Below are 52,080 nucleotides of genomic sequence, written 5' to 3'. Positions count from 1 at the left end.
TAATAATGAAACTATTCTTTTCATATCCTCACCCCCTTAATGAAGCAGGAAGTATGCAACCACAGCCGCTGCTGCGTAGCAAATACCTGCAACCTTCCAGAAAAACTTTTTCTTTTTGCCTTCATCATTTGGGCGGTATTGACACTAACATATGAATATGGTTTGGACATGCTTCTGCTTCTATTATTTCCACACCTTTATATTCACACAATTTTCTCAATATTTGTCCTATATCTGTTTTTATTTTCCCATATATCACTTGTCTTCGATATTTGGGTGCAAATACTATGTGATACTTGCAATTCCACTTAGTATGTGCTAAACTTTCTGTATCAAGTTTCATACTTGATTACCTCCTTTGATTTTGTACGGTTGGCGAACCTGCACTCATTCTATCATAGGAGGTTTCTTTTTTCTACTCATAGCTAAAAGCTTTTTTGAACCACGGGCATAGCCCGTGGTATTCGTTAACACAAAAAAATTCTCCCCTATGATATTTTATTATACCATAGGGGGCTTTTTTCTATCGTCCGTTTTTACCGGGTATATTCATTATCTCAGAGAATTTTAATATTTTTTATCTAAAATTTCTATTAAATCTTTAATTGCATATTTTTCACATTCTTTAACCGTAAAATCTGCAATTTTTTTAAGTTCATCTATCGCATTGCCTGTTGCGACTTTAATGTCAGCCTTAATTAAAAGTTCAATATCATTTTCATAATCGCCTATTCCGACAGTTGTATGTATGTTGCCAAGATATTTTTTTATATCTAAAAGTGCGTCTCCCTTTGTTCCGTTTATATTATTAAACTCAACGCCTACACTCCACGATTTTGAAATGCATGTGTTTTTAAAAAAATTATTTTGTTTGCAAATATCTCTGAAATCATTGGCATCTTCTTCGTCACTAAATCTTACTAATGTTTTAACAGGAATAGTATCCATCATATCCTGAGGAATACAGCCAGGTTCATACTCATAATACCCCTCATCTTCACACCCCGGAAATATCCCGATTGCCGTTACTTTATCACTGCAATTTTCTATATTTAATAAAAAATCACAAAAAGTATAATCAAGCCTTTTTTCAGTAACGATTTTTTCATTGTCGTAATCGTAAACCACGCTCCCGTTAAGAAGTCCTGCCGGTGCGTTTACAACCTCCGTAAGTCCTGTTTCTATAAGATGCGCCCTGTTTCTTCCGGTAACAAAAGTAAACTTACCTCCGTTATGTATAAAATATTTTACTGCTTCTTTATTTACTTTATAAGTTTCTTCATTACATCTGAATGTTCCGTCTATATCCGAACAGATTAATATTCCGTCAAATTTCCCCATATTTTCCCCTTCTACTTTTTAAATGATTTACTTAGCATATAAAGCCCGTATGATATAAGTGAAATGGGAACAATAAGTTTAACTAAAATATCAAAATTTATTATCCCCTGCTCCTTAAGAAGAAGGATTATACCGACTGTAAGAAAAGTAGCATTTCCCACCTTATCTTTTTCACAAAGAAGCCCTATAAGGCATGGAATTATAATAACCAGAGTCCACCAGCCGTTAAAGAACAAATTAACATTTATAAAACCAAGTACATCTAAAGCAATAAGTACACCTATTATTATAAAAACTATTCCCCACAAAAATCTTTTTGTATTCTTCATATAATCACTTCCTTATAAATATAATAATACTTTTAGTATAAAAAGTCAACCTGAACACAAGGTATTAAAAATTTTTTGTCGAAACTACAAATTAATGGAACTTTACTTTTAAAATATTAGTCTAATTAAGAAAAAATGTTAAATACTGGGAGGAACTTATATGACAAAAAAAATTATATCAATGTTACTTATCATTACAACTTTATTATCACTTTTTTCAGTTATCACGACAAGCAGTACTTACGAAAGTAATAATTTTACCTATATAAGTATTCCTTACGAAGTTGATTATACTAAAAATATTACAGTAAAAGCAAGATATAAAGATACAAAAGAACCTATCACTCTTTCTCATACATATAATGACCGCCTTTACGCTTACATACCTTATGAAAATAAAGAAAGAGAGATAGAGGCTTTTGAAACTTCCGAAATTTCTTTTTCAGATAATAAAAACAATGATTACAAATTTCATATGATAGAAGAATTATCAAGAACATCTTTAATAATCGGAAACGAAAACAAAGAGGCTCGCCCATATGATAATATAACAAGAGCAGAGGCTACAGCACTTGTAATGCGTATGCTTGGGATTAAAGAAGATTTTAGTCTTGACATTCCTTTTTCCGATGTAAAAAAAGATGATTGGTTTTACGGAGTTGTAGCATCTTCTTATAAAAATAAAATGGTTTTAGGGAAAAATGAAACTTCTTTTGCACCCTTAGACAATATTACAAGAGAAGAAATTATGGTTATACTTGACAGGGCGGTTAACTTTGCAAGTATGGGTTATCCATACGATGACAATATGAATGTTACCGATTTTAATCTTGTATCAGATTGGGCAAAAGGTGCATACCAAAGGCTGGGAAATTACGCATCAACTGATGTTGATAACACAGAACCTGAAAATCCGAAAAGAGTAATTAACCCAACAAGTTTTGCTACACGCTATGATGTGGCATACACAATATATAACATTGTTAATTTTTGTGTTATATTCCCATCTGAAGAGGCAGTGCAATTTGGATTTTCTGAAAAACTTCCTGTAATTGATGGTTCTACCTCTACATATCCTTTTACCGATGCGGTTTATCGTAAACTATTCTATAATGGAACACAACACCCACAAAAACCTCAGAAACATTCCAAGAGTCATCAGTCTTACGAAAGACTTATAAACGGCGAAATTGATATGATGTTTGCATCAGTTTATCCTGCAAGTGACATCTTAGAATATGCGAAAGAGAAAAATGTTGAACTTGAACTTATCCCTATAGCGTATGACGCAATGATTTTCTTTACAAATAAGGACAACACGATAGAGGGACTTACCAAAGAACAAATCAGCGAAATATATGTAAATAATAAATATTCGAACTGGAATGAACTTGGAGGACCCGACGCTTTACTTATTCCATACTGCAGAAATAATGATTCTGGAAGTCACGCGCAGATGGAAAAGCACTTTTTAGGCGGTAATGAAATTCACGAAAAAATAAGACAAGAAACAACATCGGAAACTATGTCAAACGTTCTTACAGATGTTATGGCAGCAAGGAAAGATAACCCTTTAAGTTATGGACTTGGTTATAGTATTTACTATTATTTTAATAATATGGATTTATTCTACAACACTAAAACTGAATTGAAACTACTTTCAATAGATGGAGTATATCCAACAGACGAAACAATTGCAAACGGAAGTTATCCATTATCAAATAATACATACATTGTAATAAGAAAAGATACTATTAAAGATGCACCTGCAAGGAAAATGGCAGAGTTTATGCTTACTAAAAAAGGTCAGGAATGTGTTGAAGAGGCAGGGTTTGGGAAACTTATGATAAACGAAAAAAGTTTTAATGATAAACTAACTGAAATTTATGACAAGGAAAATAAAAACTACGCGTTATCTCCCCTATCTATAAAATTAGCATTAGGTCTTTTATTAAACGGTGCAGAGGGAGAAACAAAAAACGAAATTCTGAGCGCACTTAATATATCAAGCATTCAGGAAATCAATAATTTATCAAAAGAAATTTCAGAGAAGTTTTCAAAAACTGATTTACTTACTTTAAAAGTTGCAAATTCAGTTTGGTTAAACGAAGATAAAACCACTCAGAATTTCAGTAAATCGTACACTGATAATATAAAAGAATATTACAATGCAGATGTTTTTAAAACTGACGATAAAAATGCTGTAAGCAAGGTGAATTCGTGGGTAAATGATAAAACAAACGGAAAAATTCCTGAACTTATAAATAATTCTGATTTTTGGGCAATGATTGTCAATGCTGTATACTTCAAAGGACTATGGCAGGATGATTTTTTTGAAGGTGCTACAAAAAAAGATGAATTTACAAACATTGACAACACAAAATCACAAATTGATTTTTTAAGAAAAACAGCCTGGATTACTTATGGTAAAACGGACAAAATAGAAGTTATCGAACTTCCGTTTATGGATAGAATCGCAAACTTTGACGATAATGGTAATTATACAGGTACTTCTGATTTTGATTTAGATATAAGTATGTTCTTTGCAATGGCAAATTCCCAGGTTGAAATTGAAAAAGAACTTAACACTCTTATTAACAATAATGGTTTATCAGGCCAATATACAGACTTATATTTACCTAAGTTTAAAATAGAATACGAAACAAAACTTAATGACACACTAAAAAATCTCGGTATGGATAAAGCATTTAAAGAAACGGCCGAATTTCATAATATGTTCGATAAAGGAAATATGTGGATAACCGATGTTATTCATAAAACATATCTAAACGTTGATGAAAAAGGTTGTGAGGCGGCGGCTGTAACCGGTATTGCAATGGCAGGAAGCGCACTCCCTCCCGAACCTGTTACTTTAAAATTTAATAAACCGTTCTATTTTCTTATAAGAGATAACTCAAACGGAGAAATATTATTTATGGGTAAATTTATATCGGGGAAATAATTTAATCAAAAAAGAGATTCTTCGCCTGAAGGCTCAGAATGACAGTCTATGTTGTCATCCTTAAGCACAGTGAAGAATCTCTTTTTGCCATTTGATATTCATTAATCGTTAGCCGTCGGAAAGTTATCCGAACTCGTTTTTAAATTGTAAATTTTTGATAAATAACCGTTAAAAGTTTTGAAAATATTGCACCGTCGGAGAGTTATGTTTCGGGAGGGCATGGAAACCCTCCCCTACAATATGATATATATATTCTTTTGTGATAACTTTTTTTCGTTTAATTTTATCATTAAAATAATCTACACTTAAAAAATCAGTTATTCCTGTTCCAAGATATTTAAAATACGCTTCTTTAAATGTCCAGATTTCAAGCAGACGAAGATTTTTTTCCTCTTCATCTTTCCCGCTTTGCACATATTCTTTTTCTTTTGGAGTACACACTTTTTTTATAATATTTAAATTTACTTTTCTTATTCGTTCAATATCTATGCCAACCTGACAATCCGATACTAAAACTCCTACAAGCCCTTTGGAATGAGAAACTGAGAAGAAACCGTCTTTATTTACTAAAAACGGTTTTCCTCTGTTATCATATTCTATTATACTGTCAATTCCAAAATGCTTTTTTACAAGCATTTCTCCCAAAACTGTAGATTTTTTATCGTTTAGATTTTTAAGTTTATCTACTCTTTTTTTTCTTGATTCTGACATTAAAGAATAATATAACTTGTAATCTTTATTTTCTAAATCTGCTATATCAGAGATATAACTATTCATTTATTATTACCTGTTTTATTACTATATCATTAAGTGGTTTATCGTTTTCATCAGTTTGCATGCTGCAGATTTCATCTAAAACATCATAACCGTCAATCAGTTTACCAAAAGCGGCATAATTACCATCAAGAGTTTTTGATTCTTTCTGGCAGATAAAAAACTGTTGTGTTCCTGAATTATTATCATCTGCTCTTGCTAAAGATAAAGTTCCTCTTTTGTGGGGAATAAGATTAAAGAATCCGTTCATAACAAATTCGCCTTCAATGTTAGTACTGCTTTCCCATTGCCCGTCTGTTCCAAGAGCTCCTGTCTGTGCCACAAAATCCTTTATAACACGATGGAAAACTTTTCCGTTATAAAATCCTTCTTTTGCCATAACTACAAATTTACCACAAGTTTTAGGAGCAATTTCAGGATAAAGTTTAAAATTCATTTCTTTTCCGTTTTCCAAAACAATTTTACCTGTAACCGAACCTAATGTATCATTAACAAGGCTTACGTATGTATCATACTCTTGTTTTAACAAAATTTGATATATATCACACGTTTCGGCAACGTCCTTATTATCTTCAATCTGACCTAATTCATATTTTATTTGGACAGTGTTTGTTTCGCCAATCCAGTTAACCTCTGCGCCTAAAAGTTCTGCTACTGCTCTTACAGGAACTAATGTTCTGCCGTTTACTGTAGTAGGAGGAACGTCCATTTTATATCCTTTTTCAATACCAATACCCTCTAAATAAAAAGCCATCTCGGTTTCAAGCCACATAATATATAAATTATTATTTCTGTATATTGTTATACCCTGAGTTTCTTCATTCCAGAAAACGTCACAATTTAATTTTTCACTTATTGCACGGATAGGAAGCATAGTTCTGTCGCCAATATAGTTACCATTCTCATCATAAACTTCCATACTTTGTGCAGGTACATCAGATATAAGTTTTTCTCCGTTTATTATAACGGTTATTTCCTCTTTTGCCATTGTAATAAATGTAAGATTTGTTAATATAAATATACTTATTAAAAATACTGATAACAGTTTTTTCATTTTATTTTTCTCCTTTTTAATTATTGGTGTCTAAAGAACAATCATAATCAAACAATGATAACAAACCTTCTTCTTTCATATCTTCATCCATTTCAATATGAAATATGTAGTCATACATTCCTTCATACTTTTTTATTGAAACATCGTTTATCATTATATCATAGTCTGCCAGTATGCGTTCAACTTTATTTTGAAAATCGGATTCAGAAACTTTATACAAAGATAAATTTTTTTCTTTAGTATGATTGGTAATTTTATTCCTATGGTGAAATAATAACTGTACTATAAGTATAATAGCTGTTGCACTTATACCGATTACGTACATCCCTGAACCTATTGCCATACCTATTCCCGATACTGCCCATATTCCCGATGCAGTTGTTAACCCGATAAGTGTTCCTCTCTGAAAGTAAATCATACCAGCACCAAGAAAACCTACGCCTGTTACTATTCCCTGTGCCATTCTTGACGGGTCAAACTTAAAATCGCCTGAGAACTGCAAATCAAAAAATCCATATTTGGATATTATCATCATAAGGCATGAAGCACAGGCAACTATACAGTGAGTTCTTATCCCGGCTTCTTTTGCTCTGCTTTTTCTTTCTAAACCTATTATAATTCCGCATATACCTGCAACAATAATTCTAAGTATACAAACCAGACGGTAATCAAACCCAAAATCCATATTAATCCTCCTCATTATATATAAGATAAGATGATTCAAAACAAAAAATTGGTGCCATAGACCCAAATCTTGCTCTTTTTGAAAGGCCCTCTTTTCTTATTTCGGGCATTGCAAAAAGTTTATCTTTAAAACCACTTGTGTCAAAATATACTTTATCACTTCCCAAAATATCTTCTTTTATTTTTAAAACTTCATGAAATGATATTGTGCACAGTATAATCTCAATATCCTTATTGTCATTTATAAATTTTTTCACATCGTCCATTGGTACGGGATTTGGATGCAAAAGATATGATGACCTTTCATCTTCAAAACGAATATTTATAAAAAGCGGAAGGTCATACTCTTTTAAATAAGGTATAATTTCCTTAACTAAGTCATCGTTTATACTGTATGAGTGAAAACACGGTGCAAGTCTTACGCCCTTAATTTTAAGACTTTTTATACCTCTTTTAAGAGTGTTTATACAAGTATCCAAAGTTGGATTTAACGTCATAACCTGTTTATATCCGCTTCCTTTTATTTTACTATAGAGTTCATATTCCGATTCATAAGGATCATTATAAAAAACAGATTCTATTTTTGATATGTAGCCATAATCAATATCATTTTCCCTGTGCATTCTTAAAATGTCAGAAAACTTATTTTTTCTAAGTTTGTGAAATGGCCAGTTTCCTATATAACAATTATAATCTATCATATTATCCCTCACAGTCTGTAATTTCTGTCAAGAACTTTTAATGCATTTTTATAAAAAATCAGTTCGCGTTCATATTCTGTTGTGTTTGAATGCAGAACTTTTCCTACATTATTTAAGAACGGTCCGCCCGGCATATCAGTTCCGAACAGTATCCTGTCCGCTCCAATATTATCCAAAGTATAATCAAGATAAGGTGCATGGAACATAGAGCAGGATAAATCTACCCATACATTTTTTAGTTTTCTTATCATAGGAATACCATTATAACAATTTCCGCCAAGATGTGCCATTATTATCTTAAGTGCAGGAAATCTTTGTGCAAGGGCTGCAACATTTTTCCCAACCGATTCCTTCTCGTACTGATTTCTGCTTTTATGGAATGCATGAATTAGCATCGGCACACCATAGTCAATAGTAACTTTTGCAACTTTATCCATACAAGGTGCATCGCATTTTTCGGAAATCCATATTTTTACGCCGGAAAAACCTTGTTCCTCTATTCCTCTTTTTACAACATCGACTGCATTATCATGTTCAGGGCTTACGTATAAAAATCCTCCGATTTTTTCAGGATGCCTTTTCATAACATTATACGCTAACATATTTCCCTCTGTAACCTGTTCTTTGGTAGGATAAATGGCCATCAAATTGGAAATATATACTTTTTTAATGTCATACTTTTCTATTGCCTTTAATAGCAATCTCTCATTTCTTGCCGGGTCCCCTCCTGCCGAACATCCATGAGCATGAATATCAATTATCATCCACTTTTTTCCCCCTCTCAGATATTTTATAAAATATAATTATCCCTGTTATACATAATATGCTTGTAACAGTAAACATTACTATAGCTTTCAAATAATTTCCTGTTCCCAAAAAATTACCGCTAAGTGTCGAAGTTATAAGAGATGGTATTCTTCCGAAAAAACTGATAAGTATCCATAAAGAAAGTTTCATATCGGTAATTCCGACAAAATATGAAAGCAAATCTTTAGGTGTTCCGGGAATCATAAAAATAAGAAAATAAAGTATTGTTTTTTTCCTTGATGTTTTTAAAAATGAAAGAGAATCTATTTTTTCCTGAGAATAAAACAATCTTACAAATTTTATTCCAAATGTTCTCACAAGTAAAAAAACAATTATTCCTCCAAGTACAGTTCCGATAAGTGAAAGAATAGTTCCTTCTATAGCACCGAAAGCATACCCCGCCGCCACTTCAAAAGGTTCGCCAGGTATAATCGCTATTATAACCTGCATAACAATTACACCTATAAATATAATTTGCGCTAAAAATCCTTTTTGTTCTACAAACCCTCTTAAAATTTCAGGCTCTTTTAAATATTCCGAAAGTCTGGTTTCCCATAAATAAAATATCAAAGCGGCAATTATAACAATCATACACATTGTAAAAAATGCCAATATCTTCTTCTTTTTAACTTCCATATTACTCCTGTATAATATATTTTTTATCAGTTTATAAACATTGAACCGTCCAGTTTAAATTCTCCGTCTTCAACTATAACATAGTATTCATAATTCATATTTCTCTTACTTCCTACACCGTTTGGAAATCCTATCTGCGCTGCAAGTTCCTTTGTCGCACATTCAAGCATTTCAACCGTAAGTACCAGTTTAATAGTATAACCGTCTTCAGTTTTAATTATTTGGCTTACCTTACAGTCATCAAGCCTTGTTGAAAGTTTATAATTTGTGTATAAATCTTTTGTATATTTAGCGTTATCTCTGTCCTTATTTATTTCTTCAAGACATCCTTTGGAAAGATACTTATAATCTTCATCTCCTGAAAATTCGTAATAAACCCTGTCATTTTGCGCTTTGGAAACAAGATATGCAAAATGTTTGAGTTTATCTTCCTCGTTAAGTGAATTATATATTTTCTCTTCGCATTTTTCAAAAGGAATCATAAATCCTTCTTTTTCAATCTTTTTAACATCATAAACCATATAGGATTTATCTATGTACTTTAACTTTAAGTTATAGATTGCATTTGTCGTGCTGTTAACCCCGTCAAACCCTAAAACTTTTGCAACATTTTCATTATTACATTCAACAAGTCTTACCCTTGCAACACAGTTTACATAAGCATCGCCTTTTATATTGACAATGTTTTTATAATCTACGTTAACAAGTTCTGTTGAAAGTTCATACCTTTCATAAGTTCCCTTAACAGATAAAATTTCTTCCTCAAGCTGTTTGCCATTTGTTTCAAGATAGTCTTCGGTAAACATAATGGTTTCCTGCTCTATTGTTTTATTATCAGAATATGATCTGTTAAGTGTAACCGAAAGATATTTATTCGTAAAATCTTTTGCGTCTTTTATAATCATATCTTCTTCACATTCTTTTAATTTACCAAACGAAATCTTTGAATACTTAAATTCATTTTCGATAGTGTCAACATTATCAAGCGATATTGAATTTGAACAACCTGTTAATGTAAGACATAAACTTAAAATTAATAATAATACTTTTCTCATAATATCTCCTGTTATAGTTTTATTGAAGTTTCAAGAACAAGTTTTATCATATTTTCAAAACCTGTTTCTCTTTCTTTTGCCGTTAATCCTTCACCTGTTAGTATATTATCCGATACTGTTGTTACGCAAAGTGCTTTTTTGCCTGCACGTGCCGCATTCATATATAATCCTGCCGCTTCCATATCAACTGCTAAAACATCCATTTTATTCCACACTAAATCGTCATTTTTATCTTCAGTGTAAAATGTGTCAGAAGTAAGAATATTACCAACCGTTACATCTATTCCCAAATCTTTTGCAGTATTATATGTGTTATATAAAAGCGAAAAGTCGCAGATTGAAGAAAATGTTCCCGGCATTTTAAAGTGATTTGCATAAGCCGAATTAGTCGAAGCACCCATTGCAAGTAAAATTTTTCTTAAAGGCAGTTTTTCTGATATGCTCCCCGAACTTCCTGCACGTATAATATTTTCTACTCCATAATGATTATACAGTTCGTATGAATATATTCCTATTGAAGGTACACCCATACCGCTTCCCATAACCGTTATTTTTTCTCCTTTATATAACCCGGTATATGCAAGCATATTTCTTATATCATTGACCATAACTGTATCAGTAAGAAAATTATCTGCAATATATTTTGCTCTTAAAGGGTCACCCGGCATTATAACCGTCTTTGCTATTTGTTCTTTCCCTGCTTTATTGTGAGGTGTGCTCATTTTATCTCTCCTTATTATATATTTCCTCTAATTCTTCAAGCCCTGATTTATAGGCCTCCTGAGTCCACTCGTTAAAGTTTTTATCATCTGTTTTCAGAATATAGTTGCGGGCAAATTCATAGGCTTTGTTATTAAGTATAGTTATTATCTCTTTTGCCTTTTGCCTGTCTTCATTTTTTAATTTCAATTTCGGATATTCTTCTACAAATCCGTCTTTTTCATTTATTAAATTTAAAACAGCCTGTTCTTTTTTTGAGTAATGAAGATACGGGCTCCTCTTATCTACCGACCTTGTAAGACCGTCTATAAACAATCCGTATTTTTCCTCAAGTTCTTTTCCTACAATATAATCATTTTCACTAAAGTCATTATATACTACTGAACCCATTTTATATTCATACGTTTTATTTAAAACACCAAGTGTTGAAAGTTCTATCCCCGAAGGACTTGACAGATAATCTAATAGTTTTAGCGATAACAAACTGTTTTTATTATTAGTAACTGACGGTCCCATACCTATAATATCACTCTTTTTTATCTTGAATATGTCACCGGGCGGAGATGCAAAAGATAAATCAAAGTCAGGATTATTTGATTTTCCTTTTTCATTTAAAATCTCCATGTTAGATAAGTCACCATAAGTTACAAAAGAATTCTTCTCTGTAATCTTCCAGTCCCATAATATTTGATTGGAACTTAAAAAAGATTTATGAAAAAGTGATTCATCGTAGAGTTTTTTAATAAACTGAAGCATTTCAAAAAAACGCGCATCACATCCTGAATATATCCATTTTTCTTTGTCGAAATCATAAAACATTCCGGGAAAATCTATACCGAATGAAAGGGACCATTCATCTAAAATATTTATTCCGCTTTCTGATATATATGGTGTAGAATCAGGGTATAATGTTTTTAAGGTTTTTAATGTGGCATAAAATTCGTCTTTTCCCTGCCACATTTTAAGACCATGTTTGTCAAATATGTCTTTCCTATATAAAAATCCTTTTGTTACTTCTTTCTGATAATCAAACTTCGGATAAAAGTATAAATTATTATCATTTGCGGTATAATCATCCATAACCGAAGAATATGTGTCATTTTCGATAAAAATTCTTCTGAAATTAGGAAGTTCGGCAAGATATTTATTTACTGAAACAAATATTCCTTTTTCTCCAAGACTGTTAATCTCACTCGTATCAAGAGTGGTTTTTATAATATCAGGAAGGGTATTTGTACTAAGTAATAACTGCGTATATCTCGAAGCATCTGATATGCTAACGTTTGTTATATTTATATTAAGCCCTGTTCTTTTGGACAGTTCTTTTACAACAAGTGAATCGGAAAGTTCTTCCTTATCGGAAATTAACATTATTTTAATTTCGGTATTGTTAACATCAAAAGGAAGTGTAAGCCCACCTGTATTGCCATAATCTTCAATTGATTTATTAAAAAGTATGCTTTCATAACTGTTTGACGCGCAAGATGTGAAAATTAAAACAGTAATAATTAAACTTATAAATGTTTTAAAAACTTTCACATCCATTCACCGCCTTTTATAAAATCATTTTATCCTTATATTATAATAAAATATTGCGGTATTGTCAAACTTATAGTATAATATTTTTGAAAATATATAATATTATAGTGTTTTTCTACATTAAGGAGGGAAAAAATATGATATATAACGCAAAAGACTCAAGATATGATAATATGAAATATAGTTATTCAGGAAAAAGCGGTCTTAAATTACCGTCAGTTTCTTTAGGGCTTTGGCACAATTTTAATAAAACTGATGATTTTTCCAATATGAGAGATATGCTTACAACTGCATTTGACCTTGGGATTACTCATTTTGACCTTGCAAATAATTACGGAAGACCTTATGCAGGGTCAGCAGAAGAAAATTTTGGCAAATTCTTAAAAAATGAATTTTCATCTTACCGTGATGAAATGGTTATTTCTACAAAAGCGGGATATTATATGTGGCCCGGTCCTTATGGAGATTTCGGCAGCAGAAAATATCTTATTTCAAGTTTGGACCAGAGTTTAAAAAGAATGGGACTTTCCTATGTTGATATTTTTTATCATCACAGAATGGACCCTGATACACCTTTGGAAGAAACTATGGGAGCATTAAAAGACATTGTAAAAAGCGGAAAAGCACTTTATGTCGGCATTTCCAATTATGATGCTAAAACAACTAAAAGAGCAAAAGAAATTTTAAACAGTATGGGTATTCATCCGATTATCCATCAGATGCGTTATTCCCTTCTTGACCGTCATGTTGAGGAGGAAGGCATTTTAGATACTACTCATAATGAAGGGCTTGGCTCAATAGTATTTTCTCCTCTTGCTCAGGGCATACTGTCCGATAAATATTTAAAAGGTATTCCTGATAACTCACGTGCAGCAAAACCTGAAACTTTCTTAACTGAAGACAGACTTACAAAAGAACTTTTGGAAAAAGTATCAAAACTTAATGAAATTGCAAAAGAAAGAAACCAGACTCTTTCGCAAATGGCTATATCCTGGCTTTTAGGTGTTGGAAATGTAACAAGTGTTTTAATCGGTGCAAGTTCAAGTAAACAAATAAAAGAAAATGTGAATTCTCTTAACAATATCAATTTCTCTAAAGAAGAAATTGAAAAAATAGATAAAATTTTAGGATAATTTATAAAAACGGGAGGGCATAGAAACCCTCCCCTACTGCTATATAACATCTTAAACTTTACCGTTTTTTAAATCCTGAAATATTTAAGTATTTCGCAAAAATTATCCTGACAGGAAAGAACTGTATCTCGCAGATATCCTTTTTCTTCTCCCCATTCCTTTAATCCCCTGTAATAAAAAAGTTTATGCTTTTCATCAATGATAAAAGGTGTAATGTTATGTTTAAGACATTCCTTAAACATAATCAGCCTTCCTATACGACTATTACCATCCTGGAATGGATGTATTCGTTCAAACTTAACATGAAAGTCAATAATATCATCTACACTAACACTTTTATCATTTATCCCTATTGTGTTGGTTTCAAAAATATATCTTGTTTGATCATGGGTAAGGCCGTTTCCTTCAATATGGTTTGAATTATATGTCAAATCAATTTGTATGCGATGATATATACCACCTGAAAGTTTACTGTCCTTTTGTTCTTTTAATATATTATCGGAAAATTATCAATGATTTTATTTTCATAAAATTTAATTTTATTTTTCCTGTAAAGGAATTAAATTATAAAAATTTATTTTAAAAAGGATGTTTAAAAGATTTTAAATATTAGGAATTATGGAAAAGATTAAACGCTTGTTCTTTGAAAGACAAAGAAACAGCTTTAAAAATTCTATCAGTATATTTAGAATCACTGAAATGATAAAAATACAAAAAACCCGAATATATAAGCTGATTTTACTTATATATTCGGGATTTTTCATAATCTTATATTATTAGTATTTATATTAAGCCATTTGCCTGTTTGATGTTATTTATTAACTTTTCGCTGCAATAATAAAGACTTCCCCATTCATTCAACGTACCTGACCAATAAAAATTCATATCATCTGATAACTGATAATAGAAATTCCCGTTTATGCTTGGTTTGGCATTTTTAAGAATAACCTCCCAATCTCCTACCCAATGCCCTTCTCCTGTCATCCAATTAACAGCATAATGCTGATTAGTTAACTGAATACCTCTTGAATCACGATAAGGTATGAAAGAGGCAAAATGAGATTCTATTACGTTATAATCTATTACGGTATAATTCATCCCATAACCTGCAATCGATGTTGCACCTAAATCAGGAGCGATACCCTGACCTTCACCTATAACACCATGCGGTCCTTTTTTTATAGTTATCTCGGTACCATCTGCTTTTATAAATATATCGCCCTCTCTTGCCAACCTTCTTAAAGAGAGTTCATCTTCTCTTATAATTATAGGATAATCAGGATTTTCAGCAATCTGGTATGTATCCGCATACAATTCTTTTTCAGGTGTTCTTTTATCAGACTCAATCATTCTGTAAAGAACTGTGGAAGCCTCAGCACGTGTTAAAGTGGCTTTTGGCGAAAATGTACCTTTAGTATCCGTACCACAAAGCAAACCACTTGCATAAGCATGAACTACATATTGTTTTAAATGTTCCGAAACGGTTTCATAATCAGGAATTATCGAGCTGGCAACTGCCATATCAAGTGGATTAAATGATTGTGGTTCCAGTTTTTTTAATGCTCTCATCACAACAAACGACATTTTTTCTCTTGACAGACCACTTTCCATAGAATCATAAGTCATTTCCTTGTTATTAAAAATTCCTTTTTCTATGCAGGCATTATAGTATTTATCCCACCATACCAAACTGTTCTTTGCAAAGTTGTTTATTTCATCATCTTTATAAAGCATTCGGGCAACAACCGTTATAAACTCTGCTTTTGACATTGTGTCATTCGGGGAAAAAGTGCCTATTCCGTTTGTGATATTGCCTTTACCTGCAAACAAACCTTTTTGCACCATAGCCTGAACCTGCATATAATACCAGTCAGATTCTTTGACATCGCAAAAACTATTTACAAGCGGTGTTCCCGTTACCACTTTTGAATTTTGAGGTGTATCAGCAGTTGAATGTTCTACCTGCCCGTTTGGTCCCATTACTATTATTCCATTAGGCTGCGGCATGGGTGCAGTGCCACCCTGACTCTCAGTTTCTATCCCAAAGTTATTTTCGCGATTAAACTCTTCTACAAGGTCTTTCCCGCCTGTTAAACCATAAAACTGCCTTGATAACATTATTGCAATTTCTGCTGATTGTACGTTTGACAAACCCTCAATAGCACTTTCAGCACTGTTAAGCACAAGGGCAATATCCGACAAATCTTTGTCTGATAAATTTATATCCATTGTGGCTTGTTCTAAACTGTAAATCTGACTTGTTAATTCAGTAATATTAGCATCTGTTACCTGACCGTTTGCCTTCATATCGTTAATAACCGTAACCGTATTATTTATATTTGAAATGGTCTGCTCTAAAGACAAACTACCAGTTTGTGTTATCTTTGAATTATCAGGTAAGTCAAATTGAACACTGACATCTGCTGCATAAACGTAAACTATGGTACCAATAAATATACTGACTGCAATTATAGTATTTAAAAACCTTTTCATTTTCTAAAATACCCTCACAATTATAACAAATAAATATTATTCTTCTTACATTCTTCTACCATTTCTTCTGACCATACTGACGAATGGACTTCTCCGATATGCGCTTTTTCAAGCATTACCATACAAAGTCTTGACTGACCAATCCCTCCGCCGATAGTAAGAGGATAAGTATTATTTAAAATATTTTTGTGATAATCAAAGTTGCTTCTTTCTTCACAGTTTCTTAATTTCAACTGTGTTTTTAAAGATTCAGAGTCAACACGGATACCCATTGAAGAAATTTCAAGTGCTGAGTCTAAAACGTCATTATATACCATTAAATCGCCATTTAAAGACCAGTCGTCATAGTCAGGCGCTCTGCCGTCATGCTGTGTTCCGTCTGACAAAAGCCCACCAATCTGCATTATAAAAACAGTTCGGTGTTCTTTAACAAAAGCGTTTTCTCTTTCTTTCGGAGAAAGGTCAGGATACATATCGAGAAGTTCCTCCGATGTAACAAATTTTACATCATTTGAAATATCCGTTTTTATAACAGGATACTCTGCTTTAACGATATTTAAAGTGTAGCAAAGTGCATCAACAATTTTCCTTACGGTATCTTTAAGGAAATCGACATTCCTGTCCTCTTTTGTTATTACTTTTTCCCAGTCCCACTGGTCAACAAAAACCGAATGGATATTATCCATATCGTCATCGCGCCTTAAGGCATTCATATCGGTATAGATACCTTCTCCCACTTCATAACCGAAACGGAATAATGCTCTTCTTTTCCATTTAGCAAGTGACTGAACAACCTCAATCTGACCGTCCATTTCCTTTAAATCAAAAGTTACTTTTCTTTCAATTCCGTTTAGGTCGTCATTGATACCACTGTCACTCCTTACTATAATAGGAGCAGTAACACGATCTAAATTAAGGACTTTTGCAAGTTTAACCTGAAAAGTATCTTTTATAAGTTTTATAGCTCTTTGAGTTTCTTTAACCGAAAGTTTTGATTTGTAATTTTTCGGAAAAATTACCTGTGACATATATATCTCCTATCTGATGTTACCTGTTGTACGAGGATACAAAATAACATCTCTTATATTACTGATACCTGTAACGTACATTATCATTCTTTCAAATCCAAGACCGAATCCGCTGTGAGGAACTGAACCGAATTTTCTTAAATCAAGATAATCTTTATAATCATCCATATTCATATTTCTTACTTTCATTGCCTCAATCAGTTTGTCATAGTCTGCTTCTCTTTCGCTGCAGCCGATAATTTCGCCAACACCCGGAACAAGAAGGTCGGTTGCGGCAACAGTTTTTCCATCTGCGTTTTGCTTCATATAGAAAGATTTAATTTCTTTAGGATAGTTTGTAATAAACACAGGTTTATTATAAACTTCTTCCGTTATATATCTTTCATGTTCAGTCTGAAGGTCGCAACCCCAATATACAGGATACTGGAATTCTTTGCCTGATTTTTCTAAAATTTCTATTGCTTCTTTATAATCTAAAACTTCAAAACTGTTATTTACAAGATTATTTAATTTATCTTTTAGTCCTTTTTCAAAGTGCGCTTCAAAGAAATCAATTTCTTCAGGGCATTTTTTCATAATTTCAGAAACGATATATTTAATCATATCTTCTGCGATTTCTATAATATCAGAAAGTTCTGCAAAGGCAACTTCAGGTTCAACATGCCAGAATTCTGCAACATGCCTTGGAGTGTTACTGTTTTCCGCTCTGAAACTTGGGCCGAATGTATAAATTTTACCATAAGCCATTGCGGCAACTTCGCCCTCTAACTGACCTGAAACACTAAGTCCTGCTTTCTTTCCAAAAAAGTCTTCCTTATAGTATTCTTCTTCCGATTTGTAATTATGATTAAAAGGATGAGTTGTAACCTGGAACACTTCTCCCGCTCCTTCGCAGTCACTGCCTGTTAAGATAGGAGTGTGAACATAGATATAGTTTCTATCCTGAAAATAGTCATGGATAATCTTTGCCATAACCGAACGGATTCTGAATACTGCATTAAATGTATTGGCACGTACTCTTATGTGAGGCATTGTTCTTAAAAATTCAAGAGTATGCCTTTTTTTCTGCAAAGGATAATCTACTGGGCAATCTCCTAAGATTTCTATTTCCTTAACGTTTATTTCATAAGCGTCCTGACGTGCTTCAACAACAGTACCTGTTACTTTTAGCGATGCACCTAAATGAAATGCTCTTTCGTCAACAGTTATCGCACCTTTATCAATTACAAGTTGAAGATGTTTTAAAGTAGTTCCGTCATTAAGTTCGATAAAAGCCATATTTTTAGAATCTCTTGCAGTTCTTACCCAACCGCACACTGTTACCTCTTTATTAAGATATTCCTTAGTTGATACAATTTCTTTAATATCTGTATGCTTCATTTATAATTCTCCCTTCGGATTTAAATATTTTTAAATTAAAAAAGGTATATCACATCCGTCCGTTATAGGACGGGCATAATATACCCGCGGTACCACCTATATTGCCGAAAAACCGACCTCTTAATTTCCCTTTTACGATAAGGGTACGGCGCACCTACTCGTCAGCACTTTCAGATTGCGGCTCGAAAGTGTTATTCATATAAGTTTAACTACCTGATTTCCACCGTCACAGGCTCTCTGTAAGCAAGTTCTTATACTACTTCTCTTTGTCATTGCCTTTAAAACTATTATACTCTTTTTTTACTATTTGTCAATATCTATATCTTTAATAACATCATATATACCTTGTGCCATTGATAAAAAGCCTAAATCGGTAGGATGACAAGTATCGACTGTTCCGTCATATTGACATAACTTAGTCAGTTGTTTATTATCAATAAAATATACATTTTTATCACCTGAGGCTATCGCGTTATTATATGTAGTTTTAATAATTTCGTAACGTTCTTGTTCCATTTCGCTTAAAATATACTTTGGTCTTGGCATAATTATTATCGGAAGCTTAGGATTATATTTTCTTATTTCTTTAAACATTTTTTCATGTGTTAATTTCAAATGCTCCAAAGTTGGTGCATTATGGTCATAGTCCATAACAAACATTGACATTTCAAGGCTTTTAATATAATCTACAATCTCATCTTCCCCTTTTGCACTTCCTGAAAATCCAAGATTAATATAGTCATAATTTAACATTCTTGATAAAATTGCCTGATAACTCATTCCGGGTCTTGATGCACATCCGCCCTGAGTTATGGAAGAACCGTAAAATACTACAGGTTTTTTATTTTTATAGGGAGCAGGACTTTTTATAATCGAACCATCTTTTAAACCTATATAGATTTCCTTAACTTCTGAGTACAAAGGTAGATTTATTGTTATTTCTCTTTCTTTTTCGCCTCCCAATTCTCTGATACTTTCATATCCGTCAGTAATATCTATCGGAGGTACAAACGAGCCACAAAAAATATTATCTGCATACACATCAAGACCGATTGACCCTGTAAATGCAAAATGGGGCATTTTCCCTACCTCTCCCATTTTAACAGACACAGCAACATACGGACTGTTTGTAACAAACCTTATTCTTCCTCCTGCAGTATTAGCATAAAGAGCATAGACACCTTCACTTACTGTTTTTGCAATATGCTCAGGCATTCGTCTTAACTTTTCACCTTCTCTTACAACACCATAAAGTTCAAACGGCTTTTCTTCAGGATTAAAAAACTTGATATCGTCTTTTTCAATTTTAGTTTTTACAATGAAATTTTTATCTACTTTTGAAACATCTTTCAATGCTATTCCTCCTTACCATACTATAAAAGCAGCAATTACAAAGGTTACAATGCTTATAACCATACAAACATAATAAAGTGCTTTGATACTCCATGACAAAGTAACAACAGATTTAGCATCAAGACTTGCCATTATTTCATCATAAGACACCTTATTATTCCCATCGCAAAATGAATCCATTTGTTTATGAAATTCATTCTCTAAAGTTGTATTTAAAATGTCCTTTTGCCACGCTTTATAGGATGCTCTTAACTTTTTGTATTCAGTATCTTTCTTTCGTTTTGAAAAACCATAATACTTAAAAATATTATCTTCGTTTGAAAAAACTCCATAAACATACTTATCTTCTTTTTCTCTTAAAATATCAACCGAATAGTCATGTTCAATCTGTGCTATTACACATTGGCTTTGCTTAACATCAAAACGGTTTCTTAAATCTATCAAGTGAAAAAGCAATGATACAACAAACATAAATATTGACACAAACATACTTGCAAACGGATATTTTTCAAGCATACTTCCATAAAGAGCGAGTCCTGCCGCAAAAACTGCAATAAAGTAATTTATCATAGTTGTTCTTTGCTCTGCATGATAGTAAAAGTAAGAACAAGCCTGATCGTAAAAGTCCTTATCTGTCAAATCCCTTGTTTCCATATTATTTTTGTTATCCATAAAATACCCCTTATCCATAAAATACCCCTTAATAAAATAGTTTATATCCTATCAGGAAAATTATTGCGCCTAACAGACCAAGCATCAATGCAGGTAAAAACAATCCGTAATTTAAAAAGAATAAAACCGCACCCACAACATAACCTAAGCCTGTCCACGCCCAAGTTCCACATGTTGTAAAAACTTCACCTAAACTTTTGCAGGATTGATATTTTATAAAACCAAATATTCCTCCTGTGGCAACTCCCCACCATAAATAATCAGAATGCCAGAGAATCTGAATACTTTGGCCTAATATCCCTCCGTTGTTTCCTATTTTACTGACTAACCATCCTAAAAACAAGATAATAACACCAAGTCCCAAAAGAACAAGGCGCCCATCTGCCGAACCTTTGGAACCACGATAATTTCCATTATCGTCATAATCGTCAGGATTTACATAAGTCACTTTTCTCTTAGTTCCTCTGTATTGCGAATTATTATTGTACGACTGATTATATGTATCAGAATAATTATTGTTATAATTATTATAACTGTTATCATAATTATCCTCGTAACCATTGTCATATTCTTCGGTATAATCATTTTGTCCGTTATTTCCACCCAGCCAATCATCTATATCCATACTGCCTGAATCAATAAAGGCGCATATATCATCATAAGTAAGAAAAGAGTATTTTCCCCTTTGGTTATTAGCCCCTTTTCCCCATTTAACATTTCCACGATTTAAACCGTATTCCTCTCTTATAATTCTGCTTATTTCAGACTGTTCTTCTCCATAACGGTCAGCAATATCCTGCTGAGAAAATCCCTCTACAAGATAGTCATAAAGTATATCAGCATGAAAATTATTTGCCATTTTATTTCCCCCTTTTTATAATACAATTAATTAATGATGATGGTGGTGGTGATGGTGATGATGACACTCGCTGTTATGATGCTCATAATGGCAATCTTCGTAGTGACATTCTTCATTCTCATCTTCAAGTTCCAATGTAACATGGATTATATGAAACTCTTTTAACTTTTCTCTTATTAATTTTTTAACTAAAGAAGATTCGCCCCTTGTTACGATATGCATAGTAGCGTAATTATTAAATCCATCTATACTCCATATATGAATATGATGCACATCTATAACATCTTCTATATTTAAAAGAAGTTCTTTAACACCGCTAATACTTACATTGTCAGGAATTTTTTCCAAAAACATACTTTCTGTTTTTTTCAAATTAGCAAATGCACCTTTAAATATAAAAAGTGCAACGCATATTGACATAACAGGATCTATATAGGATATATCGGTAAAATTCATAATTATCGCACCTATAAGAACAACAATCCATCCAAGCACATCTTCTAACATATGAAGATTAACAGCCTTTTGATTTAAAGAATCCCCGTCTTTTGTAAAATAGGCTGCGATAAAATTGACAATTGCTCCGATAACTGCAAAAACTATCATACCCTTATAATCAATTTTTACAGGATTTAAAATTCTTATTACAGCATTATATATAACTATAGCCGACCCAACCATTAATACTATTGTTGTTATAAGGCTTCCCATTACAGAATATCTGATATATCCGTAAGTATATGTTTCGTCAGGTTGCTTTTTGCTTTTTCGTTCCAAAAAATAAGAAACGCCAATGCTTAAAGCATCTCCCATATCGTGAACAGCATCTGAAATTATGGCCACACTTCCCGTAACAAAACCACCGATAATTTCAAAAACCGAAAATGCAAGATTTAAAATAAAGGCAATCAATATATTTCTTTGAGTCATATCTTTATAAAACCATTCCTTTCTTAGCAATATCATAATATATTTTATCACTTTCAAAGAAAAAAAGCAATTTTAAGTTTACAAAAATTCTTTTTTTTTATATAATTGATATAAAGAGGTACTTACTATGAACATATATAATATAACAATGGAAAAATTGCAGGATTATTTCAAATCAATTGGTGAAAATCCTGCCAAAGCAAAAATAATTTTTAATGCTGTATACAAAGATAAAATTTCTTCTTTTTTCGAAATTGAAAATTTATCTGTAGCAGTAAAAGAAAAATTAAATAATGACTTCCAATTTTCAAAGTTGGAATTTGTCACAAGAGAAGAAAGTGATACTACTATAAAGTTCTTATTTCGTCTTTTTGACGGGCATACTATTGAAACTGTACTTATGAAACACGATTACGGAAACGGAGTATGTATTTCTACACAAGTAGGCTGTAATATGAACTGTATATTCTGCGAAAGCGGAAAAATAAAGAAAATAAGAAACCTTGAACCTTATGAAATGGTAACTCAACTTTTATATATTACAGAAACATTGAAAATGCCTGTATCCCATATAGTTTTAATGGGTATAGGCGAACCGTTTGATAATTACTGTAACACTATGGATTTTATAGATATTCTTACTTGTCAGGCAGGCCTTGAAATTGCACCAAGGCATATTACTATTTCTACATGCGGAATTGCACCTAAAATTATAGAATATTCCAAAAGAAAAATTGTTAATAATCTTGCCATAAGTCTTCATGCACCGAACGATGAGTTAAGAAATAAGCTTATGCCGATAAACAAAGCATATCAGTTATCCGAACTTATTAAGGCTTCCAAATCATATTCCGATTTGGGAAACAAAAAAATAACATTTGCGTATATAATGATAAAAGATGTAAACGATTCAGAAATTTATGCAAAGGAACTTGTTGCACTTTTAGGCGATTTAAACTGTTATGTAAATCTTATTCCTTATAACAAAACACGTTCAACCAACTTTGAAGCAAGCAGTAAGGAAAAAATTTCGGCTTTTTTTGATATTTTAAAAAAGAATGGTATGAATGTTACTATAAGGCGCGAGTTTGGAGGAGATTTAAACGCTGCATGCGGTCAGCTGGCATCAAATCACGATTCAAATATTTAAGTTTATATTTACATTTTATAAAAAAATGATATAATTTAATGAGGTAAAATATATATGGTTAATTTAGGTAATGACTGGGATAATTATTTAAAAAAGGAATTTGAAAGCGAATATTATCTTAAAATAAGAGAATTTTTAAAACAGGAATATTTTAAAAAAACAATTTATCCTGATATGTATGATATATTTAATGCACTGAAATTCACCTCATACAGCGATTGCAAAATTGTTATTTTAGGTCAGGATCCTTACCATGGAGAAGGACAGGCTCACGGGCTTTCTTTTTCGGTTAAACCTGGTATCAAAACTCCTCCTTCACTTGTTAATATATATAAAGAACTTTCAAGCGACATTGAAGGTTTTTACATACCAAACAACGGATACCTTACCAAGTGGGCAAAGCAAGGCGTTTTACTCTTAAACGCTTCCCTTACTGTTGTTGCAGGGAATGCCAACTCACATTCCAAAATCGGATGGCAGATTTTTACCGATAATATTATAAAAATATTAAACGAAAGAGAAAAGCCGTTGGTTTTTATGCTTTGGGGAAACAATGCTATAAGAAAAGAACAGTTAATTACTAATAAACATCATCTTATTTTAAAAGCAGCGCATCCGAGTCCTTTGTCTGCTCACAATGGATTTTTCGGTTGCAGGCATTTCTCAAAGGCAAATGAATTTTTAGAAAAAAACGGTGTTAAGCCTGTTGACTGGCAGATTGAAAATATTTGAGGTAATTTTTTATGTATAATAATTTTGCGAAAGGTTATTTCAGTATAATGAAAGATACCCTTCAGAATGATTTTTTTTGCTACTATAAAAAAATATTTGAAAAATTTAATATAAACCCTGAACTTATTTTGGATTTAGGTTGCGGTACAGGAGATATAACATATCTTTTTGCAAAAGAAAATTATGATATGATAGGCATTGATATTTCTTACGATATGTTAAATATTGCAAAAGAAAATAACAGCCACAAAAACATTTTATATTTAAATCAGGATATGAGGGAATTTGAATTATACGGAACAGTAGATGTTATTTACTCATCACTTGACTGTATAAATTATATTACTGACAAACGGGATTTGAAAAAAATATTTAAACTTTGCAACAACTATCTTAATCCTGACGGACTTTTTATATTTGATATAAATACCGAATATAAGTATAAAAATGTTCTGGATAATAAAACATATATTTACGATAATGAAGAAGCCTACCTTATATGGCAAAGCGAGTATGATAAAAAAAGAAAAATGTGCACTTTCTTTTTAGATATGTTCTACAAAGAAAAAGATTCATATATAAGAAGTTATGAAGAACAGGAACAAAGGGCGTATGAAGTTGATGAATTAATCAAAACAGCAGAACTTTCCGGCTTTAGAGTTCTTGCAATTTATGATAACTTATCCTTTAAAAAATACAATAAAAAAAGTGAAAAAGTGTTTTTCGTTTTAAGAAAGGAAAATGTAAATGAAAGATAAAATACTTAAAATACTTTCTAAGAATAAAGAAATAAGAGTATTCTTAGCAAAAACAACTGATATGGTAGAATGTGCAAAAGTTCTTCATAATACATCTAAAACTGCTACTGCTGCACTTGGCAGAGTTCTTACTGCAAATGCACTTATGGCAGCAGATTTAAAAAGCGATGACAATACTGTTTCAATCCAGATAAGAAGTGAGGGACCAATCGGCAACATTATTACTTATGCAAACGGTAAATGTGAAGTAAAAGGATATGTTGCAAATCCTAAGATTGAATTACCGATTCGTGCAGACGGTAAAATTGATGTTGGCGGAGCTGTAACAGTAAACGGATCTTTAACTGTTGTAAAAGATGTAGGAGGAAAAGAACCGTATTCAGGAACCATTGAACTTATAAGTGGTGAAATTGCTCAGGATTTAACCTATTATTTTGCAAAAAGCGAGCAAATCCCTACTGCTATTGCACTCGGTGTTTTAGTCGATAAAGACAACCAGTTAGTATTATCGTCCGGCGGGCTTATGATTCAACTTCTTCCCGATGCAAGTGAGGAAACAATTACAAAACTTGAAAATATTCTTAATAATAATTTCTCTATTTCAAAACTTTTATGTGAAGAAAATTATGTAGAAAAAACTCTTGAAATAATTTTCCCTGATAAAGATTATGAAATTTTGGAAGAAATCTACCCTACACTTCGCTGCGACTGTTCAAAAGAAAGATTTTTAAGAGGAATAATATCTTTAGGGAAAGAAGAACTTAAAAAACTTGTAAATGAAGAAGACACAATTACTGCCAATTGCCATTTTTGCAATACATCTTATGAATTCAAAAGCGATGAATTAAAACAGTTTATATAAATTAAAATCACCAAAAAAGGGACAGACCCTTTTTTGGTGATTTTTAATTTAATATAATTCTTTTTTATGTTTTGATTAATCTTTATCAGTTTCTTTGTTATCTGTTTTTACTACTTCAACTAAAGTTACACGGTGAGAATCGGTTTCCAAAATTGAAACTTTAAGGTTTTCATACTCAAAATTATCTCCTGTTTCAGGAATTTTACCAAGACATTCCATTGCCCATCCCCCAACTGAGATATTTTCCGATTCGGCTTCAATATCAAAGAAATCGCAAAAATCTTCAAAATTTACCGAACCTTCTACTTTATAAGTATCATTATCTATTTTGTGGAAATTTTCAACAATTTCGTCATGCTCGTCCCAGATTTCTCCTACCAACTCTTCTAAGATATCTTCCATTGTAACAATACCCAAAGTACCACCATACTCATCAATTACAACTGCAATATGAGATTTGTTTGTCTGAAGAATTTTAAGAAGGTCATTTATTTTTTCACCCTTTTGGATAAATAGCGGTTTTGTCATAAGATTTTTAACATCTTTATCGGTTATACCTTTTTCTGAATAAAAATCTTTAAGATGTATAATACCTACTATATCGTCAATATTTTCATTATAAACCAAAAGTCTTGAAAACTGAGTTTCTTTAAACTTTCTTGCGATGTCAACCTTGTCGTCCTCTATGGATACTGCTTCCAAGTCAACACGGTGAGTCAATATATCCTCTGCTGAAAGGTCGGCAAACTCTATCGCATTTCTTATAAGTTCACTGTCATCATCATCAAGTGTACCCTCCTGCTGAACTTCCTCAACAAGCATAATAAGTTCTTCAGGTGACATCCCTGCATTTTCTTCAACATTAAGTACTTTCGAAAGGAACTTTTTCCACTGTGTAAATAAGAAATTAACAGGTGTAAGCAAAATCATAAGAGCATTTATAAAAGGTGCTGAAAACATCGAAAAACTCTCAGGTGAGTCTTTAGCTATACTTTTAGGTGAAACTTCTCCAAAAATAAGCACTAAAACAGTAATAACAACAGTTGCGATAAGTGCTCCGTATACTTTATTAAATCCTATAAAAAACACTGTAGCAACCGATGAAAGCCCGATGTTTACTATATTATTACCTATTAAAACTGTAGAAATAAGACTATCATATTTTTCCGAAAGTTTTAAAACAAGGTCTGCTTTTTTGTTACCTTTTTCCGCCATTGTCCTGAGCCTTGTTTTATTTATTGATGTAAACGCTGTTTCAGTTGCCGAAAAGTATGCCGACATAAGAATAAGCGTTACCATAACAAGTATATAAGTAGTCGTAGTCATTTTTAATTTTTCTCCTCATTTTTATTATTATTTGTTAATTAATATTTTATTGAAACGCAAAAAGGCACGCCTGCAAAACAAATTATTCTGCAGGTATGCCACATATATATTATAACAAATAATGATAAAACAGTTCAGTGTTAGTGTTATTATCGCACTCGTCTGAATCCATTTTTATTATCCTCTCTTTCTTAATTCAATGAAAATATATTATCACATTATATATTATTTGTCAAGTTCTATATATATTTTGTCAAAAAATTCAGGTCTGTGAAAATCAGGTTCTGGTGTTTTTATAGGGTTTAAGGACACAAAATGAGGTTTTTCCCCTTCTTCTCTGCATTTATAGAAATTACCTAAAAAATAATCACCTATACCATCTGCGTACTTAAGAATATACGAATAAGGAATAAAAAATTTTAATATAAAACCTTTTTCTCCTTTTATAAAAGATTCTATTTTAAATATAGACACATCTGTGATTTCACAGGGAGTGCGAATAGGCGAACGCCCTTCACCATATCCTAAATGAATTGCACCTTTTGCGTTAAATTCAAAATTAAAATATTTTTTACTGTTCTTAGGGTCAGGTATAAAGAAAAATTCCACACAACTATCTAAATGAACTTTTCCCTGAATCGGTTCTGCATTAAAACGTAAATTTTCCTCATCGGTTTCAAAACGGACAAACAATCCTTCGTCATTTGTTAATACTCTTACTTCAGTATCGGGACAATAGGTAGTTACATCCCAGTTAACTGTGCCTATTTTTGCAACATTTGCCCTTTCCCATTCTTTAGAATCGTAAGATATTTCATTTAATTTTGTTCTTAAAATTGTATATTCCATTTTAGTACCCCAGTTCCATTATGTATTTGTAAAGAATATTAACAGTTTTATCAATACCGCAGGATGAATTGATACACAGCATATAGTTATTTAAATCTCCCCATTTTTGGTTTGCATAAAATTCATAGTAACTGCTTCTTGATTTATCGATTCTTCTAATCATTTCTTTTGATTCTTTTTCGCTGATATTATATTTTTCGCTTATTCTTTTGATTTTATCTTCCATATTGGAATATATAAATATAGAAACCAGTTTCTCATTTTTTCTTAAAATATCATTTGCGCATCTTCCAATAAAAACTGCCGGCATTTCTTCCGAGATTCTTTTAATTGTTCCAGCCTGCATAGTAAATATTTTATCATTGGAAAACATATTATCTGCATGAAGAGGCATTGTATATGTAGGAAATCCATGTGCAACTATAGAATAAAGAAAACTGTTAATCGGTTTTTCATCTGCCTGCTCAAACATCTTTTCACTTATTCCGTTTTCCTCTGAAGCTCTTTTTATAATTTCTTTATCAAAACATTTTATCCCGAGTTTATCTGCAAGTAAAATGCCTATTTCTCTTCCTCCACTACCGAACTGTCTTCCGATTGTTATAGCAAGATTACTCATAAGAACAACTCCTTTTTTCTTTTATTATATATTATTCTTATCTTTAAGTCAAGGAATTCCTATACTCCGTGGGCGAAAATCCTGTTATATTCTTAAACTGTCTTGAAAAATAATGAATACTTTCATATCCTAACAAATTGGCAATTTGTGTTGCATTGAGTTCATCCATCAAAAGATATTCTTTTGCTTTTTCAATTTTCAAATAGTTATAGTATTTCATAACCCCCATGCCTGTATGCTTCTTAAAAAGTGTTTTAAGTCCTGTGGATGAAAGACCTGCTTTTTTTACTATATCCGAAAAATGAATTTCCTCGCCTAAATGTTCATTAAAATACATAGTTAAACTGTTTATAATATCAAGGTCGCTTTTAACAGACTTTTTATATTTTTCAACTCTTAAATTATTCCTTAAAATCAGCAAAAAAAACTGTTCGCAAAGCGTTTTTAACATCATTTTTGAAATCTTACTCTCAGGATTTATATTAAATCTTTCATATTCTTCAAACAAAGAATTTAAAATAAGTTTCTGATTACCTTTTATCAAATAACGCTTATTCATAAGTTTCTCATAGTAAACAGAATTTATCTTTATAAATATTATCTTGTATTCTGATAAAAAAGGAGAATCAATCTGTATATTCCTGCTATAGTCAGTTATATAAATTTCATCTTTTGAAAGCCATTCATTCTTTTTCCCCATTCTTATAAGAATATCATTTGATAAAGAAAATATTACTTTTATATCCGTAAAATTTTTGTCAATTATTGTATCGGAATTAAACCTTGAAATCATATTAAAATTTTTTACATTGATAATATTTTCCTCTTTCATTCTATCACCCTTTATCATTATAACACACCCTGTCTTTTTGTGCAAGTTTTTTGACCTTTTTTCTAAATAAAAAAATATAACAAGTGATATAATAAGATGGTATCATAAAAAAATAAAGGATGGATTATATGCAAAGAGGCAAAAAGATTATAGATAACTTTTGCATCGATGATGAAATAATTGAAATAAAGCCTTACGGATGCGGACATATAAATGACACATATCTTGTTACCTGTAAAAAAAGCAAATATGTTATTCAAAGAATAAATCATTTAATATTTAAAAAACCATGGGAAGTAATGGAAAACATTATAAATATATGCGATCATTTAAAATCAAAGGTTATATCATACGGCGGAAATCCTGACAGAGAAACTCTTACATTTATTACCGCCAAAGATGGAACATATTTAGCGAAAGTTGACGGAAATTACTATCGTGCATATAACTTTGTTGACGATGCCATTACATATCAGACAATTGAAAACCCTGCTCATTTTTACAGTGCGGGAAAGGCCTATGGGAAATTCCAGAATATGCTTTCTGATTTCGGGGCTGACAGATTGCACGAAACAATCGAAAACTTCCATAATACTGAAGACAGATTTTTTAAATTTCAAACTGCAGTATCAGAAAATAAAGCAGGAAGAAAAGATCAAGTTAAAGAAGAAATTGATTTTGTCATTAAAAGGCAGGATAAATACGGAGTTATTGTTGACCTTTTAAAAGAAAATAAAATTCCATTAAGAGTTACACATAATGACACGAAACTTAACAATGTTCTTATGGACGGAAAAACCGGCGAAGCAATTTGTGTTATTGACCTTGATACTGTTATGCCATCGACTTTGTTATGTGATTTCGGGGATGCTATACGTTTTGGTACAAACACTGCAGATGAAGATGAAAAAGACTTAAGCAAAGTTAATTTTGATATAAATCTCTTTGAACAGTTTGCCAAAGGATTTTTAGAAGAAATGAAAGATTCTATCACAAAAACTGAGGTTGAATACTTACCTTTTTCTGCAATATTGCTTACCTTAGAATGTGGTATCAGATTTTTAACCGATCATCTTGACGGTGATGTTTACTTTAAAACACACAGAGAAAATCACAACTTAGACCGTGCAAGAACTCAATTCAAACTTGCTTTTGAAATGGAGAAAAAAGAGCAGGAAATGAAAGAAATAATTGACAGAATATATAAGAGTTTATAATTATTCTTTTGTAAGGAAGGTATTTATGCCTTCCGCATCGAAATAGGTAAATCTATTCACTACAATAATTATCCACCCGCGCGTGGTTTTCGTTATACAAAAGAAGGCGGAAAATTCCGCCTTCTTTAAATTATTTAATAGAATTTGCAAGAATTTCATCAAATTTATTTAAGGTAACTTTAATTTTTTCTCTTAAATATGTAATTTCATTCTTGTAGTTATTAAGTTCATTTCGTTTTTCTGAAATTTTAGCATCAAACTCTATAGACTCTTTTTGCTGGTCTTGTCTCATTTTTTCAAAAGATAAATTGATATCTTCCTGTGCTTTTTTAAGCATATTTGAAGCATCTTGATTTGCTTTTTCAATAGTATTTCTTGCTGTTTCTTCCGCTTTTAAAAACACATCGGATATTTTCTTCTTTTCTTCCTCGAAATCTGAAATTTCTTTTTTAAGTGCATTCTTTTCCATATTAAGAATTTCGATATCTTTTTTTAGTTGTGCTATTTCAGCGTCCTTTTTAAAAAGTTTATCATCAATATTTTTAGATATTGATTCAATATATTCAACAACAGGTTTTTTACTTATGCCAAATAGACTTCTTTTAAATTTTATCTGACTCGACATTTGTTTTTCCTCCGTTTTTTTATTCTACAAAGGTAATCCAGTTAAAAGCATCTTCAACTGTTCCGTTTTGAATACCTGTAACAGTATTATATATTTTCTGGCTTACAGGTCCGATTTCTCCGCCGTTTATTGTCATAACATCGTCACAGTATCTTAATTTACCAACAGGAGAAATTACTGCTGCTGTACCTGTTCCGAAAACTTCTTCCAAAGTACCGTTCTTTTGTGCTTCTAGTAATTCATCAACAGATACTTTTCTTTCTTCTACTTCATATCCCCATTCTTTGCAAAGATGGATAACTGAATTTCTTGTAATACCAGGTAGGATACTTCCATTAAGCATTGGTGTTACAATTTTACCGTTTATTTTAAAGAAGATATTCATTGCGCCTACTTCTTCAATATATTTTCTTTCAACACCATCAAGCCACAAAACCTGAGAATATCCGTCATCATGTGCTTTAACCTGACCGATTAAAGATGCAGCATAGTTACCGCCTGTTTTAGCAAATCCCATACCGCCTCTTACTGCTCTTACATACTCATCTTCAATCCATATTCCAACAGGTGCAAGACCACTTGCATAGTATGCTCCGCTTGGAGAAAGAATGATTATAAACTTATATGTTTTAGATGGTGCAACACCTAAAAATTCATCAGTTGCAATAATAAAAGGTCTTATATATAAAGATGTGCCTGCTTCAGTCGGAATCCAGTCCTCATCAATTTTAACTATCGCCTTTACTGCTTCAACAAAGTATTCTTCAGGTAAAGATGGAATACAAAGTCTTTTATTTGATTCATTTGTTCTTTTTGCATTCATTTCCGGTCTGAAAAGACGGGTTTTGCCATCTGCGCCTTTATATGCTTTTAATCCTTCAAACATTTCCTGACCGTAATGGAAAACCATTGCAGAAGGAGCAAGAGATATATTCTGATAAGGAACTATTCTTGCATCATGCCATCCTTTTCCTTCTTCGTAATCCATAATAAACATATGGTCAGTAAAAATTTTACCAAAACCCAAGTTAGACTGATCAGGTTTAACTTTAGGTGTTAAAGTTTTTTCAATTTTAATTTCCATTTTATGTATCTCCTTTTAATTAGTTAAACTAAATATATTATGCTACATTTTTTACTAAAAATCAATATTATTTTACAATTCTTTTCAATCTTCCAGAAATTTTTACAGATAGATAAGCAAAAAATATATCAGACGGAATAAATATAAGTACGTAATACGTGATAAGATACTTAATATCCATTGTTATTCCAAGATAAACATATGATAAAAAATAAGCATATAAAACTCCGAAAAAATAAACTGTTAAAATATTTATGCCGCTTAACATCATATTTTTTTTGAATTCGTTTAAATTTATTTTCTTTGTAAAAAATCCTGAAATTAAAGGTGCAATTAAAAATCCTAAAAGATATCCGAAAGACATATTAAACACATATCCTATCCCGCCGCCCTGAGAAAACACAGGAAGCCCGATAAGGCCAAGTACTAAATACAACAACAAAGATATGAAACTTATTTTTAAATCAGAAATCAGGATAATTGTATTAACTGCAAAGAATGTTAAAGAAACCGGGACAGGTAAAACAGGTATTCTTACCAAACTTAATATACATATAACAGCAGTAAACAATGAAATTTTAATCAAAGATTTAGTTTTTAACATATATCATTTAAATTCAGACGAATTTCTCCTGACTTTATTATTTTTATATCTCCATTTGGTATTCTAACTACAAGATTTCCCTTGTCATTAATATCTTCAACTTTTCCGCTATATTCTTTCGAGTTTAGGAAAAATGAAATATTCTTATTGATTACCATAGACTTTTCTTTATATAATTTCAGATATTTTTTAAGATTAAAATCTTTTCTTAATGTTTGAGTACCTTTTAAAATTTCTGCTATTAAAATATTCCTGTCAATTTCCTCTATACATCCTGCTATATCCTTTAAATCCATTGGAAAATCTTTAACAGATTTAACATTTATACCAATGCCTATAATTATATATTCAATTTTTTTGCCATCCTTTGAGAGAACATTTTCACATAATATTCCCGAAACCTTTTTATCATTTAAAAATATATCATTAACCCATTTTACAAAGCAATTTTTACCTGTGACTTTTTCTATAGCACTTAAGGTTATTGAAGCAATCGCAACAGTAAATAAATCAAGGTCAGAATATTCTTTATCCACCTTCAGTACAACGCTCATATATATACCGTTATCTTCCGGTGAATAAAAACTTCTTCCCATTCTTCCCCTGCCGTTTTTTTGCATATCGGAAATTATGACTTTTCCATCTTTAAGAACGTTTCTTGCATAAGTATTGGTTGAATCTATTTTATCAAATATTTCAAATTCATAAGAATTACAGCAAAGGTGCTTTTTTATATTTTCTTCAGTAATTTTTATCATAGTTATCTGTTCATTTCACTTTGGTGTCCTACTGCCTGATGTGATTTTATTACTTCTTCAATCTCACCTATACTGCTTGAACACATATCACCATTAATAGTATTTTTAACCGCCGACATAGCATTTCCTATTTCAAGCGCTTTAATAATATCTGAATGAGTTATCACACCATATAACACACCTGCAACATAAGCATCTCCACTGCCCAGTCTGTCAACAACCTCAATATTTTCATAAGCCTCTTCAGTATAATATTTACCATCATAGTATATTTGAGACGAAAAATTATGTTTGGTAGGACTTATTACTTGCCTTTTAGTTGTTGCAACAATTCTACATCCATACTCATCGGCATAACTTTTTTGAATTTCTTCTAAAGTTCCTGTTTTTGCAAACATTCTTCTTGAACTTTCTTCCGATACAAATAAAATATCAACATAGGGAAGAATTTTTTTAATTGTTTCCCTTGCTGTATCTTCATCCCATAAAGTTGCACGGTAGTTAACATCAAAAGATATAACTGCTCCCGCTTCTTTGAATTTTTTTATACAATAAATTGCAGTTTCCTGCAAAGTTTTGCCGAGAGCCAAAGATATACTGCTTATATGGAATACTCCCGTTTTGGCAAAAATTTCTTCAGGTATTTCATCAATCGAAAGTGTAGTTACAGAAGCATTTGCCCTGTCATATACAACAGACGATTTACGAGGATATACTCCGCTTTCATAAAAATATATGCCAAGCCTTTTTGAACTCGAATGGTCGTAAACTATATAATCATCGCTTACATTTCCATATCTTATTTTATTTCTTATAAAATGGCCAAGCTTATTTTCAGGAAGTTTTGTAATAATAGCAGAACGAACCCCAAGCATCGCAGCACCTGACACAACATTAAGTTCGCTTCCTCCTGCATTTTTATTAAATGCTTCACTTGTGGAAATTTTTTCCTTACTGTCAGGAGAAAGTCTTAACATAACTTCCCCAAAACCTATTAAATCAAATTCTCTGTTTTTTTTAATAAATTCCATACTACACACCTCAATAAAAATCTTTGTATTTAAGCCAATTATCCAAAAGTTCAGTCCATATTTTTATATGGTTTAAATCTTTCTTATCTTCAACAGGAAGTCCTTTTCCATGCCCTCCGTCAGGGAAAATATGCATTTCAACCGATGTGCCGTCTTTACTTAATTTTTTTGCATATAATAAAGAGTTTTCAACCCCAACCGCATCATCATCAAAATTATGCCAGATAAATGTTGGTGCTTCGACTTTAACAAGTGACTTATCAAGACTTAAAGAATCTTTTAACTGCTCATATCTTAAAGAAAGAAGATTATCTGCAGAGCCTTTATTAGTAAAATAATTCTCTTTATCAAGACTTATAACAGGATAACACAAAATCTGATAATCGGGAACAAAACTTTCATTATCAATTTCATCTATCCCCTCATACTCTGTTTTATCATGATATGTAAAAAGTGACGCAGTCAGATGACCTCCTGCCGAGTATCCCATTACTGCTACTTTTTCTTTGTTTATCCCGAATTTTTCACTATAATATCTTACATACCTTACTGCTCTTCTTCCATCTAATATCGGACAAGGAAAAACATCAGGAAAAACTCTGTATCTTAACACAAAAACATTTATTCCTTTATCACAAAAATACTTAGCAACCCGTTCGCCTTCCTGTTTTGGTCTGTCAGGATCACTGATGTATCCACTTCCCGGTATTATAATAAGAGCAGAATTTGTTATTTTATTTTTCGGGGCATAGTGTTCAATCCATGGCTCATAGTTATTTGTAGTACATGGTACATTTTCCCATAGCGAATATCTTGTTACATTCATTTAGTTATTCCCCTTCCACTTCTAAAATAGCCTGTGCTATTCTTAGTCCATCAACTGCAGCGCTTGTTATGCCTCCTGCATACCCCGCTCCTTCTCCCGCCGGATAAAGACCTTTAACAGTTATGGAATTTAAGTTTTCGCCTCTTAATATTCTAAGCGGTGAACTTGTTCTTGTTTCAATTCCTGTTAAAACTGCATCAGATGTTGAAAACCCTTTAATTTTTTTATCAAAATTTATAAGTCCTGCTTTTAGCATTGTATTAACATTTTCAGGGAATATTTTATTAAAATCAACAAAATTTGTTCCAATTGGATAGGTTGGTTTTACACTTTTAAATTCAGTACTTTTCTTACCTAATATAAAATCTTTTGAAAGCTGGCAAGGTGCGATATATCCACCGCCTCCATTATCAAAGGCTTTTTTCTCAAGTAGTTTTTGAAATTCCACCCCTGAAAAAATATCGGTATCCAAATCTTTTGGAAGAACTGATGCAACAACTGCACTGTTTGAGTTAATTCCGTCACGTTTTGAATTACTCATTCCATTTGTTACAACCGAATTTTCTTCTGAATTTGAGGCTATAACCTGACCTCCGGGACACATACAAAAAGTATAACATCCTCTTTCACCAGTCCGATAGGAAAACTGATATTCTGCCGAACCTAAATTTTTATGCCCTGCATATTTTCCATATCTTCCTTTATCTATAAATTCTCTTAAATGCTCAATTCTGAAACCTACCGAGAAAGGTTTTTTCTCCATTGCGATTTGCTTATTCTTTAAAAGATTAAATATTTTTCGGCTGCTATGCCCTACTGCGAGGACAACATTATCTGAAAATATTTTTTCTCCGTTTGCAAGAACAACTCCTTTAACTTCGGAGTCAACAATCATAATATCTGTAACTTCACTGTTAAAATAAACATCCCCGCCGTTTTCTTCAATAAACTTACGCATATTTTTTATAATATCGCCAAGACAATCTGTCCCGATATGAGGATGTGCTTTGTATAAAATACTTTCATCGGCACCGAATTTATAAAATGTATCAAGAACAAATTTGCATCTTTTATCATTTATTCTTGTTGTAAGTTTCCCATCGGAAAATGTCCCTGCGCCACCTTCACCAAACTGGACATTGGAAAGTTCGTTAAAAATCCCTGTTTTAAAAAACAGTTCAACATCTTTTTTTCTTTCTTCCAAAGGTTTACCTTGTTCTAAAACAATAGGTTTCCCACCATATAAAGTGATAAGATACGCGCAAAAAAGTCCTGCAGGACCTAAGCCTACGATAACAGGTCTTTCTTTTGGTGCTTTATTACAGTTTATTTTAAAAACAAAATCTTCAGTTTCTATAACATTTGAATCAGTCTTAACATTATCATAAGAAAAAAGGTCCATTGCAACTGAGTAAACAAACTTAATGTCACCATCACGTGCATCAACTGATTTTTTTCTTATATATATTTTTTTGATATTTTCTTTTGAAACTTTACTTTTTCTTATTGCAATTTCAAAAGCATCTTCTTTTTTATAAGAAAGAGGGAGAATTATATCATTAACTAAAAGCGCCATAATATAACCTCCCTCTTTAATTTAATTAACTAATACTTTAAGTTCGGGTATAACATCAGTTATAAGCATCAACTCTTCAGGTAAAGTAATACTTACATTCTGGGTATGCCCCTCTGTTTTACTAACCAGATTAAAATTATCTACAACAATTTTATCCATCGTGTCTAATATCTCTTTTGGCCCTGCAACTTCAACACGCGATGGAGTTAATGAATACTTAACATCTTCCGAAATATTTGAAATTTCTATAGGAAGCATTTTTGTAGGAAGAATTTCTACTGATACTTTAACATTTTCATTAAGAAGTGTTATTTTCTCATCTATAACAGCAGTTCCGTCCTCATCTACTAAAACAATATCATATAAATCGGAAAAACTTTCTGACTTTCCTGAAAGATCAACAGTTGCAATTCCGTTTGCGACTTTGGTAAGTAATGATTTAGGGCCTCTTATCATTACCCTGTCGGATTCGGCTGTAATCATATCATCATTTGTATAACTTTCTTTTTTTACTTTTCCGACTGTATGAACTAAAATATCTTTTTCAACCGTAACAATTGTATCAACAGTAAGTTTAATAGTGGAAGGTTGTTTATTGGAAACAAGAATATTTTCATTATTAATCCTTACACCAATAGGAAGTTCAACAACACCTGCAGACTTAACTTCGGAAAGGTCTGCGTAAACAACAAAATCATCTTTTTTAAGTTTGCCAAGACTCATTCTTGCACAATTGACCGTAACATCGGTTTTAAAATCTGTTTCTCCTGTTACCACAAGATTTCTTTCTTCCAGAAGATGAGCATTATGCAAAGACACATTAAGTGCATTAAATGTAAAATCTATATATGGATTTTGCACAGTCTGGATATAAAACCATAAAATAATTGCAACTAAAACCGAAATAATTTTTATTAGTACATTGCCTTTTGATTTATTTCCCATTTTTCTTAAACCTCCAGACTTTGTTCCTTTTATTGTAACCAAGTTCCCTGGTAAACGCTTTTGTTAAAATATCAGTAAGTTTTTCTTCTGACATATTACGTGAAAGCTCACCGTCCATCGCAACAGAAATTTTCCCCGTTTCTTCCGATACAATTACAACAACTGCATCAGTTGATTCAGTGATACCTATTCCTGCACGATGCCTTGTACCAAGTTCATTGGAAATAGCCTCATTCTGAGAAAGAGGTAAGAAACATGCCGCAGCTTTGATTTTATGATCACCAATAATAACTGCACCGTCATGTAAAGGTGTATTAGGCACAAAAATGTTAACCATAAGTTCAGATGTAATCTCCGAATCAAGATTAACTCCTGTTCTTATGATATCTCCTATTTTTATATCTCTTTCTATAACCATTAACGCTCCGTAACCGAGTTTTGACAAGTTAAAACTTGCATCTTTTATTTGTTTGACAATATATTTTATCTGCTCATCGTCATCATTATCTTCAAAATTGAATAGTTTAAACCCTTTACTACCCATTTTTGATAACGCTTTTCTTATCTCTGCCTGGAATAATACTACAATAGCAATAAGACCTACCTGCATCGTATTTTTAAGTATATAACTTATAGTATTAAGATGAAACATTTCGCTAAGCTGAGAAAAAATAAGAAGCAAAGCAATCCCTTTTATGAGTTGGTAAGCACGGGTATTTCTAAAAAATACTATTACTTTGTAAATAAGATAACTTACTATTATAATGTCAATAATATCGGTTATTTTTATGGTTCGTAAAAAAAACAGACCGGGCATAATTTTCCATTTTTCTCCTTTTTAGATTATATAAGAATATTATACAACTTTTTTTGAAATTTGTCATTATTTTTTTTATATTTTTTTATAAAAAATGTTAAGTATTAAAAACTTTATTATGACAATAATTAAAATAGACATTATTTTTAAAAAAGGAGGAATATTTTTGCCGGATATTATTTTAAAAAAGGCAAGACATCTTGAGGGTAAATTAGATATTCACGGTGCCAAAAATTCTGCACTTCCCATTATTGCTGCTACCCTTTTATCAGACACTCCGTCTTATCTTAAATCAATTCCCGAACTTACCGACATTTTAAATATGTTTGAAATTTTAAAATCGCTGGGTTGTAAAATTGAGGAAGAAAACGGTATATATAAAATCAGTCCAGAAAAAATAACCACACTTAAATCATCTTATGATATGACAAGTAAACTAAGAGCATCATTTCTCATCTCAGGTCCTCTTCTTGCAAAATATAAAAGTGTACGTATTTCCTATCCCGGAGGATGTGCTATTGGTTCAAGACCTGTCGACCTTCATTTAAAAGGATTTCACTCTTTAGGTGCAAAAATCGAAAAAAAGCATGGTTTTATTGATATTTCCTGTGACAAATTAAAGGGAGCAAAAATTTATCTTGATTTTCCGTCTGTAGGAGCAACAGAAAATATAATGATGGCATCTACTCTTGCAGAGGGTGAAACTATAATTGAAAACGCTGCTGTTGAACCTGAAATAGTTGATCTTGCAAATTTTCTAAGTTCTATGGGTGCAGAGGTTATAGGAGCAGGTACTGATACAATAAAAGTAAGAGGTGTAAAAAAATTAATAGGATGTGAGCATACAGTTATTCCCGACAGAATAGAAGCAGGAACATATATGGTTGCCGCTGCAATAACAAAAGGAGACGTAACTATAAATAACGTTATTTGCGACCATTTAAGACCTGTTTGTGCAAAATTTAAGGAAATTGGTGTAAACATAATTGAAAAACCTGACTCCATAAGAGTCATTTGTGAAAATCCTCTTAAAGCCACTGATATAAAAACACTGCCTTATCCAGGTTTCCCCACTGATATGCAGGCACAGTTTGCCTCGCTTTTTTCCTGCATAAAAGGCACAAGTATTATTACTGAAACAATTTTTGAAAACAGGTTTCAACATATTGGCGAACTAAAAAGAATGGGAGCTAATATAAGAATTGATGGAAGGTGCGCAGTAATCGAAGGAGGGCGGCTTTCAGGAACAACCGTTTCAGCAACCGACTTAAGAGCAGGAGCTGCACTTGTTCTTGCAGGTTTAAACGCAGATGGAGAAACAATTATTAAAAATTCTCATTACATCACAAGAGGATATTTTAACTTTGTTGATAATTTAAACAGTCTCGGAGCAAACATAAAATACCTGGAATAAAATTACATGTAGAACAAGATTTTTACCGAAATCTTGTTTTTTTTATTATTTATGTTATAATTATATTATTATAAACATCGGAGTGTATTATGAAAAAGAATGATTTTATAACTTTAGAAATTACATCAATAACATCAGAAGGACACGGAGTGGCAAAAAAAGATCAGTATGTGTTCTTTGTTCCTTATACTCTTATAGGAGAAACAGTATCCTGTAAAATTTTAAAAATTAAAGGAAATATAGTTTATTGCAAACTATCCGAAGTTTTGATACCTTCAAATTCAAGAATTAATCCTATTTGCCCTCATTTCACAAAATGCGGAAGTTGTACTCTTCTTAACACTGATTATAAAAAGCAACTTGATATGAAATTATTAAAAGTTAATGACGCCATAAAACGAATAGGCAAAATAGATTTTAATGTTACAAAAATCATTCCTTCAAAACAAATTTTAAATTACAGGAATAAAGCCCTTATACCTGTTTCCTATGATAAGGATAAAAAAATTGTTTGTGGTTTTTACAGATCTAAAACTCACGATGTTATAAATATGGATAATTGTTTAATTCAGGATAAAAATGCTTTTATTGTAGCAAAAAAAGTTAAAGATTGGATGGAAGAATATAACATTCAACCATACGATGAAAAAACGAGCGAAGGTCTTATAAGGCATATATTTTACCGTATTGGTATTCACACAGGCGAAATCATGGCAGGAATTGTATCTTATAAAAAGAACATTCCTTATCTTGATAAACTTAAATCGAGCCTTCTTGAAATTGAAAATATAAAATCAATTATTGTAAATATCAACCCAAAAAAGAATAATGTTATACTTGGAGATGAAGTTATTACACTTTACGGGAATCCATATATTAAAGATGAAATTTCAGGATTAAAATTTAAAATAGGAAGCAAATCTTTTTTTCAGGTTAATCCTTATAATGTTTCCAACCTTTACAATAAAGCAATAGAACTTCTTGAGCTAAAAAAAGATGATGTTTTATTTGATATATACTGCGGGATAGGCACAATCGGACTTTGTGCTTCTCATAAAGTAAAAGAAGTTATAGGCGTTGAAGTAATTGACGAAGCGATAGAATATGCAAACGAAAATGCAAAACTCAACGGTATAACCAATGCAACATTTTATACGGGAAAAGCAGAGGATATTATATATAATTTGATAGAAAATGAAAATCGTCCTACTGCTGTAATACTTGATCCTCCACGCTCAGGATGTGACAAAAATCTTCTTGCCGAGATAGAAAAACTAAAGCCAGATAAAATTTGTTATGTTTCCTGTGATGTTGCAACTTTAGCAAGAGATTTGAATATTCTTACACAAAATAATGAGTATAAAATACAAGAAATTATTGCTTGTGATATGTTTCCGCAAACTGCACACGTTGAGTGCTGTGCGCTGCTATGTCGTGCATAGCACTCATCGATATAAATCTCTTGCGAGGTTTTTTATATGACAATATTTTCAAATGATATATACAAAAAATAAGTTGCACTTTTTGTGCAACTTATTTTTTAGTTTGCTTTTCTATGCGTTTACTTTTAAAAATTCTTCGGCATTTTTTATTGCTTTTTCTATGGCTTTCTCAGACGGACCGCCATAGACATTTCTTTCATTGACACAGGTATTAAGAGAAATTGCATTATAGAAATCTTCAGTTATAACCGGTGAAAACTCTTTTAACTTAGTTAATTCTATTTCTTCTAATGAAATATTATTTTCTATTGAATATGCTACCATTTCACCAATTACTTTATGAGCATCACGAAACGGGATACCGCATTTTACTAAGTAATCTGCAGCATCGGTTGCATTTGTAAATCCTTTTTTTGCACCGTTTTCCATATTTGCTTTATTAAATTTAGCAGTATCAAGCATTTTTGTAAACACAGGAAGGCACATTTTAAGCGTATCAACTGCATCAAAAGTTGCTTCCTTATCTTCCTGCATATCTTTATTATAAGCAAGAGGAAGACCTTTCATAACTGTAAGAAGTGTCATAAGAGAGCCATAAACTCTGCCTGTTTTACCTCGTGTAAGTTCTGCCATATCAGGATTTTTCTTCTGAGGCATTATACTTGAGCCTGTAGAAAAACTATCATCAAGTTCTACAAAAGAATATTCATTGGTACACCATAGAATAACTTCTTCCGAAAATCTTGAAAGATGCATCATTATCATTGATGCAACAAATGTGAATTCTATTGCATAATCCCTGTCCGAAACGCCGTCAAGACTGTTTTCGGTAGGTGCTGTAAAGCCAAGTTCCTTTGCAGTAAATTCCCTGTCAAGAGGATAAGTGGTTGTAGCAAGTGCACCTGAACCTAAAGGACAGAAATTAAGCCTTTTAACACAATCGGTAAGCCTGTCATAATCTCTTAGAAACATTTGGAAATATGCCATCATATGATGGGATAACGTTATCGGCTGAGCCTTTTGCAAATGCGTATAACCGGGCATTACAGTATTTTTATTTTCTTTTGCAATTTTTAATATTACGCAAAGTAAATTGTATAAAAGACTATGAATATCTTCACATTCATTTCTTAAATACATTTTAAAATCAACTGCAACCTGGTCATTTCTGCTTCTGCCTGTATGAAGTTGTTTTCCTATATCCCCTAATCTTTCTATAAGAATGGTTTCAATATTCATATGAATATCTTCTGCATTTATGGAAAATTCAACTTTCCCCGATTCAATATCGGCTAAAATATTATTTAATTCTTTTTCTATTTTTAAGGCATTCTCTTTTGGAATAATATTCTGATTCCCAAGCATTTTAACATGAGCAATACTGCCTGTAATATCTTCCTTATAAAGTCTTTTGTCAAACTTTATTGAAGAGTTATAGTCATTGGCAAGACTGTCAGTTTCCTTGGAAAATCGACCACCCCATAATTTCATAATGCGACTCCTTATTTGTTTTCTTTTTCTTTAAGCGCTCTTACTTTTAGTGGTAAGCCGAACAAGTTGATAAATCCTTCTGCATCTTTATGATTATAAACTTCATCTTCATCAAAAGTAGCAAACTCTTCTGAGTATAATGAATATGGAGATTTAGCACCTGCAGGAGTTACCTGACCTTTATATAATTTAAGTCTTACCGTACCTGTTACATTTTCGGCACAAACATTAACAAATGCATCAATTGCTTCTCTTAAAGGAGTGAACCATAATCCGTCATACACAAGTTCTGCATATTTAAAAGATACAAGTTCTTTGTAGTGCATTGTCTGCCTGTCTAAGCATAAATATTCAAGTTCTTTTATAGCAGTGTATAAAATAGTTCCACCCGGAGTTTCATACACACCTCTTGATTTCATACCAACAAGTCTGTTTTCAACCATATCGGCAATACCAACGCCGTGTTTTCCGCCAAGTTCATTTGCTTTTTCAACTAATTTAAGCGGAGACATTTTTTCTCCGTTAATAGCAACAGGAACACCTTTTTCAAATTCTATTTCAATATATTCACACTTATCAGGTGCTTTTTCAGGTGTAGTCATAAGTTGTAAAATTTTATCATATTTAGGTTCGTTCCATGGATCTTCCAAATCCAAACCTTCATGAGATAAGTGCCATACATTTCTATCCATTGAATAGTTATCTTCTTTGGTTACAGGGATTGGAATATTTCTTTTTTCTGCATATTCAATCTCATCTTCTCTTGAACGGATATCCCAAATTCTCCAAGGTGCAATAATTTTAAGATGAGGAGCAAGCGCTTTAATTGTAAGTTCAAATCTTACCTGGTCATTCCCCTTACCTGTTGCACCATGACAAATTGCAACTGCACCTTCTTTTTCTGCTATTTCAACAAGTCTTTTAGCAATACAAGGACGTGCATGAGATGTGCCAAGTAAATATTTTCCTTCATATACAGCACCTGCTTTTAATGTAGGGAATATGTAATTTGCAACATAGTCTTCTTTCAAATCTTCTATATAAAGTTTAGAAGCACCTGTTTTTAACGCTTTTTCTTCTAGCCCTTCAGTTTCTTTACCCTGACCTACATCGCCACATACAGCGATAACTTCGTAATCATAATTTTCTTTTAGCCATGGGATAATGATAGATGTATCAAGACCGCCTGAATACGCTAAAATTACTTTTTCTTTCTTGCTCATTTTTATTCCTCCAAAAAGTTTTATAAATTTAATTATTGTTAAATTAAAATAAATATGTTACAATATATTAGATTATACTATATTATTTCTAAAAATGCAAGTATTTTTTATAAAAATACAAAAAAATGTATTTTTATGCAAAAGAGGTTTTAAATATGAGAATACTTGGGATAGACCCTGGCTTTGCAATAGTGGGAATTGGTATCATAGAATATGTCGGAAATAAGTTCAAAGTCATTGAATATACTAAGATTACCACTGAGGCACACACTGATTTTGCGGGTAGACTAAAGAAAATTTACGATGAATTAAATTGCATAATAAATGAATATAAACCCGATGTTATTGCGATTGAGGAATTATTTTTTAACAATAATGCAAAAACTGCTATAAATGTTGGTCAGGGCAGAGGTGTATGTCTGTTATGCGGAGCGATAAATGATATTCCGATATGTGAGTACACTCCCCTGCAAATCAAGCAGGCTGTCGTTGGTTACGGAAGAGCGGCAAAAGAACAGGTTCAGCAAATGGTTAAAGTTCTTTTAAACTTGGAAAAAATACCTAAACCTGATGATGTTGCCGATGCACTGGCTGTTGCAGTTTGCCATGCTCATTCGTTTAATATGAATTCTAAACTAAACATAAGGTAGGTATATAAATGTTTTATTATTTAAAAGGCAAAGTTACTTATAAAGAAAATAATTTTATGGTAATAGATGTCGGTGGTGCAGGATATAAAGTTTATACATCTTTTACCACTTTGGAAAGAGCAACTTTAAACGATGAATTTTTAGCATATACTTATACTCATATAAGAGAAGACACATTTGATATTTATGGTTTTTGTTCGCTTGAAGAACTAAGTACATTTCAGATGCTGATTACAGTTTCAGGAGTAGGTCCTAAAGCAGCATTATCCATACTGTCATTTATGCCGACAGACGTATTTGCCATATCCGTTATTAAAAGCGATATCGGTGCTATAACCAAAGCACCAGGCATTGGTAAAAAAATTGCAGAAAGAATCGTTTTGGAATTAAAAGACAAGATTGCCAAGACAGGTAACTATGAAGAGATGGCAACCAGTGATTCACTTGTTTCAAACGATATGATAAAAGAAGCAGTCGATGCTCTTATGGTGCTTGGATATTCACAACTTGAAGCAAAAGGTGCTGTTTCAAATGTTAAAGACAGTTATGCCAATGTTGAAGATATTATAAAAAATGCATTGAAACTTTTAATGAACTAAAGTGAGGATTTGTTATGGAGGAAAACGAAAGAATAATTTCAGCAAGAGAACTTTCTTGCGATAACGACCAGTCTTTAAGGCCGAAGTTCTTATGCGATTATGTCGGTCAGGAAAATTCAAAAGAAAATTTAAATATATGCATAACCGCAGCAAAACAAAGGGACGAATCTTTAGACCATGTTTTACTGTATGGACCTCCGGGACTTGGTAAAACCACTCTTTCTCAGGTCATTGCAAACGAACTTAATGTCAATATCCGTGTCACATCAGGTCCTGCCATTGAAAAACCCGGTGATTTAGCAGCAATCCTTACCAATCTTTCAGAAAATGATGTTTTGTTCATTGACGAAATCCATCGTCTTTCAAAAAGTGTCGAAGAAGTTTTATATCCTGCTATGGAAGATTATGCTTTGGATATTATTATAGGGAAAGGTCCGTCTGCAAGGAGTATCAGGCTTGACCTTCCTAAATTCACCTTAATCGGTGCCACAACTAAAGCAGGAAATCTTACTGCACCTTTAAGAGATCGTTTTGGCGTTCTTTTAAGGCTTGATTTATACACAACGGAAGAACTCAAAAAAATCGTTACAAGATCAGCAGGAATTTTAAATATTGAAATTGAAGATGAAGGTGCTTTGGAAATTGCTTCACGTTCAAGAGGAACGCCAAGAATTGCAAACAGGCTTTTAAAAAGAGTAAGAGATTATGCACAGGTTTTGGGAAATGGTGTTATCACAAAAGAAATAACTGACAAAGCCTTAAAAATGATGGAAATTGATAATATTGGTCTTGATAAAACTGATAAAAGAATGATTCTTGCAATAATAAACGCTTTTGGCGGAGGACCCGTAGGACTTGATACTCTTGCCGCAACAATAGGCGAAGAAGCAACGACAATTGAAGATGTTTATGAACCTTATTTACTTCAGTTAGGATTTCTAAACCGTACACCAAGAGGCAGAATGGTGACCAAACTTGCTTATGAACATTTTGGAATTGATTACTTAAAAGAAGATCAGATTTCTTTTTAGGCATATTTTCAAATCTTCTATAATAATATTTAGTATAATATTAAATAGGAGATAAAAGATATGTTAATTAAAGAAACTGAAAACAACTACGCATTTGTATTAGGAACAGTTGAAAGCGAACTTACACTCAGCCACGAAATATACGAAGAAAAGTTTTTTAACTTTAAAATAAAGTCACAAAGACTTTCCGATTCTTTTGATACAATAAATGTAACGGTGTCCGAAAGACTTTTAAATGAAAACCTTAATTTATCTTATGGAGCAAAACTTAGTATATATGGTCAATTCCGTTCTTATAATAATTTTTCTTCAGTCGGCAACAAACTTCTTCTTACCCTTTTTGCAAAAGATATAAGCGAAGCATCATTTGAAAGTCCAGATAAAAATGAAATATATCTTGATGGTTTCATTTGCAAGCCCCCTGTTTATCGTATTACGCCTTTTGGCAGAGAAATAACAGACATTTTACTTGCAGTCAACAGAATACATAATAAATCAGACTATATACCTTGTATTGCATGGGGACGAAATGCCAAATTTGCATCAAACTTAAATGTCGGAGACAGAATAAGGATTTCAGGCAGAATTCAAAGCAGAAATTATCAGAAAAAATTAGATGACGAAACTGAAATTACAAAAACTGCTTTTGAAATATCTGTGGGGAAATTGGAACTTGTAAAAGACGAAATTTAACATAAAAAATCACTTACTAAAAACAGTAAGTGATTTTTTTAAAATTATTTGAAACTTTTATTGTAAATAAAATTTATTCTATACTTATTTTTAAATATTGACCAAACCATATTTAACTTTTATTCTTTCCAGTTTTTCTATCATCGACTCAGATAGAATCCACAGAAAAAAAGCAGTTGAGATAGAATGAATTAAATCCATTGGTATTCCAACAACATAAGATGAGAAAATCATATTCCAGTTAATTTTATTCTGATACATAATTACTGATGCCGGATTCATAATCCCCCCATATATTACAAGAGTTGCAAAAAATCCAAATATTGTAAGTGACACCCTATCCCTTTTAAAAGGACCTTTTTTAAAAAGAATACCACTTATAAAACCTATGATACCAAATGCAAACATCTGCCATGGTGTCCATGGACCTTGCCCAAAGAAAAAATTTGAAACAAAGGCAGTAACCGCACCTACCAAAAATCCTGCCTCTCCTCCTAAACACACACCGGAAATAATTATAAGTGCCACGACAGGTTTAAACTCAGGAAGCATAAAGAACGCTGCTCTTCCAGCAACTGCCATAGCACATAATACACTTATCAGTACGAGTTCTCTTGCTTTCGGTTTTCCTGCTTCAAACATCATGCAAAATGGTATTATTGTTTCCAATATAATAAGAATACTTATAAAATAATACTTCCTGTCACCAAAGAATGAAATCCCGATATAAATTGTAAGAGGTATTAAAAGAAATATTATAAATAATGCCATAAGAGTTTTTTTAGCAATGTTTCTCTCCGACTTTGGAATTTGCGTTATTTGCATTTCATTATCACTTATATGATTTTCTGATTCTGTATTTTGCGTTTTCTTTTCTAATTTTTCTATTTTTCCTCCACAGGCAAGAATTATATCTTCTGCTAAAACCGCATCAGAAAGTTTTGTTCTTGCCATACGATTTGCAGACGTTGTATAAAAATTCTTCCCCTTAAAGAACTCTCTTGGTGTATCACAAGATGTCAACTTTCCGTCAAACATCAGAGCGCATCTGTCAGCATACTTTGCCGAGAATTCTAAATCATGAGATACCATAAGAATTGTAACGCCTTTTAATTTTAAATCTAAAAGAATATCTGCAAATTCTTCTTTAAAATGTATATCCATTCCTTTTGTCGGCTCGTCAAGTAGCAAAATTTCAGGCTCCGTAAGAAGTATCTTGGAAAGTGCAACTCTTTGTTGTTCGCCACCGGATAAATCATAAGGATGGCTTTCTAAAAGATTATCTATTCTTAAAAGTGTTGATATATTATGTACCTTTTGTTCTTTTTCTTTCTTGGAAAGTTTTTTATCTCGTAATATTTCCATTAAGTCAAGGTATACGGTTTTTTTTACAAACATACTTTGTGGATTTTGCGGAAGAACTCCCAAAAGTCCATTATATAAATCTTTTGTTTTTAAAATACTTTTACCTTTTATAAAAACATCGCCTCTATACGCTTTATTAAGTCCTGCTATAAGAGAAATTGCTGTTGATTTTCCCGTTCCGTTACCTCCGAGCAAACAAAAAATTTCACCCTTATTTACAGTTAAATCCAACCCTTTTACAACATCGGGTAAATCCTTTTCGTATCGGAAATACGCATCTTTAACTTCTATTACGGTTTCATTATTATTCTTAATTATATCTTTCGGAATAATATCAGGATTTAGTACATTCTCTTTTGAATATTCTAAAAGCCACATTCTGCCTTCCCTTACAGTTAACGGACAAGGCAGGTTATTTGGCACATTGCCATAAACTCTCAAAGGTGTTGGAAGAGCTTTATACATATCATGATTTTGAGATTTTAAAATTTCGCCTATGTTTTTGGGGTTATCATCTGCAATAACTTTTCCGTTATCCATAACAATAATCCTGTCCGCCATTGAAAAAGCATCTTCCAGACAATGCTCAGCGAGTATAACAGTTGTACCCAGTTCACGGTTTATTCTTTCAAGAACATTTAAGAATTCTTCCGAAGCAATCGGGTCAAGTTGACTTGTTGGCTCATCAAGTATTAATACGGATGGTTGCATAACCATGATGGATGCAAGATTTAAAAGTTGTTTCTGACCGCCCGAAAGTTCGCATACATTTTTATAAAACCAATTTTGTATTCCAAAAAAAGATGCCATTTCAGACACTCTTGTCCTTATTTCATTTTGTTTGTATCCAAGACTCTCGAGTCCAAATGCAAGTTCGTGCCATACTTTATCTGTTACAATCTGATTGTCAGGATTTTGCATTACAAATCCTATTTTAGACGCTTGTTCTTTTATAGTGTAATCTGTCAGTAATTTTGCGTTAAAATATATGTTTCCTTCTTTTTTTCCAAATGGCGATAATGAGGGTTTTAATAATTTTAGAAGCGTAGTTTTACCACATCCTGATTTTCCGCAAAGCAAAAGAAACTCGCCCTGATTAACTGTAAAATTTATATTTTCAAGAGTTCTCTTTGCTTGTTTCGGGTAAGTAAAACTTAAATTTTTGATACTAATGTTTTCCATTTTTTCACCTCCCAAAGTTCAATAATTACAGGACATACACACAGTAAAAAATATGCCATAAAAACGCTTATTCCGAACACAGAAATGTTTGACATTTGTATAGATGGGAAAAAATTAAAATCCATTTCACCTGTTATGTTTCCTGTTAGTATATATATACCCAAAATCAAAATACAAATTAGTGCTTTTTTATCTCTCCTGTCAAACCTGAAAATTGAAAACGCTGTTCTGCCCGGTATGCCATATCCTCGTGATTTCATACTGTCAGCAGTTTCAATAGCATTCTCTAAAGACCATGTTGTCATAATAGATAAAATATTAAGTCCTCTCTTTACGCGTTTTATAACACTGCCGTTTGAAACATCACGCCCTATACACTTTTGTGCATTGCTTACGATTTTTATTTGAGATGCAAACTTAGGCACAAAGCGTAGTGTCATTGATATTATAAGTGACAATGCAGGAATAATTTTACCAAACAGATAGATAAACTTATCACTAGTCATAACTTCATTAAAGCATGCAAAATGGCATATAACACTTATGATCATTGTAGCCGAACACAGCCCGTAAACTATGGATTCAAATGTAAGAGGGTTTCCGCTTGGTAGGTATGTTATAACAGTTACACCTTCGTGATTAAAAGCAGGGTTTATAAGCGCCATTACAATTAACATTGGAAGCATATACATAAAATTAATTTTGACCTGTTTTTTTCCTTTCAGTATGACAGAATATAAAAATCCTGATACAAGCGAAATAACAAGGCACAACGGATGCATAAAAAAGCAGGAAAAAACAATTACAAATGCAAAATATGTAAAATTTACAATTGGATGGTATGTTTTAAATTCATTCATTATATTTACCATTTCCTTTTGAATATTCTCCACCTACATCTACTCCAAGATCGCACGTATATACCCATTCCACATTATCACCCTCTTTAAGCTGATATAGTGAACATCCGTAATTAGGAAACCACCCATTAACTTTATACATCCATCCTGACAGTTCGCCTAAGTCATATTCGTAAATATTGGCTACACCTTCAATATAGGCACTGTTATATAAAGGAGTGTTTTCAAATTCCAGATGTATCTTACTTCGTTTCATTTCCCGCATAAGCACATTGAAAACACTTTCGCCTTCGTAGAAAACAACAGTCTTTTTTTCAAATATAACGCCGTCTTTTGGCACTATATCTGTTTTTTTGTCATCAAGCCATCCAATATTATTTAAAACCGTATCGCACCTTACAGATAGTGTACAAGTAAGTTCTTTATCTGCAACCGATATATTTTCAGGCTTGACAGGTACAGGATTTTCATTAAGCATTGAATCGTTTTTTTGTTTATTCTCTTCTGTGTTTTCTTTTATAACAATTTTAGTTTCTTCCTGATATTTAAGATTTTTGTTTTCATTTTTTTGTTGGAAATCACTTTCGCATAAAGAGTCGTTTTCTTTAATAGTTTTTGTTTCTTTGATTTCCTCAACCTGTTTAGTATTTGTATTTTCTTTTGACCTTAAAGTATAATTGCTAAGCCCAGGTGCATCACCACCACACAAAAAAGCAATAACTAACAATATTAAAATTACAAAACCTGTTAAAATCTTTTTATAATGTTTTCTCATTTAATTCCTCCTTAAATAAGTTCTGCAAGAGAAATCATTTTATAAAACATGGATGCAAATTCTCCTCTTGTAACCGCTTCTTTCGGTTTTATATCCATAACACTGTCATCAAGGATTTTTTCACTGTAGCAAAAGGCAAGTGAACTTTGCGACCATTCTGAACTTGAAATATAGTCTGAAAACTGAGCAAGAACATCACGGACCATGCGAATATCCATTTCGGTATCCATACCACATAGTTCCGAAGCCCTTGCAATCATAACTGCTGCTTCTTCACGACTTACCGTTCCGTTT

Annotated in this window: 51 protein-coding genes and 1 pseudogene (1 of these 52 running past the window's edge); 13 read left to right on the top strand and 39 right to left on the bottom strand. The window is 32.1% G+C overall.

Features of this window, described 5'->3' with window-relative positions; genetic code table 11:
* Nucleotides 1-127: 127 nt before the first annotated feature.
* From tnpA to E7419_00675, 3 genes and pseudogenes are all read right to left on the bottom strand, one after another.
* Nucleotides 128-343: pseudogene (tnpA, locus tag E7419_00685) on the bottom strand (IS200/IS605 family transposase).
* Nucleotides 344-567: 224 nt separating this feature from the next.
* Nucleotides 568-1,341: a hypothetical protein gene (locus E7419_00680; protein ID MBE7013705.1), complete on the bottom strand. Its 774-nt coding sequence runs from the start codon at nucleotides 1,339-1,341 to the stop codon at nucleotides 568-570.
* Nucleotides 1,342-1,352: 11 nt separating this feature from the next.
* Complete coding sequence (locus E7419_00675) at nucleotides 1,353-1,670, bottom strand: hypothetical protein (GenBank protein ID MBE7013704.1); 318 nt, start codon at nucleotides 1,668-1,670, stop codon at nucleotides 1,353-1,355.
* Between the two features lie 160 nt (nucleotides 1,671-1,830).
* On the opposite strand from E7419_00675, the gene E7419_00670 reads away from it, so the two are divergent.
* Nucleotides 1,831-4,632 carry a hypothetical protein gene (locus E7419_00670; GenBank protein MBE7013703.1) on the top strand — a complete coding sequence of 934 codons (2,802 nt, stop codon included), beginning with the start codon at nucleotides 1,831-1,833 and terminating at the stop codon, nucleotides 4,630-4,632.
* A 168-nt stretch (nucleotides 4,633-4,800) separates the two neighbouring features.
* Here the strand turns inward: E7419_00670 and E7419_00665 are convergent, their stop codons facing one another.
* The 9 genes from E7419_00665 to E7419_00625 are packed head-to-tail and all read right to left on the bottom strand — an operon-like array spanning nucleotide 4,801 to nucleotide 12,608.
* Complete coding sequence (locus E7419_00665) at nucleotides 4,801-5,409, bottom strand: 4'-phosphopantetheinyl transferase superfamily protein (protein MBE7013702.1); 609 nt, start codon at nucleotides 5,407-5,409, stop codon at nucleotides 4,801-4,803.
* A complete protein-coding gene (locus E7419_00660) occupies nucleotides 5,402-6,460 on the bottom strand; it encodes a hypothetical protein (protein ID MBE7013701.1) in 1,059 nt (352 codons plus the stop codon). Before E7419_00660 ends, E7419_00665 begins: the two co-directional genes overlap by 8 nt.
* A 16-nt stretch (nucleotides 6,461-6,476) precedes the next feature.
* Complete coding sequence (locus E7419_00655; protein MBE7013700.1) at nucleotides 6,477-7,145, bottom strand: MgtC/SapB family protein; 669 nt, start codon at nucleotides 7,143-7,145, stop codon at nucleotides 6,477-6,479.
* Between the two features lies 1 nt (nucleotide 7,146).
* On the bottom strand, nucleotides 7,147-7,845 hold the full coding sequence (locus tag E7419_00650; GenBank protein ID MBE7013699.1) for a hypothetical protein: 699 nt from the start codon (nucleotides 7,843-7,845) through the stop codon (nucleotides 7,147-7,149).
* A gap of 8 nt (nucleotides 7,846-7,853) precedes the next feature.
* The gene (locus E7419_00645) at nucleotides 7,854-8,609 is read right to left on the bottom strand and encodes an amidohydrolase (protein ID MBE7013698.1); all 756 of its coding nucleotides are present in this window, start codon (nucleotides 8,607-8,609) and stop codon (nucleotides 7,854-7,856) included.
* Nucleotides 8,599-9,288 carry a TVP38/TMEM64 family protein gene (locus tag E7419_00640; GenBank protein ID MBE7013697.1) on the bottom strand — a complete coding sequence of 230 codons (690 nt, stop codon included), beginning with the start codon at nucleotides 9,286-9,288 and terminating at the stop codon, nucleotides 8,599-8,601. The genes E7419_00645 and E7419_00640 overlap by 11 nt, the downstream gene beginning before the upstream one ends.
* Nucleotides 9,289-9,314: 26 nt before the next feature.
* The gene (locus E7419_00635) at nucleotides 9,315-10,343 is read right to left on the bottom strand and encodes a hypothetical protein (GenBank protein ID MBE7013696.1); all 1,029 of its coding nucleotides are present in this window, start codon (nucleotides 10,341-10,343) and stop codon (nucleotides 9,315-9,317) included.
* A gap of 11 nt (nucleotides 10,344-10,354) precedes the next feature.
* Complete coding sequence (deoD, locus tag E7419_00630; GenBank protein MBE7013695.1) at nucleotides 10,355-11,065, bottom strand: purine-nucleoside phosphorylase; 711 nt, start codon at nucleotides 11,063-11,065, stop codon at nucleotides 10,355-10,357.
* 1 nt (nucleotide 11,066) lies between these two features.
* The gene (locus tag E7419_00625; protein MBE7013694.1) at nucleotides 11,067-12,608 is read right to left on the bottom strand and encodes an extracellular solute-binding protein; all 1,542 of its coding nucleotides are present in this window, start codon (nucleotides 12,606-12,608) and stop codon (nucleotides 11,067-11,069) included.
* A gap of 131 nt (nucleotides 12,609-12,739) precedes the next feature.
* Here E7419_00625 and mgrA point away from each other — a divergent pair, with 131 nt between their 5' ends.
* Nucleotides 12,740-13,735 (top strand): L-glyceraldehyde 3-phosphate reductase, encoded by a 996-nt coding sequence (gene mgrA, locus E7419_00620; GenBank protein MBE7013693.1) that lies wholly within the window; start codon nucleotides 12,740-12,742, stop codon nucleotides 13,733-13,735.
* A gap of 68 nt (nucleotides 13,736-13,803) precedes the next feature.
* Here mgrA and E7419_00615 read toward each other — a convergent pair whose 3' ends face one another.
* From E7419_00615 to E7419_00580, 8 genes are all read right to left on the bottom strand, one after another.
* On the bottom strand, nucleotides 13,804-14,229 hold the full coding sequence (locus tag E7419_00615; GenBank protein ID MBE7013692.1) for a hypothetical protein: 426 nt from the start codon (nucleotides 14,227-14,229) through the stop codon (nucleotides 13,804-13,806).
* A 289-nt stretch (nucleotides 14,230-14,518) separates the two neighbouring features.
* On the bottom strand, nucleotides 14,519-16,228 hold the full coding sequence (locus E7419_00610; GenBank protein ID MBE7013691.1) for an S-layer homology domain-containing protein: 1,710 nt from the start codon (nucleotides 16,226-16,228) through the stop codon (nucleotides 14,519-14,521).
* Between the two features lie 20 nt (nucleotides 16,229-16,248).
* A complete protein-coding gene (locus E7419_00605; protein ID MBE7013690.1) occupies nucleotides 16,249-17,256 on the bottom strand; it encodes an aspartate--ammonia ligase in 1,008 nt (335 codons plus the stop codon).
* Nucleotides 17,257-17,265: 9 nt separating this feature from the next.
* Nucleotides 17,266-18,636: an asparagine--tRNA ligase gene (gene asnS / locus E7419_00600; protein ID MBE7013689.1), complete on the bottom strand. Its 1,371-nt coding sequence runs from the start codon at nucleotides 18,634-18,636 to the stop codon at nucleotides 17,266-17,268.
* A 303-nt stretch (nucleotides 18,637-18,939) separates the two neighbouring features.
* Nucleotides 18,940-19,989: a hypothetical protein gene (locus E7419_00595; GenBank protein MBE7013688.1), complete on the bottom strand. Its 1,050-nt coding sequence runs from the start codon at nucleotides 19,987-19,989 to the stop codon at nucleotides 18,940-18,942.
* Nucleotides 19,990-20,001: 12 nt separating this feature from the next.
* Nucleotides 20,002-20,679 carry a hypothetical protein gene (locus E7419_00590; GenBank protein ID MBE7013687.1) on the bottom strand — a complete coding sequence of 226 codons (678 nt, stop codon included), beginning with the start codon at nucleotides 20,677-20,679 and terminating at the stop codon, nucleotides 20,002-20,004.
* Between the two features lie 10 nt (nucleotides 20,680-20,689).
* Nucleotides 20,690-21,520, bottom strand: coding sequence for a hypothetical protein (locus E7419_00585; protein ID MBE7013686.1), 831 nt, complete (start codon nucleotides 21,518-21,520; stop codon nucleotides 20,690-20,692).
* A 30-nt stretch (nucleotides 21,521-21,550) separates the two neighbouring features.
* The gene (locus E7419_00580; GenBank protein ID MBE7013685.1) at nucleotides 21,551-22,450 is read right to left on the bottom strand and encodes a cation transporter; all 900 of its coding nucleotides are present in this window, start codon (nucleotides 22,448-22,450) and stop codon (nucleotides 21,551-21,553) included.
* A gap of 127 nt (nucleotides 22,451-22,577) precedes the next feature.
* Between E7419_00580 and rlmN the strand changes: the two genes are divergently transcribed.
* Genes rlmN through E7419_00560 form a run of 4 tightly spaced genes read left to right on the top strand, consistent with a single transcriptional unit; the run spans nucleotide 22,578 to nucleotide 25,952 of the window.
* Complete coding sequence (gene rlmN, locus E7419_00575; protein ID MBE7013684.1) at nucleotides 22,578-23,600, top strand: 23S rRNA (adenine(2503)-C(2))-methyltransferase RlmN; 1,023 nt, start codon at nucleotides 22,578-22,580, stop codon at nucleotides 23,598-23,600.
* 54 nt (nucleotides 23,601-23,654) lie between these two features.
* A complete protein-coding gene (locus E7419_00570; GenBank protein ID MBE7013683.1) occupies nucleotides 23,655-24,332 on the top strand; it encodes a uracil-DNA glycosylase in 678 nt (225 codons plus the stop codon).
* Between the two features lie 11 nt (nucleotides 24,333-24,343).
* Nucleotides 24,344-25,090 (top strand): methyltransferase domain-containing protein, encoded by a 747-nt coding sequence (locus E7419_00565; GenBank protein MBE7013682.1) that lies wholly within the window; start codon nucleotides 24,344-24,346, stop codon nucleotides 25,088-25,090.
* Nucleotides 25,080-25,952: an Hsp33 family molecular chaperone HslO gene (locus E7419_00560; protein MBE7013681.1), complete on the top strand. Its 873-nt coding sequence runs from the start codon at nucleotides 25,080-25,082 to the stop codon at nucleotides 25,950-25,952. Before E7419_00565 ends, E7419_00560 begins: the two co-directional genes overlap by 11 nt.
* 75 nt (nucleotides 25,953-26,027) lie before the next feature.
* Here E7419_00560 and E7419_00555 read toward each other — a convergent pair whose 3' ends face one another.
* The 4 genes from E7419_00555 to E7419_00540 form a co-directional block, all read right to left on the bottom strand.
* Complete coding sequence (locus E7419_00555; GenBank protein MBE7013680.1) at nucleotides 26,028-27,278, bottom strand: HlyC/CorC family transporter; 1,251 nt, start codon at nucleotides 27,276-27,278, stop codon at nucleotides 26,028-26,030.
* A 225-nt stretch (nucleotides 27,279-27,503) separates the two neighbouring features.
* Complete coding sequence (locus E7419_00550) at nucleotides 27,504-28,127, bottom strand: hypothetical protein (GenBank protein MBE7013679.1); 624 nt, start codon at nucleotides 28,125-28,127, stop codon at nucleotides 27,504-27,506.
* 1 nt (nucleotide 28,128) lies between these two features.
* Nucleotides 28,129-28,746 carry a cytidylate kinase-like family protein gene (locus E7419_00545; GenBank protein ID MBE7013678.1) on the bottom strand — a complete coding sequence of 206 codons (618 nt, stop codon included), beginning with the start codon at nucleotides 28,744-28,746 and terminating at the stop codon, nucleotides 28,129-28,131.
* A gap of 43 nt (nucleotides 28,747-28,789) precedes the next feature.
* On the bottom strand, nucleotides 28,790-29,596 hold the full coding sequence (locus tag E7419_00540; GenBank protein ID MBE7013677.1) for a helix-turn-helix transcriptional regulator: 807 nt from the start codon (nucleotides 29,594-29,596) through the stop codon (nucleotides 28,790-28,792).
* Nucleotides 29,597-29,706: 110 nt separating this feature from the next.
* Between E7419_00540 and E7419_00535 the strand changes: the two genes are divergently transcribed.
* Nucleotides 29,707-30,795 carry an aminoglycoside phosphotransferase family protein gene (locus E7419_00535; GenBank protein ID MBE7013676.1) on the top strand — a complete coding sequence of 363 codons (1,089 nt, stop codon included), beginning with the start codon at nucleotides 29,707-29,709 and terminating at the stop codon, nucleotides 30,793-30,795.
* Nucleotides 30,796-30,925: 130 nt separating this feature from the next.
* On the opposite strand, the gene E7419_00530 is transcribed toward E7419_00535, so the two are convergent.
* The 9 genes from E7419_00530 to E7419_00490 all read right to left on the bottom strand — a co-directional run bounded on the left by E7419_00530 (nucleotide 30,926) and on the right by E7419_00490 (nucleotide 39,061).
* Entirely contained in the window at nucleotides 30,926-31,420 is a 495-nt protein-coding gene (locus E7419_00530) for a hypothetical protein (protein ID MBE7013675.1), read from the bottom strand.
* Between the two features lie 19 nt (nucleotides 31,421-31,439).
* Nucleotides 31,440-32,504, bottom strand: a complete 1,065-nt coding sequence (locus tag E7419_00525; protein ID MBE7013674.1) for a branched-chain amino acid aminotransferase — start codon at nucleotides 32,502-32,504, stop codon at nucleotides 31,440-31,442.
* 67 nt (nucleotides 32,505-32,571) lie between these two features.
* On the bottom strand, nucleotides 32,572-33,108 hold the full coding sequence (locus E7419_00520; GenBank protein ID MBE7013673.1) for a biotin transporter BioY: 537 nt from the start codon (nucleotides 33,106-33,108) through the stop codon (nucleotides 32,572-32,574).
* Complete coding sequence (locus E7419_00515; protein MBE7013672.1) at nucleotides 33,102-33,866, bottom strand: biotin--[acetyl-CoA-carboxylase] ligase; 765 nt, start codon at nucleotides 33,864-33,866, stop codon at nucleotides 33,102-33,104. The genes E7419_00520 and E7419_00515 overlap by 7 nt, the downstream gene beginning before the upstream one ends.
* A 2-nt stretch (nucleotides 33,867-33,868) precedes the next feature.
* Nucleotides 33,869-34,897: a sugar kinase gene (locus E7419_00510; GenBank protein MBE7013671.1), complete on the bottom strand. Its 1,029-nt coding sequence runs from the start codon at nucleotides 34,895-34,897 to the stop codon at nucleotides 33,869-33,871.
* A gap of 10 nt (nucleotides 34,898-34,907) precedes the next feature.
* Nucleotides 34,908-35,723 (bottom strand): alpha/beta hydrolase, encoded by an 816-nt coding sequence (locus E7419_00505; GenBank protein MBE7013670.1) that lies wholly within the window; start codon nucleotides 35,721-35,723, stop codon nucleotides 34,908-34,910.
* Nucleotides 35,724-35,727: 4 nt separating this feature from the next.
* Complete coding sequence (locus E7419_00500) at nucleotides 35,728-37,299, bottom strand: hypothetical protein (protein MBE7013669.1); 1,572 nt, start codon at nucleotides 37,297-37,299, stop codon at nucleotides 35,728-35,730.
* Nucleotides 37,300-37,320: 21 nt separating this feature from the next.
* Nucleotides 37,321-38,244 (bottom strand): hypothetical protein, encoded by a 924-nt coding sequence (locus E7419_00495; GenBank protein MBE7013668.1) that lies wholly within the window; start codon nucleotides 38,242-38,244, stop codon nucleotides 37,321-37,323.
* Nucleotides 38,234-39,061, bottom strand: coding sequence for a TIGR00159 family protein (locus E7419_00490; protein ID MBE7013667.1), 828 nt, complete (start codon nucleotides 39,059-39,061; stop codon nucleotides 38,234-38,236). Before E7419_00490 ends, E7419_00495 begins: the two co-directional genes overlap by 11 nt.
* A gap of 166 nt (nucleotides 39,062-39,227) precedes the next feature.
* Between E7419_00490 and murA the strand changes: the two genes are divergently transcribed.
* The gene (gene murA, locus E7419_00485; protein ID MBE7013666.1) at nucleotides 39,228-40,475 is read left to right on the top strand and encodes a UDP-N-acetylglucosamine 1-carboxyvinyltransferase; all 1,248 of its coding nucleotides are present in this window, start codon (nucleotides 39,228-39,230) and stop codon (nucleotides 40,473-40,475) included.
* An 89-nt stretch (nucleotides 40,476-40,564) separates the two neighbouring features.
* A complete protein-coding gene (gene rlmD / locus E7419_00480; protein ID MBE7013665.1) occupies nucleotides 40,565-41,917 on the top strand; it encodes a 23S rRNA (uracil(1939)-C(5))-methyltransferase RlmD in 1,353 nt (450 codons plus the stop codon).
* A 111-nt stretch (nucleotides 41,918-42,028) separates the two neighbouring features.
* On the opposite strand, the gene argH is transcribed toward rlmD, so the two are convergent.
* Complete coding sequence (argH, locus tag E7419_00475) at nucleotides 42,029-43,408, bottom strand: argininosuccinate lyase (GenBank protein ID MBE7013664.1); 1,380 nt, start codon at nucleotides 43,406-43,408, stop codon at nucleotides 42,029-42,031.
* A gap of 11 nt (nucleotides 43,409-43,419) precedes the next feature.
* A complete protein-coding gene (locus E7419_00470; protein MBE7013663.1) occupies nucleotides 43,420-44,631 on the bottom strand; it encodes an argininosuccinate synthase in 1,212 nt (403 codons plus the stop codon).
* A 155-nt stretch (nucleotides 44,632-44,786) separates the two neighbouring features.
* Between E7419_00470 and ruvC the strand changes: the two genes are divergently transcribed.
* Genes ruvC through E7419_00450 form a run of 4 tightly spaced genes read left to right on the top strand, consistent with a single transcriptional unit; the run spans nucleotide 44,787 to nucleotide 47,604 of the window.
* Nucleotides 44,787-45,281 (top strand): crossover junction endodeoxyribonuclease RuvC, encoded by a 495-nt coding sequence (ruvC, locus tag E7419_00465; protein MBE7013662.1) that lies wholly within the window; start codon nucleotides 44,787-44,789, stop codon nucleotides 45,279-45,281.
* An 8-nt stretch (nucleotides 45,282-45,289) separates the two neighbouring features.
* On the top strand, nucleotides 45,290-45,880 hold the full coding sequence (gene ruvA / locus E7419_00460; protein MBE7013661.1) for a Holliday junction branch migration protein RuvA: 591 nt from the start codon (nucleotides 45,290-45,292) through the stop codon (nucleotides 45,878-45,880).
* Nucleotides 45,881-45,894: 14 nt separating this feature from the next.
* Nucleotides 45,895-46,911 (top strand): Holliday junction branch migration DNA helicase RuvB, encoded by a 1,017-nt coding sequence (ruvB, locus tag E7419_00455; protein MBE7013660.1) that lies wholly within the window; start codon nucleotides 45,895-45,897, stop codon nucleotides 46,909-46,911.
* A 60-nt stretch (nucleotides 46,912-46,971) separates the two neighbouring features.
* Nucleotides 46,972-47,604, top strand: a complete 633-nt coding sequence (locus E7419_00450) for a single-stranded DNA-binding protein (protein ID MBE7013659.1) — start codon at nucleotides 46,972-46,974, stop codon at nucleotides 47,602-47,604.
* A gap of 90 nt (nucleotides 47,605-47,694) precedes the next feature.
* Here E7419_00450 and E7419_00445 read toward each other — a convergent pair whose 3' ends face one another.
* The 4 genes in view from E7419_00445 to E7419_00430 are tightly spaced (at most 11 nt apart) and all read right to left on the bottom strand, a layout consistent with a single transcriptional unit that may run on beyond the window.
* The gene (locus E7419_00445) at nucleotides 47,695-50,151 is read right to left on the bottom strand and encodes an ATP-binding cassette domain-containing protein (GenBank protein MBE7013658.1); all 2,457 of its coding nucleotides are present in this window, start codon (nucleotides 50,149-50,151) and stop codon (nucleotides 47,695-47,697) included.
* On the bottom strand, nucleotides 50,124-51,011 hold the full coding sequence (locus E7419_00440) for an energy-coupling factor transporter transmembrane protein EcfT (protein ID MBE7013657.1): 888 nt from the start codon (nucleotides 51,009-51,011) through the stop codon (nucleotides 50,124-50,126). The genes E7419_00445 and E7419_00440 overlap by 28 nt, the downstream gene beginning before the upstream one ends.
* Nucleotides 51,004-51,786, bottom strand: a complete 783-nt coding sequence (locus E7419_00435; protein MBE7013656.1) for a DUF4430 domain-containing protein — start codon at nucleotides 51,784-51,786, stop codon at nucleotides 51,004-51,006. The genes E7419_00440 and E7419_00435 overlap by 8 nt, the downstream gene beginning before the upstream one ends.
* An 11-nt stretch (nucleotides 51,787-51,797) precedes the next feature.
* On the bottom strand, nucleotides 51,798-52,080 hold the final stretch of the coding sequence (locus tag E7419_00430) for a hypothetical protein (protein MBE7013655.1). The gene runs 1,331 nt beyond the window's last position; the window shows 283 of its 1,614 coding nt (coding positions 1,332-1,614); the start codon falls outside the window, past its right edge — the gene reads right to left on this strand; its stop codon occupies nucleotides 51,798-51,800.

It is taken from the genome of Oscillospiraceae bacterium (assembly GCA_015068525.1).
In the GTDB taxonomy this organism is placed as follows: Bacteria; Bacillota; Clostridia; order UMGS1840; family HGM11507; genus SIG450.
Note: the sequence above shows the minus strand (reverse complement) of the source record. Positions and strands in the feature narration are given on the sequence as shown.

Excerpts from the sequence above, each read along its gene's own strand:
- E7419_00680 (MBE7013705.1), bottom strand. The coding sequence starts at position 1,341 with ATGGGGAAATTTGACGGAATATTAATCTGTTCGGATATAGACGGAACA.
- E7419_00675 (MBE7013704.1), bottom strand. The coding sequence starts at position 1,670 with ATGAAGAATACAAAAAGATTTTTGTGGGGAATAGTTTTTATAATAATA.
- E7419_00670 (MBE7013703.1), top strand. The coding sequence starts at position 1,831 with ATGACAAAAAAAATTATATCAATGTTACTTATCATTACAACTTTATTA.
- E7419_00665 (MBE7013702.1), bottom strand. The coding sequence starts at position 5,409 with ATGAATAGTTATATCTCTGATATAGCAGATTTAGAAAATAAAGATTAC.
- E7419_00660 (MBE7013701.1), bottom strand. The coding sequence starts at position 6,460 with ATGAAAAAACTGTTATCAGTATTTTTAATAAGTATATTTATATTAACA.
- E7419_00655 (MBE7013700.1), bottom strand. The coding sequence starts at position 7,145 with ATGGATTTTGGGTTTGATTACCGTCTGGTTTGTATACTTAGAATTATT.
- E7419_00650 (MBE7013699.1), bottom strand. The coding sequence starts at position 7,845 with ATGATAGATTATAATTGTTATATAGGAAACTGGCCATTTCACAAACTT.
- E7419_00645 (MBE7013698.1), bottom strand. The coding sequence starts at position 8,609 with ATGATAATTGATATTCATGCTCATGGATGTTCGGCAGGAGGGGACCCG.
- E7419_00640 (MBE7013697.1), bottom strand. The coding sequence starts at position 9,288 with ATGGAAGTTAAAAAGAAGAAGATATTGGCATTTTTTACAATGTGTATG.
- E7419_00635 (MBE7013696.1), bottom strand. The coding sequence starts at position 10,343 with ATGAGAAAAGTATTATTATTAATTTTAAGTTTATGTCTTACATTAACA.
- deoD (MBE7013695.1), bottom strand. The coding sequence starts at position 11,065 with ATGAGCACACCTCACAATAAAGCAGGGAAAGAACAAATAGCAAAGACG.
- E7419_00625 (MBE7013694.1), bottom strand. The coding sequence starts at position 12,608 with ATGGATGTGAAAGTTTTTAAAACATTTATAAGTTTAATTATTACTGTT.
- mgrA (MBE7013693.1), top strand. The coding sequence starts at position 12,740 with ATGATATATAACGCAAAAGACTCAAGATATGATAATATGAAATATAGT.
- E7419_00610 (MBE7013691.1), bottom strand. The coding sequence starts at position 16,228 with ATGAAAAGGTTTTTAAATACTATAATTGCAGTCAGTATATTTATTGGT.
- E7419_00605 (MBE7013690.1), bottom strand. The coding sequence starts at position 17,256 with ATGTCACAGGTAATTTTTCCGAAAAATTACAAATCAAAACTTTCGGTT.
- asnS (MBE7013689.1), bottom strand. The coding sequence starts at position 18,636 with ATGAAGCATACAGATATTAAAGAAATTGTATCAACTAAGGAATATCTT.
- E7419_00590 (MBE7013687.1), bottom strand. The coding sequence starts at position 20,679 with ATGGATAAGGGGTATTTTATGGATAACAAAAATAATATGGAAACAAGG.
- E7419_00585 (MBE7013686.1), bottom strand. The coding sequence starts at position 21,520 with ATGGCAAATAATTTTCATGCTGATATACTTTATGACTATCTTGTAGAG.
- E7419_00580 (MBE7013685.1), bottom strand. The coding sequence starts at position 22,450 with ATGACTCAAAGAAATATATTGATTGCCTTTATTTTAAATCTTGCATTT.
- rlmN (MBE7013684.1), top strand. The coding sequence starts at position 22,578 with ATGAACATATATAATATAACAATGGAAAAATTGCAGGATTATTTCAAA.
- E7419_00570 (MBE7013683.1), top strand. The coding sequence starts at position 23,655 with ATGGTTAATTTAGGTAATGACTGGGATAATTATTTAAAAAAGGAATTT.
- E7419_00565 (MBE7013682.1), top strand. The coding sequence starts at position 24,344 with ATGTATAATAATTTTGCGAAAGGTTATTTCAGTATAATGAAAGATACC.
- E7419_00560 (MBE7013681.1), top strand. The coding sequence starts at position 25,080 with ATGAAAGATAAAATACTTAAAATACTTTCTAAGAATAAAGAAATAAGA.
- E7419_00555 (MBE7013680.1), bottom strand. The coding sequence starts at position 27,278 with ATGACTACGACTACTTATATACTTGTTATGGTAACGCTTATTCTTATG.
- E7419_00550 (MBE7013679.1), bottom strand. The coding sequence starts at position 28,127 with ATGGAATATACAATTTTAAGAACAAAATTAAATGAAATATCTTACGAT.
- E7419_00545 (MBE7013678.1), bottom strand. The coding sequence starts at position 28,746 with ATGAGTAATCTTGCTATAACAATCGGAAGACAGTTCGGTAGTGGAGGA.
- E7419_00540 (MBE7013677.1), bottom strand. The coding sequence starts at position 29,596 with ATGATAAAGGGTGATAGAATGAAAGAGGAAAATATTATCAATGTAAAA.
- E7419_00535 (MBE7013676.1), top strand. The coding sequence starts at position 29,707 with ATGCAAAGAGGCAAAAAGATTATAGATAACTTTTGCATCGATGATGAA.
- E7419_00530 (MBE7013675.1), bottom strand. The coding sequence starts at position 31,420 with ATGTCGAGTCAGATAAAATTTAAAAGAAGTCTATTTGGCATAAGTAAA.
- E7419_00525 (MBE7013674.1), bottom strand. The coding sequence starts at position 32,504 with ATGGAAATTAAAATTGAAAAAACTTTAACACCTAAAGTTAAACCTGAT.
- E7419_00520 (MBE7013673.1), bottom strand. The coding sequence starts at position 33,108 with ATGTTAAAAACTAAATCTTTGATTAAAATTTCATTGTTTACTGCTGTT.
- E7419_00515 (MBE7013672.1), bottom strand. The coding sequence starts at position 33,866 with ATGATAAAAATTACTGAAGAAAATATAAAAAAGCACCTTTGCTGTAAT.
- E7419_00510 (MBE7013671.1), bottom strand. The coding sequence starts at position 34,897 with ATGGAATTTATTAAAAAAAACAGAGAATTTGATTTAATAGGTTTTGGG.
- E7419_00505 (MBE7013670.1), bottom strand. The coding sequence starts at position 35,723 with ATGAATGTAACAAGATATTCGCTATGGGAAAATGTACCATGTACTACA.
- E7419_00500 (MBE7013669.1), bottom strand. The coding sequence starts at position 37,299 with ATGGCGCTTTTAGTTAATGATATAATTCTCCCTCTTTCTTATAAAAAA.
- E7419_00495 (MBE7013668.1), bottom strand. The coding sequence starts at position 38,244 with ATGGGAAATAAATCAAAAGGCAATGTACTAATAAAAATTATTTCGGTT.
- E7419_00490 (MBE7013667.1), bottom strand. The coding sequence starts at position 39,061 with ATGCCCGGTCTGTTTTTTTTACGAACCATAAAAATAACCGATATTATT.
- rlmD (MBE7013665.1), top strand. The coding sequence starts at position 40,565 with ATGAAAAAGAATGATTTTATAACTTTAGAAATTACATCAATAACATCA.
- argH (MBE7013664.1), bottom strand. The coding sequence starts at position 43,408 with ATGAAATTATGGGGTGGTCGATTTTCCAAGGAAACTGACAGTCTTGCC.
- E7419_00470 (MBE7013663.1), bottom strand. The coding sequence starts at position 44,631 with ATGAGCAAGAAAGAAAAAGTAATTTTAGCGTATTCAGGCGGTCTTGAT.
- ruvC (MBE7013662.1), top strand. The coding sequence starts at position 44,787 with ATGAGAATACTTGGGATAGACCCTGGCTTTGCAATAGTGGGAATTGGT.
- ruvA (MBE7013661.1), top strand. The coding sequence starts at position 45,290 with ATGTTTTATTATTTAAAAGGCAAAGTTACTTATAAAGAAAATAATTTT.
- ruvB (MBE7013660.1), top strand. The coding sequence starts at position 45,895 with ATGGAGGAAAACGAAAGAATAATTTCAGCAAGAGAACTTTCTTGCGAT.
- E7419_00450 (MBE7013659.1), top strand. The coding sequence starts at position 46,972 with ATGTTAATTAAAGAAACTGAAAACAACTACGCATTTGTATTAGGAACA.
- E7419_00445 (MBE7013658.1), bottom strand. The coding sequence starts at position 50,151 with ATGGAAAACATTAGTATCAAAAATTTAAGTTTTACTTACCCGAAACAA.
- E7419_00440 (MBE7013657.1), bottom strand. The coding sequence starts at position 51,011 with ATGAATGAATTTAAAACATACCATCCAATTGTAAATTTTACATATTTT.
- E7419_00435 (MBE7013656.1), bottom strand. The coding sequence starts at position 51,786 with ATGAGAAAACATTATAAAAAGATTTTAACAGGTTTTGTAATTTTAATA.